Below are 55543 nucleotides of genomic sequence, written 5' to 3' on the forward strand. Positions count from 1 at the left end.
CATGGTGAGCTGCACCAGCTCGCGGTTGGTGTTGTCGGCCGCGTCCAGCGACTGCGCCACGCTCTGCGCCGTGTCGCCCACACTGGACACCACCTGCGCACGGGTGCTGCGCTCGGTCAGCACTGCAATCGCCAGCCCCACCAGCACCAGTACCAGGGCCACCAGCCCAATGGCGGCCAGCGTGACCTGCCGCGCGACGGAACGGTTGTTGGCAAGGGATGCTGCCATGGATGATGTCTCCTGCGAGTGAATGCCAATGCACAAAGCCGGCTGGGCCGGTCTGCTCTGAATCTACGGCCAGAGTCTTGTTACATTTATTCACGCATTCCCTTACGCAATTGCGCGGACTGGAGGCGCGGAGCGATTGCGCTTAGGCGCTCACTGCTGACACCATCAGTGCCCGATCCCGCCAGCCCAGGCCTTCGGACGTGCCGGCCGCCGGGCGGTATTCACACCCCACCCAGCCGCGGTAGCCCAGCGCGTCCAGCGTCTCGAACAGGAACGGGTAGTGCAGCTCGCCCCGGTCGGGTTCGTGGCGGCCGGGCACGCCTGCGATCTGGACATGCGCCACGCGGCCCGTGGGCAGGTAGCGCTGCAGCTTGGTGGCCACGTCGCCCTCCACGATCTGGCAGTGGTACAGGTCCATCAGCACCTGGAGGTTGTCGGCCTGCACGGCGTCGAGCAGTTCGTGCGCGTGGTCCTGGCGGTTCAAGAAATAGCGCGGCACGTCGCGCAGGTTGATGGGTTCGATCAGCACCTTGCGCCCGGCGTGCGCGGCCTCGGCCGCCGCCCAGCGCAGGTTGCCCGTGCACAGGTCCTTGAGGGATTCACGCTCCACCCCCGGCGGCACGATGCCCGAAAGCACATGGATGTGCGGGCAGTCCAGCGCCTCGGCATAGCGCAGCGCCTGGTGCACGCCCGCGCGGAACTCGGCCTCGCGCCCGGGCAGCGCGGCCGTGCCCCGCGCACCTTGCTCCCAGGCCGTGGCCATGGCGGCGCGGTCGGCGCCACCGGCGGGCGCGTTCATCAGCACCAGCTGCAGGCCATGGTCCGCCAGCCGTGCGGCCAGCTCGGTGGGCGCGAACGCGTAGGGGAACTGGCATTCCACCGCTGTGAACCGGTCGCGCGCGGCGGCGGCAAAACGGTCCAAGAAGGGCAGCTCGGGGTACATGAGGCTCAGGTTGGCGGCGAACTGGGGCATGGCAGGCGGGGGCGCAAGACAACAAGGAACGCAAGGAGAACGCGGCAGCTTATCCTGCACGGCACGCACGCCCTCGCACACCACACCCAAGGTGCAAGCAAAAAAGGCCTTCTGCGCGCGATGGATAAGCCTTTGTAGCTACATATTTAATAGCATTACACTCAACCCACAAAACGCCCGCCCACCATGCGCATCGGAGAACTCGCCCGCCGCACCGGCACCACGCCCAAGGCCATCCGCCTGTACGAAGCACGCGGCCTGATGGGCGCTGTGGCGCGTGCGGGCAGCTACCGCCACTATGGCGAGGCCGATGTGGCGCGTGTGCTGCTGATCCGCCAGGCCCAGGCGCTGGGTTTTCGGCTGGCGGAGCTGGACGGCCTGCCCCACATCGACACCACCGCGGGCTGGGAGCGCATGGCCCAGCTGGTAGCCCAGCGCCGCGCCGCCGTGGCCCAGGAGCTGACCCGCCTGGCTGCGCTGGACGCCCAGCTGGCCGTGCTGGAAGCCGAGCTGCATACCTGCGACACGCTGGCCGTACCCGCCACGCCCCAGGCCTGCGTGGCGCCCAGCGCGTTGGTGGAGCAGCCGCCATCTGCACATTCCGCACGTCGTTCGACACCACATCGGCATCTTTTGACCTGACCGCTTGACTCTGCCCCGTGGGGCAAGGTGAGCATGCCTCCATCAACAACTTCTGTGTGATGGAGATTCCGTGGCAAAACAACACATCCTGGTCATCCTGGGCCACCCCGCCGCCGACAGCCTGTGCGCGGGCATGGCACACGCCTATGCCGAGGGCGCGCGCCAGGCGGGCGCCGACGTGCGCTTTCTGGACCTGGGGCAGCTCGCGTTCAACCCGCTGTTCCAGGGCTATGGCGCGGCGCAGCCGCTGGAGCCCGACCTGCTGGCCGCGCAGGCCGACATCAGCTGGGCGGACCACCTGGTGTGGGTCTACCCCATCTGGTGGGGCGCCATGCCCGCGCTGCTCAAGGGTTTCATCGACCGCGTGCTGCTGCCGGGGTACGCGTTCAAGTACCGCCAGGGTTCGTCGCTGTGGGACAAGCTGCTGGCCGGGCGCTCGGCCGAGCTGCTGGTGACCATGGACTCGCCGCCCTGGTACTTCCGCTGGGTCACGCGCATGCCGGGCCACCACCAGATGAAGAAGGCCATCCTGGAGTTCTGCGGCATCCGGCCCGTGCGGGTGCACAGCTTTGGGCCAGTGCGCAGCGCCAGCACCGAGCGGCTGGCGCAGTGGGTGAACGCCGCGCGCCAGCTGGGCAACCGGCAGGCCCGGCGCGGGCCACCGGACCGCAGCGCACGGCCGGTGGTGTCGCCCTCGGCTACGGCTTCGGCAACAACGACACCTTCGACGCCGACGTGAAGGCCGACACCGCCGCGCGGCCCACGGCCGGGTCGTCGGTGAAGAACCCGTCGATGCCTGCACGCAGGTAGGCCGTGATCTCGGCCACGCTGTCGCCGCGCACCGTGCCGTCGGCGGCGGGTGCCTTTTTCAGCCCGGCGGGCAGGAAGGCGTTTTCGGGCCGCAGCGTCCAGATATGCACGCCCAGGCCTTCGGCACGGGCGCGCGCCACCAGCGGGGTGGGTTCGCCCGGCACGCCGTCCTTGACCGGCACCACCAGCGTCTTGAACGGACCAATGGCATTGGCATAGGTGGCCACCTGCTTCAGGCCTTCGGGCGTGACCAGGTCGGCATAGGCGCGCGTGTTGGCCGCGCCCTGGGCCACAAAGTCATAGGGCCGGCCCGAGGGCGCCACCAGCTGCACCAGGCGCACGCTGCTGAGCTTGCGGATCGCCTGCAGGTTGCTGACCTCGAACGACTGCACGAACACAGGCGCGTCCTTGTGGTTCCAGCCGTTCTTCTCCAGCACGGCCAGCAGCGGCGCCTCCAGCGGCAGGCCGATGGACTGGAAGTAGGTGGGGTGTTTGGTCTCGGGGTAGATGCCGATGGTGCGGCCCACCTTCGCGCTCTGGGCCTTGGCCAGGTCGATCACCTCCTGCAGCGTGGGCACCTCGAACTGGCCGTTGTAGGCCACGTTGGCCGGGCGCTGCGCGGGGATGCGCTCGCGGGCGCGCAGGGTCTTGAGTTCGGCCAGCGTGAAGTCTTCGGTGAACCAGCCGGTGATGGCCTGGCCGTCGATGGTCTTGGTGGTCTTGCGGCCCGCGAACTCGGGGCGGTCCACCACGTCGGTGGTGGCTTCTTTCACCGAGCCGTCGGCGTTCAGGATGGCGATCGCGTTCTCGTGCCGGGCCACCAACACGCCGTCCTTGGTGATCACCAGGTCGGGCTCGATGATGTCGGCGCCATCGTCAATGGCCTTCTGGTACGCGGCCAGCGTGTGCTCGGGCCGCAGGGCCGAAGCGCCCCGGTGGGCAATGACGGTGGGGGTGGGCGGCCAGGCCTGGGCCACGGCGCCCAGCGCCCAGGTGGTGAGCAGCGCGGCAGCGGTTACGGCGCGCAGTGCAATGCGTTTCATGCGGATCTCCTCTAAACGGAGCCCGCACCTTAGCCGATGCGGTTGACAGCGGCGTGTCGCGCCGAAGCCTAAGCGTGCTCGAAGTGGAACACCGCCGTGCCCGCGCGCGCGTTGGGCAGCCACCGCACTTCTTCGCCATCCTGCAGCCCGAAGGAGTCCAGGATGCGCAGGCTGTTCTTGGTGGCCAGCACTTCGAAGTCCTTGTAGGTGCCCACGCGGATGTTGGGCGTGTCGTACCACTGGTAGGGCAGGCGCCGCGTCACGGGCATGCGCCCGCGCAGGATGGACAGGCGGTTGGGCCAGTGCGCAAAGTTGGGGAAAGCCACCACGCCGGTGCGGCCCACGCGGGCTGTCTCACGCAGCATGGTTTCGGCATTGCGCAGGTGCTGCAGCGTGTCGATCTGCAGCACCACGTCAAAGCTGTTGTCGCCAAACATGGCGAGGCCTTCGTCGAGGTTGAGCTGGATCACATCGACGCCGCGCTGCACGCAGGCCAGCACGTTGGCATCGTCAATCTCCACGCCGTAGCCGCTGCAGCCTCTGCTGCGCTGCAGGTAGTCGAGCATGGCGCCGTTGCCACAACCCAGGTCGAGCACGCGCGAGCCGGGGGGCACCAGGCGCGCCAGGGCTTGCATCGCCGCTTTGTCCGTCATGCTTGCAACTCCTTGGCAATGCTATCGAAGTAAGAGCGCATTACGCCCATGTAGCGGGCGTCATCGAGCAAAAAGGCATCGTGCCCGTGGGGCGCGTCGATCTCGGCATAGCTCACGCGGCGGCGGTTGTCGAGCAGGGCCTTGACGATCTCGCGGCTGCGCTGGGGCGAGAAGCGCCAGTCGGTGGTGAAGCTCACGAGCAGAAACTTCGCCGTGGCGCGGGCCAGGGCGCGCGTGAGATTGCCACCGTGCTTGCGGGCCGGGTCGAAGTAGTCGAGCGCGCGCGTGATCAATAAATAGGTGTTGGCGTCAAAGTAGTCGCTGAACTTGTCGCCCTGGTAGCGCAGGTAGCTTTCGATCTGGAACTCAATATCTTGGGTGCTGTATTTCAGCTCCAGGCCTTCTCTGAGTTGACGCCCGAACTTCTCGTTCATCACGTCGTCGCTCAGGTACGTGATGTGGCCGATCATGCGCGCGATGCGCAGGCCGCGCTTGGGGATCACGCCGTGGCGGTAAAAGTGGCCGCCGTGGAAGTCCGGGTCGGTCACGATGGCGCGGCGGGCCACTTCGTTGAAGGCGATGTTCTCGGCTGTGAGGTTAGGGGCGCTGGCCACCACTACGGCGTGGCGCATGCGCTCGGGGTATTGCAACGTCCAACTCAATGCCTGCATGCCGCCCAGGCTGCCACCCAGCACGGCGGCCAGTTGCTGGATGCCCAGGCGGTCGAGCAGGCGGGCCTGGGCATTGACCCAGTCCTCCACCGTGACCACGGGGAAGTCCGCACCATAAACCTCGCCCGTATCGGGATGGTTGTGCATGGGGCCGGTGGAGCCAAAACAGGAGCCCAGGTTGTTCACGCCGACCACGAAGAATCGGTCGGTGTCCACAGGCTTGCCCGGGCCGATCATGTTGTCCCACCAGCCCTCGCTCTTCTCCTGCCCGGCATACACGCCCGCCACATGGTGAGAGGCGTTGAGGGCATGGCACACGAGCACGGCGTTGGAGCGGTCGGCATTGAGCGTGCCGTAGGTCTCGTAGGCCAGGTGGTAGTCGCGGATGGACGCTCCGCTTTGCAGCGGGAGCACCTCCGGAAAATGCATGGACTGGGGCGTGGCAAAAAACGACATAAAAAAACCCGGCGTCGCTAAAAACGAGGCCGGGCGGATGTGTCGGACGGGTCTTTAGCAGGATTTATAAAGCGCCCGCAAGCTGTGGCAAATCGGCGCGTCCGGCAAATATACCAAAAGCGCCTACCGCTGTGTCCGTCAGTTGCCCGTGGGCGCGAAGATCGCCAGCAACCCCAGCACCAGGAAGATCACCGCCGACACCACGTGCACCGCACGGATCGGCACGCGGCGCGTGATGCGCTCGCCCAGCCAGACCACGGGCGCGTTGGCGATCATCATGCCGAGCGTGGTGCCCGCCACCACCCACAGGTAGGCGTTGTACTGCGCGGCCAGCATGACGGTGGCGATCTGCGTCTTGTCGCCCATCTCGGCCAGGAAGAAAGCGACCACGGTGGTGCCAAACACGCCCCAGCGCGGCGAGCCATCGGCCTCGCCCTCGTCGAGCTTGTCGGGGATCAGCATCCAGATGGCCATCGCGATGAACGACGCGCCCAGGATCCAGCGCAGCACCTGCGGCCCCACGAAGGTGGTGACCCACGCGCCCACAGCCCCGGCCAGGCCGTGGTTGACCAGCGTGGCGACCAGGATGCCGAGCACGATGGGCCAGGGTTTGCGAAAGCGGGCGGCGAGCACCAGCGCCAGAAGCTGCGTCTTGTCGCCCATTTCGGCGAGCGCGACGATGGCGGTGGAGATAAAAAACGGTTCCATGTGGGGGTCCTATCCGGCCGGATGGGTGGAAAACGCATTGACTGCACCCCGACTCCGGCCATTTGGATCGGCATGCAGTCAATGGTCTCGCCCAGCTCAAAAACCGCATACGCCATAGGCCCACCGGGCCCAAGTTTGTTGACGCATGCCCCCGGCGCATTGCACAGCCGGGCGGGCTACTCCCCAAAGACCCGGCGATTTTACCCTATGGTTTGTCCGGAGATTGGCCTCAAAACCACGCAAATCGCCTGTTTTGAGGCATCCGGCCCAGAAATAAACACCCACACTGCCCATAAAGTGATTGATAATGGGTTCGCTTTTCTGCTTGCAGAGGGGCAGCTAACTTAGCGGTGATTGGTCAGTTTCGCGTCTTTGAAGTCGTCACAGGTTTGTTGATTGCGTCGGGCTCCATCGCGTTTTCATGTTTTTTCAGGAGTCCTTCATGGGCAACAAACTCTACGTGGGCAACCTGCCCTATTCCTTCCGCGACCAAGATCTGGAGCAAACCTTCAGCCAGTTCGGCTCCGTGGGCAGCGCCAAGGTCATGATGGAGCGCGACACCGGCCGTTCTAAGGGTTTCGGCTTTGTCGAAATGGGCAGCGATGCCGAAGCACAAGCCGCCATCCAAGGCGTGCATGGTCAAAATTTTGGCGGCCGTGACCTCGTGGTCAACGAAGCCCGTCCTATGGAGCCCCGCGCTCCCCGTAGCGGTGGCTTCGGTGGCGGCAATGGCGGCGGCGGTTACGGCGGTGGCCGTAGCGGTGGCGGCGGCTATGGTGGCGGCGGTTACGGCGGTGGCCGTGAAGGCGGCGGTGGCGGCTACGGCGGTGGCCGCGGCGGTTACTAAAAAGACCTTTTCTGCTGGCGCTCGCGTCTGCAGATGGCAAAACAAGGAGCCTTCGGGCTCCTTTTTTTATTGTTGAACCGTCCTGCGGAACAGTTCCTCCCCCGGGGTCGCAGGCCTGCGTGGAACTGGCGCCCGGGGGCATTTCCGGCGCCCGCGCAGCATGGGCGCCACAGCGCACATTGCCGCTTGCTTTTTCCACAAAAGTGTGGCGCATAATGGGTTGGCGGGGTGTTCCCGCTTTCCAAGTTTGCGGTGATCCGTCAGTTTCGCGCTGAGAGCGTCATTGAGATTAGCTGGCTGCGTTTTCGGGACTCCATCGCTTTATTCATGTGTTTTTGAGGAGTCCCTCGATGGGCAACAAACTCTACGTCGGCAACCTGCCGTACTCGGTGCGCGACAACGATCTGGAACAGGCTTTTGGCCAATTCGGCGCGGTCACCAGTGCCAAGGTCATGATGGAGCGCGACACAGGCCGTTCCAAGGGCTTTGGCTTTGTGGAAATGGGCAGCGACGCAGAAGCCCAGGCGGCCATCAATGGCATGAACGGCCAGCCTCTGGGCGGCCGCAGCATCGTGGTCAATGAAGCCCGTCCCATGGAGCCCCGCCCGCCCCGCAGCGGCGGTTTTGGCGGCGGTAGTGGTGGCTACGGCGGCGGTGGCCGCAGTGGCGGTGGTTACGGCGGTGGCCGTGAAGGCGGCGGTGGTGGCTACGGTGGCGGTGGCCGCGATGGCGGCGGCGGTTACGGTGGCGGCGGCCGTGGCGAAGGCGGTTTCCGCAGCCCCTACGGCTCCGGCTCGCGCAACGGCGGTGGCGGCGGTCGCAATGGTGGCGGCGGCTACGGCGGTGGCGGCAACGGCGGCTACTGAGTCTTCCACCATCCGGTTCTCTTGCAAAAAGCCCCTTCGGGGGCTTTTTTCATGCCGCGATGTGAAAGGCATTCAGTCCTGCCCAATCTGGGCGAAGCTGAGACGGCCCACCGCCTGCAAAGCTGGCGCTGCACCGGCCAGCGCTCCTGGGCAAGGGCCGCCGAGCAGCGCCTCAGGGTGCTACTCGTCTATCCGGCGTTTGCGCGGGCGCCCAGCCAGCACCTTGTCGAACACGACATTGGGCAGCAGGCGCAGCAGTTTGGCCACCACACCCATCTGCCAGGGGATGACCCGGTAGCTCACGCCCGCCGTGATGGCCCGGTAGGCGCGGTCGGCAAAATCCCCGGGCTGCATCAGGAAAGGCATGCCATAGCGGTTTTTCTGGGTGAGCGGCGTGTCGATGTAGCCCGGCGAAATGGTGACCACCCGCACCCCATGCGGGCGCATTTCGCCACGCAGGCTTTCGCAGTAGCTGATGACGGCCGCCTTGCTGGCGCAATAGGCGCCGTGCCCCGGCAGGCCCCGGATGCCCGCCACGCTCCCGATGCCCACCAGCGTGCCGCTGCCGCGCTGCACCATGCCGTCCACAAAGGGCTGGAAGGTGGCGGCCATGCCGATGTTGTTGGTGGCAAAGGTGCGCGCCATCACATCGATATCGCCGCGCACGGCCGTGTCCATGCCCACGCTGATGCCCGCATTGGCAATCACCACGTCGGGCCCCCCCTGGCGCGCCAGGCAGGCCTGGCCTGCGGCCACGATGCTGTCGGCCACTGCCACGTCAGCACTATAAATTTCATAGCTATCAGCACTTATCCCTTGGGCGGCAGCCCATGTTTTGACCTCTTCTGTGCGGCGCGCAGCCAGGGCCAGCCGGTATCCGGCCTGGTGAAAGCGCAGGGCCAGTGCCTGGCCAATGCCGCTGGACGCGCCGGTAATGAAAACAAGGGGGGTGGCCATCTCAGTTATCCGTTGTGCCGTGAATCACCCGCAGCGCGTGAAACTGGCGCGCACCATGCGCGGGCAGCCGCGCAAGGCGGGCCGCCGTGCTGGCTGCGTTCCCCGTCCCCTGGCGCGAAGCGCGTAGAAAGAAGGGGGAAGGCGCGAAGCGACTCAGGGGGTTGTCTCATTTCTTGCCCGGCAGGATCATGCCGCGCACGCGCCCGCGCAGTTGCAGCACCTGGTCGAGGTTGTCGTAGTCCATGCCATCGGCCGTGAAGCGGTCGTTGCCCCGCGTGAGGGTCACAGGCTGGTCCGACCGCACGCGCTCGGTGTTGGTGAAGGCATGCAGGAATTCGCCCCGGAACTCCATGCGCGGCTGCGCTGGCGCCCCGGGTTTGGCGGGCAGGGGCTCGCGGGTGACGATGGCGTTGCCAAACAGCTGCACCTCCGAGCCATCGGCATTGCTCAGGGCGCGATCGGCCGTGGCCACCGTGAGGCGGCCATCGGGGCCGATCGAGCGCATGCGGACCCGGTCGATCTCCAGCGTGTCCGTGTCGGGGTAGTGCCGCGCTTCAACGCCCTGCACCTCGCTCTGCAGGCGGCCCGTGGCGTCGAAGCTCTTCACCGAAAAATTCTTCATGAAGTAGTCGGGCTGGTGCTTCACGGGGCGGTCGATGGCGGGCAATTGCGGCATGGGCGCATTGCGCACCAGCCACCAGGTGCCCAGGGCCAGCAGGCCCATCAGCAGCACGGGCAGGTAGATCGAGAGCTGGTCCCAGCCCTGGCGGATCACACGGATCATGCGGTGTAGTCCGCCAGCAGCGCGGCATAGCGGCCCGTGGCCACCAGCAGCAGGTCGCACAGCTCGCGCGCCGCGCCGTCGCCGCCGCGCGCCTGGGTGACGAAATGCGCGGCGTGGCGCACCTCGGTCTGGGCATTGGCGGGTGCGCAGGCAAAGGCGCTGCGGCGCATCACGGGCAGATCGGGCCAGTCGTCGCCCATGGCGGCGGCCTGGGCCCAGGTCAGGCCCAGGGCGGCCAGAATCTGCTCGGCGGCGGGGCGTTTGTCTTCGGTGCCGAACACCGCGTGCTCCACGCCCAAAGCCTTCAGGCGCACCCGCAGCGGCGCAGAGTCGCGCCCCGTGATCACGGCAGGCGTGATGCCCGCCTTTTGCAGCAGCTTGAGGCCGTGGCCGTCCAGGGTGTTGAAGCGCTTGATCGTCTCGCCCGCTTCGCTGAAGTACAGCCCGCCGTCGGTGAGCACGCCGTCCACGTCGAAAAAGGCCACGCGCACGCCCTGGGCGCGCAGCAGCAGCTCGGGGTCGATCTGCAGGACAGGGGAGGAAGAGGTCTGCGGGGACAGCGCCATCGTCAGATCACTTTCGCGCGCATCAAGTCGCCGATGTGCACCACGCCCACCAGGGCGCCCGCTGCGTCCACCACCAGCACGCTGGTGATGGCGTGGGCTTCCATCATTTCGGCAGCGTCCACAGCCAGGGCGTCGGGGGCAATCCGGCGCGGGTTGGCATGCATGACCTGGGCGGCGGTGGTGGACCGCAGGTCGGCCCCGGCCTCGATGCGGCGGCGCAGGTCGCCGTCGGTGAAGATGCCCAGCACCTGCCCGGCGGCATCGACGATGGCCGAGGCGCCCAGGCCCTTGGCGCTCATTTCGCGCATGAGGTCGCTGAACGAGGCATCGGGCGCCACACGCGGCACTTCGCTGCCCGAGCGCATCACGTCGCTCACATGGGTAAGCAGCTTGCGGCCCAGCGCACCGCCGGGGTGCGAGCGGGCAAAGTCTTCGGGGCGAAAGCCTCGGGCGTCCAGCAGGGCCACGGCCAGCGCGTCGCCCATGGCCAGCTGGGCTGTGGTGCTGGCGGTGGGGGCCAGGTTCAGGGGGCAGGCTTCGCGCTCCACGCTGCAGTCGAGCACCAGGTCGGCATAACGGGCCAACGTGGATTGCAGGCCGCCGGTCATGGCGATCAGCGGGGCACCCAGGCGCCGCAGCACGGGCAGGATGGCCGTGAGTTCGCCGCTTTCGCCGCTGTTGGAGATGGCCAGCACCAGGTCGTCGCCCGTGACCATGCCCAGGTCGCCATGGCTGGCTTCGGCAGGATGCACAAAAAAGGCGGGGGTGCCGGTGGATGCGAGCGTGGCAGCAATCTTGCGGCCCACATGGCCACTTTTGCCCATGCCCATCACCACCACGCGGCCCCGGGCCTGCAGCACCATGTGTACGGCCTGGGCAAACACGCTGTCGACGCGGGCTGCCAGTCCAGTCAGGGCCGCAGCCTCGATATCAAAGGTTTCGCGGGCCAGGCGCAGGGCCTGGTCGGCATCAAAAGGGGGCAGCGCGGCGGGGACGGGAGTCATCCGGGGATTCTATCGACCGGGCATGCCCGGCGGGCCCTGCCAACGGATGCCCTCTGGCACGGACCGTGCATCGCCTGCAGAAAACATCCTTGCTGGCACACAAGCCTCGGATAGCATCGAACCCATGTCTTCTCTTGCCCTCACCCTGCTTTACCTGCTGGCCGCGGTGCTGGGCGTGGTGACCTGCCGCAGCCTCAAGCTGCCGCCCATGCTGGGCTACCTGGCGGCCGGGGTGCTGATCGGGCCCCACGCGCTGGCGCTGGCGCAGAACTCCGAGGGCGTGCGCCACCTGGGCGAGTTTGGCGTGGTGTTCCTGATGTTCGCCATCGGGCTTGAATTCAGCCTGCCCAAGCTGCGCGCCATGCGCAAACAGGTATTTGGCCTGGGGCTGATGCAGGTGGTGCTGACCATGGTGGTGCTGACGGTGCTGGCCCTGGTGCTGTCGCGCTGGGCGGGCGGGGTGTGGGACATGGGCTGGCAGACGGCGCTGGCGCTGTCGGGTGTGATGGCCATGAGCAGCACGGCGATTGTGGTCAAGCTCATGGCCGAACGGGCCGAGCTGGAGAGCGAACATGGCCGCCGCGTGATGGGCATCCTGCTGTTCCAGGACCTGGCCGTGGTGCCGCTGCTGGTGCTGATTCCGGCCCTCGGATCTTCGCCAGATCAACTGCTGACCTCCCTGGGCTGGGCACTGATCAAGGCCACGGTGCTGGTGGGCCTGCTGCTCACGGGCGGGCAGCGGCTGATGCGCTGGTGGCTCACGCTGGTGGCGCGGCGCAAGAGCGACGAGCTGTTCATGCTCAACCTGCTGCTGATCACGCTGGGGCTGGCCTGGCTGACCGAGGTGGCGGGCCTGAGCCTCGCGCTGGGCGCCTTCATCGCCGGGGTGCTGGTGTCCGAGACGGAGTACAAGCACCAGGTGGGCACGGACATCCGGCCCTTCCACGACGTGCTGCTGGGCCTGTTTTTCATCACCATCGGCATGATGCTGGACTGGCACATCCTGGTGGACCGGTGGGCGCTGGTGCTGGCGCTGCTGGTGGTGCCGCTGCTGCTCAAGCTGGGGATCATCCTGGTGCTCGCGCGCGGCATGGGCGCCACCACGGGCGTGGCGCTGCGCACGGGGCTGTACCTGGCGCAGGCGGGCGAGTTCGGCTTTGTGCTGCTGTCGCTCACGCAGGGCAACGGGCTGGTGCAACCCGCACTGATGAACCCCATCCTCGCGGCCATGGTGCTGTCGATGCTGGCCACGCCCTTCCTCATCATGTACAGCAACCGCATCGTGATGAAGCTGGTGGCCAGCGACTGGCTGCAGCAGTCGCTGCAGATGACGTCGATTGCGCGCAAGTCCATCAACACCAGCAAACACGTGATCATCTGCGGCTACGGCCGCTGCGGCCAGAACCTGGCGCGCATGCTGGAGCATGAGGGCATCCCCTATATGGCGCTGGACCTGGACCCGGACCGTGTGCGCCAGGCCGCCGCCGCCGGGGATTCGGTGGTCTACGGCGATGCGACCCGCCTGCAGGCGCTGATGGCCGCCGGCCTGGTGCGCGCCAGCGCCGTGGCCGTGACCTACATCGACGTGCCCGCCGCGCTGAAGGTGCTGGCCAATGCGCGCTCGCACGCGCCGCAGGTGCCGGTGGTGGTGCGCACGCAGGACGACGCCCACCTCGACAAACTGCAGGAAGCCGGTGCGACCGAGGTGGTGCCCGAGGCGATTGAAGGATCGCTGATGCTGGCCAGCCATGCCCTGGCCCTGGTGGGCGTGCCCATGCGCCGCGTGCTGCGGCTGGTGCAGGACCAGCGCGATGCGCGCTACAACCTGCTGCGCGGCTACTTCCACGGCGCGGACGATGACACGGTGAACGAGCGCGACCAGGAGCGCCTGTCCACCCTGAACCTGCCCCCCGGCGCCACCGCCCTGGGCCACAGCCTGGGCCAGCTGGCCCTGCCCGCGATGGGCGTGCGCGTGGTCAACCTGCGGCGCGGCAACGGCCACATGAGTGCCGCCGTGGACGAGGCCCTGCTGGCCGAGGGCGACACGCTGGTGCTGTCGGGGCACCCGGCGGCGCTGGCGCTGGCAGAAGACAAACTGCTCCGAGGGTGACCCCCTAGGCGGCTGCGCAACAGCGAGGGCTGCGCCAGTGGCAGAAAAGGTGCCGAACTTTGATTAAAAATCGGCCTTACCGCGTGTCTATCCTGCCTTTATAGCTATATATTTAATAGCAATCAAAGCAGAACAACAGGCCCGGGCCGCCCGAACAGGTAGCCCTGGAAGCGCTGGCAGCCGTTGCGCAGCAAGAACGCGCGCTGGCCTTCGGTTTCCACGCCCTCGGCCACCACGTCCAGGGCCAGACTGTGGGCCAGGGTGATGATGGTGCAGGCGATGGCGGCGTCGTTGGGGTCGGTGAGCACGTCGCGCACAAAGCTCTGGTCGATCTTGAGCTGATCCAGCGGCAGGCGCTTGAGGTAGCTCAGCGACGAGTAGCCCGTGCCAAAGTCATCCAGCGCAAACCCCACGCCCAGCGTGCGCAGGGCCTGCATCTTGAGGATGCTGTCCTCCACGTCGTGCAGCAGCAGGCTTTCGGTGAGTTCCAGCTTGAGCCGCCGCGCATCCGCGCCCGAATCGCGCAGCACGGCCAGCACGTCCTGCACAAACTCGCTCTGGCGGAACTCCTGCGCGCTCACGTTCACGGACAGGGTCCAGCTGGCCCTCGCGGGGTCGGCCGCCCACAGCGCAAGCTGGTGGCAGGCCATGGCCAGCACCTGCCGACCCAGGGGCAGGATGAGGCCGGTCTGCTCGGCCAGCGGGATGAACTCGGCGGGCGGCACCATGCCGCGCTGCGGGTGGTTCCAGCGCACCAGGGCCTCGGCGCCCAACAGCTGGCCGGTGGCGTCCACCACCGGCTGATAATGCAGGAGGAACTCGGCGCGCGCAAGCCCCAGGCGGATGTCGCCCTCCAGCGCCGAACGCGCGGACGCTGCTGCCTGCATGGCGGGATCGAAGAAACACAGCATGTTGCGCCCCTGGGCCTTGGCCTGGTACATGGCCAGGTCAGCGCGCTTGAGCAGCTCCTGCACCGGCTGCTGCGCGTCCCGAAACAGCGCGATGCCGATGCTGGGCGTGCTGTGCATCTCGCAGCCCTCGATCTGGTAGGGCTGGTTGAGCGCGGCCAGCACCTTCTGCGCCACGGCTTCGGCCTCGGCGGCGGCCTCGGCCTCTTCGGCATGCAGGCCCTCGATCACCACCACAAACTCGTCGCCCCCCAGGCGTGCCACGGTGTCGGTGGCGCGCACGCAGGCGCTCACGCGGGCGCCCACCTGCACCAGCAGCCGGTCGCCCCATTCGTGGCCCAGGGTGTCGTTGATGCCCTTGAAGTTGTCCAGGTCGAGGAACAGCAGGGCGCCGTGGCAGCCCTCGCGGGTGCTGGCGGCCACGGCGCGCTCCAGCCGGTCCATCAGCAGGCGCCGGTTGGGCAGGCCAGTGAGTTCGTCATAAAACGCCAGGCGCTGGATCTGCGCCTCGGCCAGCTTGCGTTCGGTGATGTCGCGCGCCACGCCCCGGTAGCCGGTGAAGCGGCCTTCGGCATCGAAGATGGGCTCGCCGCTGATCGACACCCAGATGGGCTGGCCGTCGTGGGTCACCCGCTGCATTTCGAAATCGTGGAACACCTGGTGCGCCTCCAGCACTGCGCGGTGGTCACGCCACTGGCCTTCGTCCACAAAGGTGTCGGGCAGCTCCCAGCGCGTGAGGCCGTAGTGCACCTCGTCGGGCACACCGGTTTTCTGCTGGGCATTGCCGTCCAGCCGCACAAAGCGGTACTGCGCGTCCTGCTCCCAATACCAGTCTGACGAGAGCTGCGTGAGGCTGCGCCAGCGCGCCTCGCTCAGGCGCAGGGCCTCCAGGGTGCTGAGGTAGTCGGTGACGTCGGTGAAAGTGCGCACCCGCCCGCCGGGCTCCAGCGCGCGGGTGCGCACCTCGATGTAGCGACCGCTGTGCGTGCGCCGCACGTACGAGTCGGGCATGGTGAGCTGCCCGCCATGCGCTGCATATTCCGAGGCCACGTAGTTGCGCGCCATGGGCTCGATGAGCTGGAACTGCGGGCCGAAGTCGCCCCGCTCGGTCTGGAAGCGCACCACATCCTCCACCTTGGGCTGGCTGGCCAGCAGGTCCTCGGGCAGGTCGAGCAGCTCCAGGTAGCGCCGGTTGTAGACGCGGATGCGCCCTTCGGCATCCACGTTGGTGATGCCCTGGGAGATGTTGGCGAGCGTGGCTTCCAGGGCCTGGGTTTTCTCGCCCAGCAGGTCGCTGGTGCGCAGCAGTTCGGCCTCGACCATGCTGCGGGCCAGCTCGGCGCGGCGTGCGGTCTCCAGCTGGCCCACGGTATTGAGCAGGGGCTGCAGAAACTGCACATCCGCCTGCGAGTAGCCCTCGGCGCGGTTGGCCAGGCCGACCATGGCCACCAGTTCGCCCGCCGCGTGGATGGGCAGGCCCAGGTAGGTGTGCAGCGTGGGGTGGCCCGGCGGGGTGCCTGCGGCGCGTGGGTCGTGGCAGGCGTCGTTGCTGATCACGGGCTCGCCGGACACCAGGGCCGCGCCCACCAGCGAGTGCAGGCTGTCAAACACCATGCCCTCCTCGGCGTGCTGCGCGTACAGCGCGCGGGAGGCGGCGTCCCAGCTGATGTCGGTCATGGCGTGCACCCGCAAGAAGGGGTGCCCGTCGGCCGCGCGCTGCACCTGGCCCACCAGGCCAAACGCGCTCTGGCTGAGCGACATCAGTTCTTCGAGCAAGGCCTCGAACGCCGCCCGGGGTCCGGAGCTGGCGATGAACATGGCCTGGGCGCGCGAGATGGCCTGCAGCAGCCGGTGCTGGCGCGCCAGCATGGCCTCGGCCGCCAGCCGCGCACGGTCGCTGGAGCTGCGTTCAAGCACCGCATCGATCTGCGCGGGCAATGTGAGCAGGTAGTCCAGGGCCGGGTCCTGCACGGCAAAGTCGTCAAAACCATGCCGCATGGCCTGCGCCGCATGGGTTTCGGCCCCCATGCGCACGATGATGATGGCGGGCACACCGGCCAGCAGCTGCAGCAAATCGAAGGCCGTGCCCCCCAGGGTGTTTTGGGCAGCCAACACGATGTCGGGCCGCCGATGCGGTTGCTGCAGGTGTTCACGCGCATGTGCCAGCGACGCACAGACCTCCACCTGCCAGCCGGACCAGGGGTCTGCCAAAGCGCCCGCCACCGCCTGGGCATGGGTGTGGTCGCTTTCAATCAGCAGGATGGAGATGGGCATGGGCCAATCTTCTGTGGGGGGCGCCGCCTGCAATGCAGCCGTGCCGTAGGGTGTAACAGCAGTGAAACATTATGGGGGCTGGCGGTGGCCCCGGGAGCGCATAAAAGCGCACGCAGGCGGCTGATTACACTTCAGCCCTTCGCGCGGAAAAGCCGTTGTTCGGCCCCCACACCTGCGCCCCTTGATCCCCTTCTCTTTTCCCATGCAGCCACTCAGCGTCAACGACTACCTCCGCCAGCACATCCGCACCGTGCCCGACTGGCCCGCAGCGGGCGTGCAGTTCCGCGACATTACGCCGCTGCTGCAGGACCCCAAGGTGTTCCGCGTGCTCATCGACGCCTTTGTGCACCGTTACATGGACAAGGCCCTGCGCCCCGATGTGGTGGCCGGGCTGGATGCGCGCGGCTTCATCCTGGGTGCGGTGGTGGCCTATGAACTCAACGTGGGCTTCGTGCCCATCCGCAAGAAGGGCAAGCTGCCCTTCACCACGGTCGAGGAGACCTACGAGCTGGAGTACGGCAGCGCCACCGTGGAGCTGCACACCGACGCCGTGAAGGCAGGCGACCGTGTGCTGCTGATCGACGACCTCATCGCCACCGGCGGCACCATGATGGCCGGTCGGCGCCTGCTGGAGAAGCTGGGCGCCACGGTGACCGAAGGCGCGGCCATCGTGGATCTGCCCGAGCTGGGCGGCTCGGAGCGCCTGCGCGCATCGGGCCTGCCGCTGTACACGCTGGTGGATTTTGCGGGGCACTGAATCACTTCCTGGCTGACGCACCAGGCGGGACCGCGCCGCAATCCCGGCCTGCAGCACCCGCCACAAGCAAAGAAGCCCTCCGCATGGAGGGCTTCTTTTGTTGGGAGGCCGCGCCTGGCGCTCAGCGCAGCTCGCCGTACTGGGTGCTGCTCAGGTCGGGCGATGGGCTGTCTGCCCCAGGCATTTCGGTGTCTTCAAACCCGGTGGGCTGCGCCGGAGGCAGCAGCGGGCCGGAGCGCACAGGCACGCCCGGCTTGGCAGCCGCTGCCGGGGCAGCCGTGGCGCCTGCGGCATTGGCCAGGGCGCGCTTGAAGGCAGCCACTTCGTCGGCCTCGATGGGTTCGAACCGGGGGGCTGGGCGCGGCTCGCCCACCGGCGCCGCCACAGGGGGCCTGGACGGCGCAGCGGCGACCAGGGGAGGGGCCGGGCGCTGGGGAGCTGCGGCGGCGGGTGCGGCCGTGGGTGCAGGCGCTGACGCTATGGGGAAGATGGGGTTGGCAGGTGCCACCACCGGGGCGGGCGCCGCCACGGGCGGCTTGCGCAGCGGTGCTGCGGCCACCGGCGCCGGTGGCACAGGCAGCGCCGCCCCCTGGGGCGCCACGCCTTTTTGGGGAATGCCCACGGCCACATGGTCGTTGATGCGCCAGTACACGGCCGTCACCAGGATGTCGTAGCGGGTCTTGGCGGTCTGGGCAATCAGCGCCTCGATCTCGGACAGGCGCACCGTCTCGCCGCCATATTCGCGCGCCAGGTCCATCATCACCAGGAACTGCCGGCCACGCTGGTCCAGCGACAGCACCTTGAACTTGTAGCTGGCCGACAGCACCCCGGCGCGCACCATGGCATCGCGCACCACGGTGTAGAGCAGCTCGCGGCGCTCCATGCGCTCGTTCTTGCGATTGGCCGCGTGTTCGGGGGGTAGGGGCTCGACCAGGGGTTTGCCCGAGCGGCCAGGGTGCAGCGGCACGGTGGCGTCGGCATTCAACAGACCCGACGGTTCTGCGGCTGGCCGGGGCTTGGGGGGGGCGGGTTTGCGGCTGAACCAGCTGAACAGGGACATGGCTTGCTTTCTTCGGATGGTGCCTGGACAAAATCCAAATCGAGTGTAACTTGCTGTACCCCTCGCACAGCCCCGAACAAGCCCGCAAATCCCGCGTCTGCGGGGCGCCTGTCAGGTCGCCGCAACGCGGCGGCGGCGGTTGCCCAGGCGCTTGGCCAGCACCGCCCCGGCAGCCATCGCCAGGCCCAGGGCTATGGCGGGCTGGCGGTTGGTGAGTTCGGTGAAGCGGATGGCCGTGAGGCTCCAGAGCTTGCAGGGCGCGCTGGCCTGCACGGTGGCGCTGCGCGCGCGGTGCGAGAAGAACGCTCCTTCGCCCACCACGGAGCCCGCGCCCACGATGGCCAGGCGCAGGCGTTCTTTTTCGTCCTGGTAGTGCACGCTCAGGCTGCCGCTCTCCACCAGGTACAGGGTGCGGTCGGTGGCCCCCTGGCTGAAAAGCACCTGCCCGGCGGGCAGCACCACGGGCAGCAAGTAGGACGAGAGCACCTCCCACTGCGCGGGGGAGAGGGGGTTGGTCATGCTGTCGTCAGCGGTGGTTTGCGCAATGGCGTCCAGCAAACCTTTGAGGTCAACCTTGATGGCAGCGGGGGTGGGGGCATTCATGATGCGTCGAAAGTACCGTTGTTACAGATCAGACACAAGCGCTGTTTACGTCCGTTTACAACATAAGCGACAGGCGGCGGCGCGGGCACCCTGGCCGGGCGCCAGAACTACTTGCCGATGCAGAAGCTGGAGAAGATCACGCCCAGCAGGTCGTCGGAGCTGAACTCGCCGGTGATGGCGCTCAGGGCGTTCTGGGCCAGGCGCAGCTCCTCGGCCAGCAGATCGAGGGCCGGGCCCTGGGCCTGCAGCTGGTCGGCGGCCTCCTGCAGGTGGACCGACACGGCGCGCAGCGCCTCGATGTGGCGCGCGCGCGCGATGTAGAGGCCTTCGGGCGCAGACTGCCAGCCCGCCACCTCCAGCAGGATGCGCCGCAGCCCGTCCAACCCCTCGCCCGTGCGCGCAGACAGCCACACGCCCCGCCGGGTTTCGGCGTGCCCGGCCACGCCTGCGGCGGCAGCCGCCGCCGGGGCGCGGTCCAGCTTGTTCCAGACATCGATCACCGGGATGGTTTGGGGCAGCTTTTGGGCCAGTGCGCGCGCTATTTCTGCCTCAGCAGCTATATATTCCATAGCATCCTGGCGCGACAGGTCGTGCAGGAACAACACCGCATCGGCACCCGCAATCTCGTCCCAGGCGCGGGCGATGCCGATGCGCTCCACCTCGTCCTCGCTGTCGCGCAGGCCCGCAGTGTCGATGATGTGCAGGGGCACACCCTCGATCTGGATGGTCTGCTGCACCTTGTCGCGCGTAGTGCCGGCAATGGGGGTGACGATGGCCAGCTCGGCCCCGGCCAGGGCATTGAGCAGCGAGCTTTTGCCCGCATTGGGCTGCCCGGCAATCACCACCTTGATGCCTTCGCGCAGCAACGCGCCCTGGCGCGCCCGCTGCAAGACCGAGGCCAGTGTTTGCTGCAAGTTCGATAGCTGCCCGTGCGCATCCGCCTTGCGCAGGAAGTCAATTTCTTCTTCAGGAAAGTCCAGCGTGGCCTCCACCAGCATGCGCAGGTGGATGAGCGCGTCGCGCAGTGTATGGATCTCGGCCGAGAACGCGCCCGTGAGCGAGCGGCTGGCGCTGCGGGCTGCGGCCTCGGTGCTCGCGTCGATCAGGTCGGCAATCGCCTCGGCCTGGGCCAGGTCGATCTTGTCGTTCAGGAAAGCCCGTTCGGTGAACTCGCCCGGCTGGGCCACGCGCAGGCCCGGCAGGCAGGGCTGGCCCGTGGCCTGGTCGGTGGCGGCACCTGCCTCCAGGCAGCGCGCCAGCAGCAGCTGCAGCACCACGGGGCCGCCGTGGGCCTGCAGCTCCAGCACGTCCTCGCCGGTGTAGCTGTGCGGGCCGGGGAAATACAGCGCCAGCCCCTGGTCGATGGCCTGGCCCTGCGCATCCCGAAACGGCAGGTAGGTCGCCTCGCGGGGCTTGAGGGTGCGGCCGCACAGCGCCTGCACCAGCGCTGCCAGCCCTTTGCCCGACACCCGCACGATACCGACGGCCCCGCGCCCGGGGGCAGTGGCGATGGCAACGATGGGGTCGTGGTGGCGGGCAAGCATGGGGCGACTGTACAGGGTGGGTGGGCAAGAAAAAGGCCGCTTGCGCGGCCTTTTTGGGTCAGTTCGGTGGTGTCAGCGTTGCCGCAGCACCATCACTTGAAACTGGGCAGATTGAACTGCGGTGGCACGCCCATGCGGGTGTTGATGATCCACTGCTGTGCAATCGACAGGATGTTGTTCGTCAGCCAGTACAGCACCAGACCGGCCGGGAAGAAGAAGAACATCACGCTGAAGATCAGCGGCATGAACCACATCATCTTGGCCTGCATCGGGTCGGGCGGTGCGGGGTTCAGGGCCGTCTGCAGCAGCGAGCTGAGCGTCATCAGCAGGGGCAGGATGAAGAACGGGTCGGGCGTGGACAGGTCATGGATCCAGCCGATCCAGGGCGCATTGCGCATCTCGACGCTGGACAGCAGCACCCAGTACAGCGCAATGAACACGGGGATCTGGATCATGATGGGGAAGCAGCCACCCATGGGGTTGACCTTTTCCTCGCGGTAGATGCGCATCATCTCCTGCTGCATCTGCTGCGGCTTGTCCTTGAGGCGCTCGCGCATCTCCATGATCTTGGGGTTGATGGCCTTCATCTTGGCCATGCTCGCGTAGGCCTTGGCGTTGAGCCAGTAGAACGCGATCTTGAGCAGCAGCACCAGGCCCACAATCGCCCAGCCCCAGTTGCCCAGCAGCTTGTGCAGCTGGTCCAGCAACCAGTACAGCGGCTTGGACAGGATGGTGAGCCAGCCGTAGTCCTTGACCAGTTCCAGGCCGGGGTAGAGCTTCTCCATCATGGTCTCGACCTGTGGGCCCGCAAACAGGCGCGCGTCCACGGTCTTGCTCGTGCCGGGCTCGATGGCGCCCAGGGAAGTCAGCATGCCCACCGAGTACAGGTTGGTGTCCACCTTGCGGGTGAACAGCTCGCGCTGGGTGCCGTCGGCCAGCAGCCAGGCGGCGGCAAAGTAATGCTGCACCATGGCCACATAACCATTGGGCGAATCGCGGGGGATATCGACCTTGCCGTTCTCGATGTCCTTGAACTCGATCTTCTGGTACTTCTTGGCGTCGGTGTACACGGCCGGGCCGGTGAAGGTGGAGTAGAACGACGACTCGCCCGGAGGCTTGTTGCCATCACGCACCAGCTGCAGGTACAGCTGGGGCGACACGGCAGCGCTGCCGGTGTTGACGATGTCGTGCTTGACGGCGATGTCATAGGCGCCGCGCTTGATGGTCCAGGTCTTGACCAGCTTCACGCCACCCTGGTCGGGCGATTCGAAGCGGATGCTCAGCTCGTCCTGCCCATCCTTGAGTTCGCGCGGGCCGGGCACGGCGGTCATCACGGTCTTGTGCGTGGGGAAATTGCCACCGATCAGGCCGGTCTGCGCCACGTAGACACGCTGGGCGCTTTCGTCCAGCAGCAGGAAGTTGCGGTTCTTGTCGGTCAGGTCGGCGTGCTTGAGCAGTTCGGCATGGGTGAGCGAGCCGCCTTCGCTGTCGAAGGTGAGGCGGTACAGGTCGGTCTTGACCTCGATGCGCTCACGCGCGGCTGCGGGTGCAGTGGCCGCTGCGGGCTGGCCCGGGACGGCCGCAGCGCCCTGGACAGCAGCCGCTGCCACGGGCGCAGAGGACACAGGGACGCTGGCCGCGCCCGTGGCACCGGACGCTGCACCTGCAGCGGCAGGCGCGGTCACGGCCGGGGTGGTAGGGAAAAACGTGGCCTTGTTGCCGTTGTGCAGTTGCCACTTGTCCCACAGCAGAACCATGGAAAAGCCAAAAATCACCCACAGGATGGTGCGGCGAATGTCGTTCATGAAGACTTCTTTGGTGAGGGTGGTTGGGTGGTGGTGGAGGATTGTTGCAGCCGCGAAAAAAGCCTCATGCCGCGCGGCAGTTCTCGGGGGACCGGATCGTGGCCCCCATCACACCAGGGGTGGCAGCGTACCAGCCTGCGCACCGTGAGATAGCTGCCTGCCGCCGCGCCATGCCATTCCAGCGCTTGCAGTGAATAGGCCGAACAGGTGGGCTCGAACCGGCAGGCCGACCCCAGCCAGGGGCTGAGGAAAAACCGGTAGCCCTTGACCAAGCCCATCAGCAGGCGCTGCATGATCATGGCGCCACCTCGTGGGCAGGCCGGACCTGCGGGACAGGCGCCTGAGCGGGCACTGCAGCCCCGCCACCCGCACGCCGGGCGGCATGGCCAAACAGCTGCAGCAGCTCTGCACGCACGGCCTGCTTGAGCTGGTCGGACGTGGCGCTCACAAACTGTTTGCGGTCAAACGCCGTGCGCAGCCGCACCACATGGGCTGCCTGGGGCAGGCGCGCTTCAAACGCCGCGCCCACGGTGTAGATCTGCCGCTTGATGGTGTTGCGTGTCACGGCACGGCGCGCCCAGCGCTTGGGCACCATGGCACCCAGCCAGACATCCGGCACGGCAAACAGGGCCTGCGGCCCTTGCGTTGATGGCAAGGAACCGGGCCCTGTGGGTGCAGCACTGGCGGGGGGGTTGGCAGCAGCGCTGCCAGCCGCATCCAGCACCAGACGGTGCAGCGCAAAATGCGCTGTGCGGGAGACTGTGCCCCCAGCCATGGCGGCCTGGAACTGCGGACGGGTTTTTAGCCGTTGCATGCAGGCACCCCGTTTGGAACCTGACGGTACAAACCGGGGGCAGGCGGGGAGCAGACCGTAGACCGGGACGGCCTTAGACGGCCAGGCGCTTGCGGCCCTTGGCGCGGCGTGCGTTGATAACGGCACGGCCGCCGCGGGTCTTCATGCGGACGAGGAAACCGTGGGTGCGCGCGCGGCGCGTCTTGGAGGGCTGGTAAGTACGTTTCATGGTGCTATTCCTTGAGGTTCAGTTCCGGACTGCTGCTCTTGAACCCCTGCCTTGCCCAGCTGAAAACCAGCCAAACAGAAGCAGAAATAACGGCGCGCCGGGTCAAATCACCCTGAACACATTCAGGGAAACCCAAAATTATCGCAGGCTTGTGGCCCTCTGGCAATGCCTTTCGGCTGGCAGGCCTATCCGCAAGCCGCCCGGCGGAGCCAACACAGCTCCTTTCGCCCCGCGCCAAGCGGGCCTTCGACGATCACCAGGTGCCCGTTTTGACACCCCAAGGATGCCAGTCCATCAACCCCGGAATCCCCCGATGACAGCAGCCACCAAAATGTGGATAACTCCTTGACAAGCTACAATCCGCCGCCCAGCACCGTTCCTCCTATCCACAACAAGAATTCCCGATAAATGACCGAGGAACCCACCCGCAGCGCCCAGCCATCCCCCGGAGCCGATGCCGGCCAAGGCCTGTGGCAAGCCTGCGTAGAACAACTGGCGCAAGACCTGCCGGAACAACAATTCAACACCTGGATCAAGCCCCTGGTCGCCCAGGTGGCCGAGGATTTCTCCAAGGTCACCCTGCTGGTGGCCAACCGCTTCAAGCTGGACTGGATCCGTGCCCAGTACGCAGGCCGCATCGCCTCCCTGCTGGAGGGCCTGTACGGCCAGCCGGTCTCGCTGGAGTTAGCGCTCGCTCAGCGGGAATCCGTTACCCGTACTTATGTGCGCCCCGCGTCGCCCGAACCCTCCAGCGCCCCGGCACCGGCAGAATCCCCGGCCGCCAGCATCGACGAGGCCCCGGCCGGCGCCTTCCGTAACCGGCTGAATGCCGCGCTCACGTTCGAGACCCTGGTGGAGGGCACGGCCAACCGCATGGCCCGCTCGGCCGCCATGCACGTGGCGGGCATGCCCGGGCACCTGTACAACCCGTTGTTCATCTACGGCGGGGTGGGTCTGGGCAAGACCCACCTGATGCACGCTGTGGGTAACCGCCTGCTGCAGGACAAGCCCGACGCCAAAGTTCTCTACATCCATGCGGAGCAGTTCGTGTCGGATGTGGTTAAGGCCTACCAGCGCCGCACCTTCGACGAGTTCAAGGAACGCTACCACTCGCTGGACCTGCTGCTCATCGACGATGTGCAGTTCTTTGCCAACAAGGACCGCACGCAGGAAGAATTCTTCAATGCGTTCGAGGCCTTGCTGACCAAGAAGAGCCACATCGTGATGACGTCGGACACCTACCCCAAGGGCCTGACCAACATCCACGACCGCCTGGTGTCGCGCTTCGATTCGGGCCTGACGGTGGCGCTGGAACCGCCCGAGCTGGAAATGCGCGTGGCGATTCTGATCAACAAGGCCCGCGCCGAAGGCACCGAGATGCCCGAAGAGGTCGCCTTCTTCGTCGCCAAGAACGTGCGCTCCAACGTGCGCGAGTTGGAAGGCGCACTGCGCAAGATCCTGGCGTATTCGCGCTTCAACCAGAAGGAAATCTCGATCCAGCTCGCCCGCGAGGCGCTGCGTGATCTGCTGTCCATCCAGAACCGGCAGATTTCTGTGGAAAACATCCAGAAGACGGTGGCCGACTATTACAAGATCAAGGTCGCCGACATGTACAGCAAGAAGCGCCCGGCCAGCATTGCCCGCCCGCGACAGATTGCGATGTACCTGGCCAAGGAGCTGACGCAAAAGAGCCTTCCGGAGATCGGAGAATTGTTCGGCGGGCGCGACCACACCACGGTTTTGCACGCGGTGCGCAAGATTTCGGGCGAACGCCAGCAGCTGACCGAGCTGAACCAGCAGTTGCATGTGCTGGAGCAAACGCTCAAGGGCTGAACCTGCGTGATCGAGGTGCCCCAGAGAAAAGGCCCCTTTAAGGGGCAAAATGATGGGTTGTGCAGCAGGGGGAGGCACAACCCGTGCCGCTGTCCAAGCTCCGTTCCAAAAACCACAAGAGGTTGAAGACATGATCGTCCTGAAGGCAACACAAGACAAGGTTCTCGCGGTACTGCAGTCCGTGGCTGGCATCGTCGAGCGCCGGCACACGCTGCCCATCCTGGCCAATGTGCTGATCCGCAAGACGGGCAATGCCCTGCAGCTGACGACCAGCGACCTCGAAATCCAGATCCGCACCACCGCCGAGCTGGGCGGCGACACCGGCGACTTCACCACCACCGTGGGTGCGCGCAAGCTCATCGACATCCTGCGCACCATGCCCGGCGACCAGACCGTGAGCCTGGAGTCGCAGCAGTCCAAGCTGGTGCTCAAGGGTGGCAAGAGCCGCTTCACGCTGCAAAGCCTGCCCGCCGAAGACTTCCCGCTGGTACAGGAATCCGCCGCCTTCGGCCCCGTGTTTGCCGTGCCCCAAAAGACGCTGAAGGACCTGCTGGGCCAGGTGTCGTTTGCGATGGCCGTGCAGGACATCCGCTATTACTTGAACGGCATCCTCTTCGTGGCCGAAGGCAAGCAGCTCAGCCTGGTCGCCACCGACGGCCACCGCCTGGCGTTTGCCAGCGCCACGCTGGATGTGGAAGTGCCCAAGCAGGAAGTCATCCTGCCGCGCAAGACTGTGATTGAGCTGCAGCGCCTGCTGAGTGACGCGGGCGGCGAAAACCAGCCCCACATCGAGATGCAGTTTGCCAACAACCAGGCGAAGTTCACCTTTGGCGGCATGGAGTTCGTCACCAAGCTGGTCGAGGGCAAGTTCCCCGACTACAACCGCGTGATCCCCAAGAACCACAAGAACAGCATCACGCTCGGCCGCGCGCCGCTGCTGGCCAGCCTGCAGCGCACCGCCATCATGACCAGCGACAAGTTCAAGGGCGTGCGCCTGAACCTGGAGCCCGGCACCCTGCGCGTGGCGTCCAACAACGCCGAGCAGGAGGAGGCCGTGGACGAGCTCGACATCGACTACGGTGGCGACACCATCGAAATCGGCTTCAACGTGACCTACCTCATCGACGCCCTGGCCAACATGGGCCAGGACATGGTGAAGGTGGAGCTGTCGGACGGCAACAGCTCTGCGCTGATGACCATCCCCGACAACGACAGCTTCAAGTATGTGGTGATGCCCATGCGCATCTGAGGCGACCCCTCCCACCTGCCGCACAGCCACGCAGCCGAACCCTGTTTACTATCGTATTGATAGCTACTAGCGCTTACTGGATAGGCGGTAGAGCCCAATTTGACCATTGAAACTATTGGAAACCCACCGGTTTCCACGGACCCCAAGGCCCACCATGACCGCTGACAACAACCTGCCCGAGCAAGAACCTACCGGCACGGGTGAGCCTGTTCCCAACAAGATCGACACCAACCAGGCCGGTGCGAGCGAAAGCTATGGCGAAGGCGCCATCACCATCCTTGAAGGGCTGGAGGCCGTGCGCAAGCGCCCCGGCATGTACATCGGCGACACGAGTGACGGCACCGGCCTGCACCATCTGGTGTTCGAGGTGGTCGACAACTCCATCGACGAAGCCCTGGCCGGCCACTGCGACGACATCGTCGTCACCATCCACACCGACAACTCCATCAGCGTCACCGACAACGGCCGGGGCATCCCCACCGGCGTGAAGATGGACGACAAGCACGAGCCCAAGCGCAGTGCCGCCGAAATTGCCCTGACCGAGCTGCACGCGGGCGGCAAGTTCAACCAGAACAGCTACAAGGTGTCCGGCGGCCTGCACGGCGTGGGCGTGAGCTGCGTGAACGCGCTCAGCAAATGGCTGCGCCTGACCGTGCGCCGCGAAGGCAAGGTGCACCAGATCGAATTTGCACGCGGCTTTGTGCAAGACCGCCTGCTGTCCACCGTGGACGGCTTTGAAGTCAGCCCCATGAAGGTGACCGGCGAGACCGAAAAGCGCGGCACCGAGGTGCACTTCCTGCCCGATACGGAAATCTTCAAAGAGAACAACGACTTCCACTACGAGATCCTGGCCAAGCGCCTGCGCGAACTCTCCTTTTTGAACAACGGCGTGCGCATTCGCCTGAAAGACGAGCGCAGCGGCAAGGAAGACGACTTCTCCGGTGCGGGTGGCGTGCGCGGCTTTGTCGAGTTCATCAACAAAGGCAAGACGGTGTTGCACCCCACCTCGTTCTACGCAGCCGGTGAACGCCCGGCCGAAACGTATGGCGGCATCCCCGGCACGCACATCGGCGTCGAAGTCGCCATGCAGTGGAACAGCGCGTACACCGAGCAAGTGCTGTGCTTCACCAACAACATTCCCCAGCGTGACGGCGGCACCCACCTGACCGGCCTGCGCGCCGCGATGACCCGCGTCATCAACAAGTACATCGAAGAAAACGAGCTGGCCAAGAAGGCCAAGGTCGAAGTCACCGGCGACGACATGCGCGAAGGCCTGTGCTGCGTGCTGAGCGTGAAGGTGCCCGAGCCCAAGTTCAGCAGCCAGACCAAGGACAAGCTGGTGTCGAGCGAAGTGCGCGCGCCGGTGGAAGACATCGTGGGCAAGCTGCTCACCGACTACCTGCAGGAAAAGCCCAACGACGCCAAGATCATCTGCGGCAAGATCGTGGAAGCCGCCCGCGCCCGCGAGGCCGCGCGCAAGGCCCGCGAAATGACGCGCCGCAAGGGCGTGCTCGACGGCATGGGCCTGCCCGGCAAGCTGGCCGACTGCCAGGAAAAAGACCCCGCGATGTGCGAGATCTATATCGTCGAGGGTGACTCCGCTGGAGGCTCTGCCAAGCAGGGCCGCGACCGCAAATTCCAGGCCATCCTGCCCCTGCGCGGCAAGATCCTGAACGTGGAAAAGGCCCGCTACGAAAAGCTGCTGACCAGCAACGAAATCCTTACGCTGATCACGGCCCTGGGCACCGGCATCGGCAAAGCCGGTGGCACCACCGGGGGTGATGACTTCGACGTGGCCAAGCTGCGCTACCACCGCATCATCATCATGACCGACGCCGACGTGGACGGCGCCCACATCCGCACCCTGCTGCTGACCTTCTTCTACCGCCAGATGCCCGAGCTGGTCGAGCGCGGCCACATCTACATCGCCCAGCCGCCGCTGTACAAGGTGAAGGCGGGCAAGGAAGAGCTGTACCTCAAAGACGGCCCCGCGCTCGACGGCTTCTTGCTGCGCATTGCGCTGAACCACGCGAGCGTGAGTACCGGCGGCGCCAACCCGCAAGTGCTGGCGGGCGACACCCTGGCCGAACTGGCGCGCAAGCACCAGGTGGCCGAGAGCGTGATCCACCGCCTGTCCAACTTCATGGACCAGGAAGCCCTGCGCGCCGTGGCCGACGGCGTGAGCCTGAAGCTCGACACCGTGGCCGAGGCCGAAGCCAGCGCCGTGGCCCTGCAGATCAAGCTGCGCGAGCTGAACACCACCGGCACCCCCGCCGAAGTGGCGGGTGAGTTCGACGCCCGCACCGACAAACCCATCCTGCGCATCAGCCGCCGCCACCACGGCAACGTCAAGAGCAGCGTCATCACGCAAGACTTTGTGCACGGCGCCGACTACGCCGCTCTGGCCGAAGCCGCCGACACCTTCCGTGGCCTGCTGGGCGAGGGCGCCAAGGCCCTGCGCGGCGAAGGCGACAAGCAGAAGGAAGAAAAGGTCAGCGACTTCCGCCAGGCCATGAAGTGGCTCATCAGCGAAGCCGAACGCACCACCAGCCGCCAGCGCTACAAGGGCCTGGGCGAAATGAACCCCGAGCAGCTCTGGGAAACAACGATGGACCCCAATGTGCGCCGCCTGCTGCGCGTGCAGATTGACGATGCGATCGAGGCGGATCGGGTGTTCACGATGCTGATGGGGGATGAGGTGGAGCCGCGCCGGGATTTCATTGAGACGAATGCGCTGCGGGCGGGAAATATTGACGTTTGATGTAGCTAGCCAACTTGGTTAAACCAGCCATGGACTGGTCTCGGGCCGAGGTTGAGGTGGTTGTTGCCGACTACCTCAAGATGCTCAGTCTTGAACTGGCTGGTCAGACCTACAGCAAGGCTGCGCACCGTCGCGTCTTGCTTGAAAAGCTCAATGGCCGCTCCGAAGGTTCTGTTGAATTCAAGCACTGCAATATCAGCGCAGTGCTGATCCATCTGGGTTGCCCGTATCTGCGCGGATATCAACCACGAGCCAACTACCAACGTCTGCTGCGTGAAGTAGTGGAGCTACAAGTTGACCAGTCCACTGCCCTGGATTCACTGGCGCTTGCGGCTGCGCACCTGCCAGCAGTACCCCCGGAAATTATCGATTTCTCCAGAGTTGAAACCAAAGCGCCGCTAAAGCAACATCGTGTCGGCGAGACAAGTCCACACTACGGCAACCCACCCGTCAAACGGGACTACCTTGCGATCGAGTCCCGCAATCGCTCGTTAGGTCAAGCTGGCGAAGAGTTCGTTTTTCGGTACGAGCAATGGAGACTGGCGCATATCGGCAAGCGCGATTTGGCTGAACGGGTGGAGCATGTCTCGCAAACAAAGGGGGATGGCCTTGGCTACGACATCCTGTCTTTCGATGCGAATGGTCGCGAGCGATTCATTGAAGTGAAAACCACTGCGTTTGGCAAGGACACACCGTTTTTCATATCCAAGAATGAATTGCATTTCTCCCGAAACGCGGGTACTGACTTCACCCTATGCCGCCTGTTTGAATTTCGGCAGACTCCAAAGTTGTTCTCTTTGAAGGGCGCACTGGATCAGCACTGTGACCTGGACCCTGTCACATATCGCGCTAGCTTTTCTTAGTCCTACCGCACGCCGCACGCCATTTGCCTCACCCCCATGCGCTCCCCCATCTCCATCGTTGACGTAGACCGCCTGGACACCTGGACCCGCTACCGCCCAGGCCTGTGCGACACCTGCGCGGCCAACTGCTGCACCATGCCGCTGGAGGTCCAGCTGTCGGACCTGGTGCGGCTGGAACTGGTGGACCCGTTCGAGGCCGAGCATGAGGAAATCCGCCACATTGCCAAGCGGCTGCAAAAGGCGCGGCTGATCGACCACTTCAACCACAAGAACGCGATCTTCACGATGGCGCGGCGGGCGAGTGGGGACTGCAACTTTCTCGACTCCACAACGCGGCTGTGCACGGTGTATGACAAGCGGCCCGAGACCTGCCGCCTGCACCCGCAGAAGAAGAGCCCCAAGCCGGGTTACTGCGCCTATGGGGCGCGGGATTTGCAGCGGCGGGGCTGATAACCCACACGCGCTGAGGTGGCTCGCACCTCTCATCTGCGCAAGCCCGCCGCCTCAGAAACCGCCGCTCCCTGCGCTCATGCCATGTCGCGCAGCTCGCGGCGCAAGATCTTGCCAACGCTGGACTTGGGCAGGGCCTCCACAAACACGATCTGCCGGGGCACCTTGTAGGCGGTGAGCGCGGCGCGGCAGTGGGCTGCGATGTGGTCTGCACCCACCGGTGGCGCAGTGCCCGCCGCGCGCACCACATACAGCCTCAGTGTCTCGCCCGTTTTCTCGTCCGGCACGCCGATGCAGGCGCATTCCAGCACGCCGGGGCACGCGGTGGCCACGGCTTCAACTTCGTTGGGAAAGACGTTGAAGCCTGAGACGATGACCATGTCCTTCTTGCGGTCCACGATCTTGAGGAAGCCGCGCTCGTCCAGCTGGCCGATGTCGCCGGTGCGGAAGTAGCCATCGGGCGTGAAGGCGGCTGCGTTGGCCTCGGGCTGCTGCCAGTAGCCGCCCATGACCTGGGGGCCTTTCACGCAGACCTCGCCGGGCTGGCCCAGGGGCACGGGGTGGCCCTGGTCGTCCAGCAGCCGCACGTCGGTGGAGGGCAGGGGCAGGCCGGTGCTGCCGCTGAACGCAGTGACCGATGCGGGGTTGAAGGCCACCACAGGGCTGGTCTCGCTCAGGCCGTAGCCTTCGCGGATGAACTGGCCGGTGATGGCCTGCCAGCGGGCGGATACCGAGGGCAGGATGGCTGCGCCACCGCCGCCCGCCAGCCGCAGGTTGGAGAAATCCACGCCCTGCGTGCCGGGGTGCCCCGCCAGCCCGGCATACAGCGTGTTGACGCCCATGAACACGCTGGGGCGCGCAGCCTTCAGCACATCGATCAGCGCGTCCAGGTCGCGCGGGTTGGGCACCAGCCAGTTGCGTGCACCCACCGCAAAGTAGCTGACCAGGTTCACCATGAGCGCGAAGATGTGATACAGCGGAATGGCTGTAACGACTACCTCCTGCGCGGGGCGCAGGGCATCGGGTACGAAGGCCTTGAACTGCTCCACATTGGCCACCAGGTTGCGGTGCGTGAGCATGGCGCCCTTGGACAGGCCTGTGGTGCCCCCGGTGTACTGCAGGAACAGCAGGTCGCTTCCCTCCAGTACGGGCGGCGCAAAAGGCAAGGTGGCGCCTTCGGCCAGGGCGCGCGCAAACGAGGTGGTGGTGTGCAGGTGCGCATCCACCGGCGGCCCGGGCAGGTCGGCTGCGGTGCCGTCGCCGGGCGCCACGGTGATGATGCTGTGCAGCTCTACCCGGTCCTGGATGGCGGCCAGGGTCGCAGTAGACCCTACATAGATCACCATCACCCTCGCTCCTGCGTCCTGGAGCTGGTACTCCAGCTCGCGCGGGGTGTACAGGGGGTTCACATTGACCTGCACACAGCCCGCGCGCGCAATGCCGAGCATGGCGATGGGAAACGCCATCAGGTTCGGGCACATCACGGCAATGCGGTCGCCCTTGCGCACGCTCAGCACGTTCTGCAGGTAGGCCGCAAACGCGCGGGATTGCTGGTCTACATGCGCATAGGTCAGCGTCTGGCCCAGGCAGGTGAATGCTGGCCGGTGCGCGTAGCGCTGCATGGCGGCACACAGCAGGTGCACGATGCTGGGATGGCTGTCGGGATCGATGTGGGCAGGGATGGCGCCGTAGCTGGCCAGCCAGGGTTGGGGGGACATGGTGAAACGGTCCTCGATGAGGGTGGAGCAACTACGTGCGGGCAGGCTCAGCGCACGGCCTTGGCCAGTGCGGCAAAGGCTTGCCGGTCCAGCGCGTGGGTGAAGGCGGTGTTGGGCACGGGGTGGGTGGAGAGCTTCACCACCACCAGCTCGGCCGCCGGGTTGATGTGGATGTGCTGGCCCATCAGGCCCTTGGCTTCGAAGCTGCCATCGGCATCGTGGGGAATCCACCACTGGTTGTGGTACGAGTAGCCCGCGCGCATGGCGGTGCCGGGGGCCTTGCTGAACTTGGCGGGGTCGGCGCCCTTGCGCAGCTCGGCAATGGTGGCGGGCGAGACGATCTGCTGCCCGTTGAAGCGGCCGTTGGAGCGCAGCATCTCGCCCAGGCGGCCCAGGTCGCGCAGGGTGGCGTTCACGCCCACGCTGGTGGACTGGCCGCCGTTGGCGTCGGCAAACACATACGCGTCCTCCTGCGCGCCCAGCTTGGACCAGATGCGCTCGGACAACAGCGTGGCGTAGCTCTTGCCGGTGACGCGCTGCAGCAGCCAGCCCAGAACTTCCGTGTCCACCGATTTGTAGGCAAACGCGGTGCCGTGCTCGCCTTCCTTCTGCACGGTGGGCAGGTGCTCGGCCATGCTCTTGGCCACGGTGATGCCGGGGGGCGCGGGCTGCAGGCCGGCAGCGGCCAGGTACTGGAACACGCCCGAGGTGGGGTCGGCAAAGTTCTCGGCGTATTTCACGCCGGTGGTCATGTCCAGCGCCTGCTGCACGGTGGCATCGGCCCAGGCGCTGGTGGCCAGCTCGGGCAGGTAGCGCGGGATGAGTGCGTTAGCGTCGATGGCGCCTTCCTGGATGAGTTCGGTCACCAGCAGACCCACCAGCGACTTGCTCATGGACCACAGCACATGCGGCTGCTGGGGCTGCATGCCAATGTGATAACGCTCGTACACCACGCGGCCCCGGTGCAGCACCAGCAGGGCGTCGGTGTAGGTGGCTTTCTGCCAGTCGGCCAGCGTGGTGGGCGCGCCCTTGTCGTCGGCAAACGCCAGGGTGTCGGGCAGGGCACGCGGCGCTGCGGGCAGTGCGCTGGGCGCTGCAGCACCGCGCCAGATGGTGGCCGTGGGCCCCAGTTCGCGCAGGTGTTGCGCGGCCCAGCGCACGTTGGGGTACTTGAGGATGTTGGCCAGCCGCACGATCTTGTCGGGCGCCGGGGGGAAGCCCTGCATCAGCTGCAGGGTCACGGGGTGGGTGGCATCCGGCTGCGGTAGCTGCGGGGCCTGGGCCTGGCTGGCCGGGGCCGCGCCCAGCAGGGTGCAGGCCAGGGCGACGGCAGAAAACGAGTGGGTCAGGTGGCGAGGAAAGGGGCGCATGGTGAAAAGACCTCTGTCAAAAAGTTGTAGGAAAGGGAAGAACAAACAAGGAGGCGGAAGCCATCGGGCGGCTCAGCCCCTGGCCGCCAGCAGCGTGCGGATCACGCTCTCGGTGCGCTCGTATTCGCCTTCGCCAAAGTGCTTGTAGCGAATGCGACCCTGCGCATCGATGAGGTAGGTGGCAGGCCAGTACTGGTTGCTGTAGGCCTTCCAGGTGCCGTAGCGGTTGTCCTGGGCCACGGGGTGCTTCACGCCGTAGCGGCGCATGGCCGCTTCGACGTTGCTGGCCGAGCGCTCGAACGGAAACTCGGGCGTATGCACGCCCACCACCGTGAGGCCCTGGGGCGTGTACCGCTCGGCCCAGCGGTTCACATGGGGCAGGGTGCGGATGCAGTTGATGCAGGCGTACGTCCAGAAGTCCACCAGCACCACGCGGCCGCGCAGCTGGGCCAGGCTCAGCGGTTCGGAGTTGAGCCAGCGCTCAATGCCGGTGAACTCGGGCGCAGCGCCCAGGTCGGGCAACGCTGCGGCGGGGCTGGCGGGGCCCGCTGCATACGCCAAGCCAGGGGCGGCCAGCGCAGCGGCCATTGACGCCAGGAAAGTGCGGCGCTCGGAAAAGCGCGATGAAGAGGGGTGCAATGTCATGGTGAAAGCTCCTTGCAATCGAGTGGGGTGTCGCCCCTTACAGGCCGCCCCAGCCCGAGGGATAAAACTGCGTGAGCCAGGCGGTGATCTGCCCATCCACCTCCCACAGCATGGCCAGCGCGACGGCAATAACCACCACGCCAAACACCTGCTGCACGCGGTGCGCGTGGCGCGCAATGCGGCGCACGTGGGTGGCAGCAGCCTGGCCGCCGTAGGCAATGGCCAGCATGGGCAGTGCTGCGCCGGTGGAATACGCCAGCAGCAGTACGGCGGTGCCCACCCCCGGTGGCTCGGTGGCGATGAGGGTGAGGATGGAGGCGAGCACAGGCCCGGCGCAGGGTGTCCAGACCGCGCCCAGGCTCAGGCCCAGCAGCAGTCCGCCCCAGTTGCCGCCCCCGCTGCCCATGCCCAGGCTGGCCAGGCGGCTGAGCACGCCGCCCGCATATTGGCTGAGCCACTGGAACGGCCGGGGCCACACGGTGAGCAGCCCAAACACCAGCAGCATCAGAGCGGCCAACCGGCGCAGGCCTTCTTGCGACACACCGAGCACCTGCGTGAAGCTGCTGAACAGCAGCGCCACCGCAGCGAACGACAGCGCAAAACCCAGCGCGATGAACAGCGGGCGTGTGCGCTGCGCAGCACCACCGCCGCCCACCGACGCACCCAGCACCACCGGCAACATGGGCAGCACGCAGGGCGCGCCCACGGTGAGCATGCCGGCGGCCACGGCCAGCCAGGGTGAGGTGGTGGAGATGGCCATCGTCATTGCGCGCCCCCGTGCTCGGCGGCCGGGCGGCGCCACACCTGTGTCTTGCCAAACAGCGGGATGCCCACGTAGGCGCGCACCAGCAACTGGTCGGGCTCGGCCGGGGTGAGGTGGGCGCGGTAGGTCTTGGCGTTCTCGCGGTTGTAGATCTCGCCCTGGTATTCGCTGTTGCCGCCTTCGGCTGCGCGCAGGCCCGACAGCAGAATCATGCCCAGTGCAGGCCGCGCGTCGGCTGCCGCCATGTCGGTGCCCGGCGCGCTCATGGAGCGGTTGACCAGCACACGCACCACCTTGCCACACAGGGTGTTGCCCCCGCCAGCGTTGCACGGGGCGATGTTCACCTCCAGGTTGCCGCTTTCGGTGATCCAGCGGCCCAGAGGGGCCTTGGGCTGGGATACAGGCTCAGAGGTGGGTTGGGATGTGGGTTGTGCGGCAGCGGTGGGCCGCGCCTTGGTGGCCTCTTGCGCGCTGGCGGCGTGCGCCAGGCCCAGGGCCAGCAAGGCGGCCACGGCGATGGATGGTTTCATGGCAAGGTCCTCGTGATGTTCAGGAAGACCACATTGAAGCCAGCGCAGGTATCGGCGATTTGTCTGACCAGGGGCTTTTGGTATGCGCGCTTGTCGATGCACCGGGCAGACAAGTTGAGATACATATCTGCCCACCCAGCCCATACCGCTGCACCACCAAAGCCCGGACAATGGCCGCCATGACGACGCCCGCTCCCGACCACATCCTGATCGTCGATGACGACGCCGGCATCCGCGAGCTGGCTGCCGAGTACCTGCAGCGCCAGGGCCTGCAGGTGAGTGTGGCCGCCGACGGGCGGCAAATGCGCGAGGTGCTGGCCACGCAGCGCATCGACCTGCTGATGCTGGACCTGATGCTGCCAGGCACCGACGGCATCGCGCTGTGCCGCGAGCTGCGCAGCCCTGGCGCGCCGCCGCTGCCCATCATCATGCTTACCGCACGCAGCGACGAAGCGGACCGCATCCTGGGCCTGGAGCTGGGTGCGGACGACTACCTGACCAAACCCTTCGCCGCACGCGAGCTGCTGGCGCGCATCCACGCCGTGCTGCGGCGCACGCGCATGCTGCCGCCCAACCTGGCCGTAGCCGAGCCCGCGCGCCAGCTGGCGTTTGGCGACTGGCGGCTGGACACCACGGCGCGCCACTTGCTCGATGCCACGGGCGCGGTGGTGGCGCTGTCGGGCGCTGAGTACCGCCTGCTGCGCGTGCTGCTGGACCACCCGCAGCGCATCCTCACACGCGACCAGCTGCTGCAGCTCACGCAGGGGCGCGATGCCGATGTGTTCGACCGCTCCATCGACCTGCTGGTGAGCCGCGTGCGCCAGCGGCTGGGCGATGGTGCGCGCGGCTCGCGCTACATCAAGACCGTGCGCAACGAGGGCTATGTGTTCTGCGCCGATGTGCAAGCTGCACCAGCGCCCCAGGAGACTGCGCCATGACGCTGCGCGGGTGGCCGCGCTCGCTGTTCGGGCGCATCCTGCTGGTGCTGGCGCTGGGCCTGGCGCTGGCGCATGCGCTGACCTTTGTGCTGGCGTTTACGGAGCGCAGCATGACCATGCGACGGGCCATGGTGTCGTATTTCGCGAGCGACGTGGCCAGCTCGGTCGCCATGCTGGAACGGCTGCCTGCCACCGAGCGCGCACAGTGGGTGGACCGGTTGGCGCGCCGCAACTACCGTTTTGCGCTGGCCGAACCGCTGGACGCACCTGCCGACCCGTCCCAGCTGGCCCGCCTCGTTGCCAGCGCTGTGGCGGCCACACTGCCCACTGACCGCCCGGTGCAGGTGATCGACCCCCATGTGCCGGGCATCGAGCTGCGGCTGCAACTGCGCCTAGCCGACGGTACGCCCCTGGCCGTGGACATGGACGAGCCCCGGCTGCAGATATCGCCCTGGGTGCTGGGCGCGCTGGCGCTGCAGCTGGCGCTGCTGGTGGGCCTGTGCGCCTGGGCCGTGCGTGCAGCCACGCGGCCCCTGAACACGCTGGCCGATGCGGCCGATGCGCTCGGCGCCGACCGCCCCACCGTGCCGCTGGTTGAAGACGGCCCGCGCGAAGTGGTGCGCGCCGCCGTTGCCTTCAACCATATGCAGCAGCGCATTCAGGCGCACCTGCAAGAGCGCATGCAGATCCTGGCCGCCGTCTCGCACGACCTGCAGACCCCCATCACCCGGCTGCGCCTGCGCGCCGACCTGCTGGACGACCCCGTGCTGCAGGGCAAGCTGCACGCCGACCTGGCCGAGATGCAGTCGCTGGTGGAGGAGGGCATTGCCTACGCACGCTCATCCCAGGCCGTGCGCGAGCCCCCGCAGCGTGTGGATCTGCGCGCGCTGGTGGAGAGCATTGCGTGCGACTACGCCGATGCGGGCCTGCCGGTGCAGCTGCTGCACGCCGTGGACGTGACCTGCGACACCCGCCCGCAGGCGCTGCGCCGCCTGCTGTGCAACCTGGTGGACAACGCGCTCAAGTTTGCAGGCGCCGCCGAGCTGACGCTGGAGGTGGAGAGGCCAGGCCAGTGCCTGGTGCGCGTCATCGATCATGGGCCTGGCATCCCCCCGGCGGACCTCGCCGCCGTGCTGCAGCCCTATGTGCGGCTGGAGGATTCGCGCAACCGGGGCACGGGCGGCACCGGCCTGGGCCTGGCGATTGCGAACGAGCTGGCCCAGGCCCTGGGCGGCCGCCTGGTGCTGGGGCCGCGCGCGGACGGCGCGCAGGGACTGGAGGCGCGGGTGGAGCTGCCAGGCACGCCGCTGCTACAGTGACCGGTCCGTGGACTCCTGAAGGACAGCACCGTGGACACCTCTGCCAGCAACCGCGAGCCCAGCGACAGCACCCCACGCATCTGCGTTGGCATTGGCGGCTGGACCTTCGAGCCCTGGCGCGGCAGCTTCTACCCCGCAGGGCTGGCGCACAGCAAGGAGCTGCAATACGCCAGCCGACAACTCACGGCGATCGAGGTCAACGGCACCTACTACAGCACCTTCAAACCACCCACCTTTACCAAGTGGCGCGATGAAACGCCCGAAGGCTTTGTGTTCTCACTCAAGGCCAACCGCTTTGCCACGCACCGGCGCGTGCTGGCCGAGGCGGGCGATTCGATCGCACGGTTTGTCGACAGTGGCATCTCGGAACTGAAGGACAAGCTCGGGCCCATCGTGTGGCAATTCATGCCGACCAAGGTGTTTGAGCCGGGCGACTTTGAGGCCTTTCTGGCCCTGCTGCCGCAGCAGGTGGATGGCCTGAGGCTGCGCCACGCGCTGGATGTGCGCCACCCGAGTTTTGCGACGCCAGCATTTGTGGCGCTGGCGCGCCGCTATGGCTGCGTGCCTGTGTACACCGACTCCGACCAGTTTCCCGCCATCGCGGATGCTGAGGCCGACTTTGCCTACCTGCGGCTGATGCGCAGCCAGGCCGATGTGCCCACGGGCTACACGCCCGATGCGATTGCGCAATGGGCGCAGGGCGTGCGCACTTGGACCAGCGGCGAGTGGTCACGCGATGTGTTTGTGTACTTCATCAACGGCGCCAAGGAACGGGCACCGGCAGGGGCGATGGAGTTGCTGCGGCAGCTGGGCGCTACACCGTCTCGCGCTGAGTGAAGCCCTGCGGGGCCTCGCCCCCATCGGGCACATTGCCCACCACCACGCGGTCCACACGCGCATGTTCCGGCCCCTGGTGCGCCCAGTCGATGAGGGCCCGCACGGCAGGCTCCGGACCCCAGGCGCACGCTTCCACGCGGCCATCCTGGCGGTTGCGCACCCATCCCGTCACGCCCAGGCGTGATGCGGCCTGCACCATGGACCAGCGGTAGCCCACGCCCTGCACATGGCCGGTGATCAACAGATGGCGGGTGATGATGGAATTGGGTTCTGCGTTCATGGCGGCACTGTAGCGTGTGCCTTGTGCCTTGTGGAGTGCAGGTTCCGGCGGCACACTGCCCACTACACGGCACCCCATGACCACTACCGCACCCAAGGCCCTGCCCACCATCAACCCCCAGCGCTGCACCGGCTGCGGCTGGTGTGTGGCGGTGTGCCCGCCGCATGTGCTGTCGCTGCAAGTGTTGGGCACGGGGCCCTGGGGCCCCAAGTGCTCCACCCTGCACGACGCGCCGGGCTGCACCGGGTGTGCGCTGTGCGCGGTGCGCTGCCCGTTCGATGCGATCCGCATGGTGCGGGTGGCGGCCACCCAAGCCCGGTGAGGCCGTTACGCCACGGGTCAACAAAGGCGCGTAAAGGCGGGTTGACAGGCCCCGGCCTGCATCCGGTACACTGCGCCCTTCATGTCGTTCACCTCCCTCCCTATCACCACCGCACGCGCCGCTGCCTTCCAAGGCATGGGCATGATGCCGCCCGCACTCACGCGGGCCAATGGTGAACAGCGGGCACTGGGTGCACGAATGATTACCACCATTACCACCGCGGCCACCTGAGCACGCGCAGGTGGCCGTTTCGGCAGCCACCTGGTGATCGCTCTCTTCTCCCCCAAGACGAATGCACGAAACCCAGCTCTGGCAGCTGGGTTTTTTTGTTTGTTCGTTAGCCGGAGAAGTCCATGTACCGCGATCCCGTCCAGTCCCTCGAAGCCCCATCGTTGCCGTCGTCCGCCACGGCCATGCGCCCTCTGCGCGTGGGCATGATTGGCATTGGCACCGTGGGCGCAGGCACCTTCCGCGTGCTGGCGCGCAACCAGGCGCTGATTGCAGGCCGCGCAGGGCGGGGCATCAAGATGGTGGTGGTCTGCGCCCGCAGCCTGGCACGTGCGATGAGCGTGGTGGGCAAGGATGTGGCCCTGACCAACGACCCGATGCAGGTCGCCACGCACCCCGACGTGGATGTGCTGGTGGAGGCCGCAGGCGGCACCGGCCCCGCACGCGACTGGGTGCTGGCCGCCATCCGTGCGGGCAAGCATGTGGTCACCGCCAACAAGGCGCTGCTGGCCGAGCACGGCAATGAGATCTTTGCCGCCGCGCGCCAGCACGGCGTGGCCGTGGCGTACGAAGGCGCGGTGGCGGTGAGCATCCCCATCGTGAAGGCGCTGCGCGAGGGCCTCACGGCCAACCGCATCGAGTGGGTGGCAGGCATCATCAACGGCACCACCAACTTCATCCTGAGCAAGATGCGCGAAGAAGGCGTGGGCTTTGCCGAAGCATTGGCCCAGGCCCAGGCGCTGGGCTATGCCGAGGCCGACCCGACGTTTGACATCGAGGGCATGGACGCGGCGCACAAGATCTCGCTGCTAGCGGCCAATGCGTTTGGCATGCCGGTGCGTTTTGCCGATGCGCAGGTGGAGGGCATCACCGCGCTGCAGGGCCTGGACGTGGCCTGCGCCGAGCAGCTGGGCTATCGCATCAAGCTGCTGGGCGTGGCGAAGCGGCGCAAGGAAGGTGACACCGAAGGGGTGGAGCTGCGCGTGCAGCCCGCGCTGGTGCCCGCCACGCATTTGCTGGCGCATGTGAACGGGTCCATGAACGCGGTGATGGTCAAGGGCGATGCCTCGGGCGTGACGATGTACTACGGCGCGGGGGCGGGGTCGGAGCAGACCGCGTCGGCCGTGATTGCCGACCTGGTGGATGTGGCACGACTGCAGGGCACAGAGGCCGCGCAGCGGGTGCCGCACCTGGGGTTTCACGCCGACGCGGTCAACGACAACCTGGCCGTGTTGCCGCGCGCCGCCGTGCACACGCGCCACTACCTGCGTGTGCCCGTGCACCAGGCCCAGCAGATCGAGGCCGTGGGCGCCTGGCTGGCGGCGCAGCAGGTGCCGGTGGCGCGTGTGGAGCTGGCCTGCGAAAAAACCGCGCCCAACGGCATGGGCCCGCAGGTGCTGGTGCTGACGGACGCGGTGGCGCAAAGCACCGTGGACCTGGCCGTGCATGCGCTGGCCGCACACCCCGCCGTGGCCGGGCCCGTGGCGGCGCTGCGGGTGGAGATGCTGGAGGGATGAGTGACTGTGGCAGGGAAAGTATGAACAAAAATGGCCGTTTCCGCTCGTCCATCAAGCGCAGACAGCTATCAATTCAATAGCAATCTCTGCCCGCTACGCCATCGGCCGCCCGAGCACCAGCGCCGCCATGTCCTCCGCCGCAGGCGTGCCTTCGGCCATCAGGCCCTGCACCACGCCTGCGCGGTCGGTGTCGGTGCGGTTCTGGCTCACCTTCCAGATGCCCTCCCAGCGCTCCACCGCCAGCTCGATGCCCACGATGGCGCGCAACAGCTTGTCGATGTAGTCGGGCGGCGCGTCGTCGATGCGCCAGGGGTCGGGGCGGTGGGCTTCGTGCCGCCCGCTCAGGGTGTGCAGGATGGCGCGCAGGCGCACCGGGTCGTCCACCGCGCTCAAGGTGCCGTGGGCGTGCACGGCGGCGTAGTTCCAGGTAGGCACCTGCTTGCCGTCGATGGCCTTGGACGGATACCAGCTGGGCGACACATAGGCCTGCGGGCCGTGGAACACCGCCACCGCCGTTTGCGGCAGCAGCGGCCACACACCGTTGGCACGGGCCACATGGCCAACCAGGGTGCCGTGGGGGCCGCGCGTGGGGTCCAGGTACAGCGGGATGTGGTTGACGTGTTGCGCACCTGCGTGCGCGATCACCAGCGTGGCCAGGGGCTGCGCCTGCACCAGCGCGTGCAGGGTGGCCGGTTCGGTGACTTGGAATTGCCGGTTGGGGTTGGCCATGGTCAGGCGCCTTCCACTTCGAGCACGGGCGCACAGTCGATCTGCGTCTTGACCGAGTTGGCCAGAAAACACGACGCGTGCGCGCGGTGGTGCAGGTCGTCCAGCTGGGCAGCGCTGGGCGCGTGGGCCGCGTCAAAGCATGTGACGGGGCGCAACTGCACGTGGGTGACGACCAGCTGGCCCTCTGCGTTCCTGGCCATGGTGCCCACGGCCGCGTCGGTGTAGCGGTTGAGCCGGTAGCCCGCGCGGCTGGCGAAGTCCATGAACCACAGCATGTGGCAGCTCGACAGCGCGGCGACATAGGCTTCTTCGGGGTCCACCGCCGCCGCATCGGAATACGGCAGCGGCACCACATGGGGCGACGACGACGCGGCCACGGTGGCCCCGCCATCGAACTGCCAGCGGTGGGCGCGGTGGTAGCGCTTGTCCAGGAAATCGTCGGTGCCACGGGTCCAGATGATGGTGGCGAGGTGCTCGGCCATGGTGGGAGGTCTTTCTACAATGGTTCTTCAGTTTATGGCGATGCAGCCCCATCAAAGGAACCAATTCATGCCCGTTGCCAGAGCCAATGCCCCCGGCGGCCCCACCGGTCTGCTGCGCCAGCAGGTGTACGAGCAGCTGCGCAGCGCCATCGAGCAGGGCCGCCTGCCTGCGGGCACGCGCCTGCCACCTTCGCGCGAGCAGGCGGCCAGCCGGGGCGTGGCGCGCAACACGGTGCTGTGGGCTGTACAGCGCCTGCAGGCCGAGGGCTATGTGGAGGCGCGTGTGGGCGACGGCACCTATGTCTCGCAGGCCGCAGGGACACCGCCCCCGCAAGGGCTGGTCGCACCGCCGCGCGGGCTGTCGCGGCGCGGGCAGCTCATTGCCGAGACGGCCGCGCGCTGGCGCCCGCCGCATGTGGCGGCGCGCGCGTTCCGCATCGGCGCGCCCGAGGTGGACAGCTTTCCGTTTGCGCTGTGGGACCGCCTGGCGCGCCAGGCCAGCCCCGCCCAGCGCAGCGCGCGCGCGCAGTACCTCGACCCGGCGGGCGACCCCGACCTGCGCCAGGCCATTGCGCTGTGGTTGTGGGCCTCGCGCGGCATCCGCTGCGACGTGGCGCAGGTGGTGGTGTGCTCGGGTTCGCAGCAGGGCATCGACCTGATCGCGCGGCTGCTGCTGGACGCGGGCGACGAGGTGCTGGTGGAAGACCCCGGTTACCCCGGCATCCGCGCCAGCCTGCTGGCCCATGGTGCCCAGGCGCGGCCCGTGGCGCTGGATGCGCAGGGTCTGTGCATCGGCGAAGGTGCCACGTTGTGGCCCGGCGCGCGCATGGCCGTGGTCACGCCCACGCACCAGTTCCCCACGGGCGTGGGCATGGGCCTCGCGCGGCGGCAGGCTTTGCTGCAATGGGCGCGCGCCCACGATGCCTGGGTGGTGGAGGACGACTACGACGGCGAATTCCAGTACGGCAACGCAGCCCAGCGGGTGCCCGCCTTGTGCAGCCTGCCGGGCTCGGAACGGGTGCTGTATGTGGGCACCTTCAGCAAGACCTTGCACCCCGGCCTGCGCCTGGGCTTCGTGGTGGTGCCGCCCGCGCTGGTGGAGGCCTTTGCCATGGCCCGCGCGATCACCGACCGGCATGCACCGGGCGATGCGCAGGCCGTGCTCGCGCGCTTCATTGCTGACGGCCACCTGCTGCGCCACCTGCGGCAGATGCGCGAGCTGTACCAGGTGCGTCAGCAGGTGCTGATCCATGCCCTGGCTGGCGCGAGCGATGGCGCCCTGCAGCTCACCCCCAGCGACCGGGGCATGCACCTGCTGCTGGAAAGTGCGACGGGCAGCGACGACGAGACCCTGAGCCGCAAAGCCCTCACGGCCGGGGTGATGCTGGCGCCGCTGTCGCGTTACGCCATGCAGTCACAGCGGCGCGGGTGGCTGTTTGGCTACGCGGGTTACAGCGAGGCCGAGATCGTGGGCGCCGCGCGTGTAGTGGCGCGGCTGGCGCAACTTTGAAACAAGGCCTTTGAAGCAAAGGCCCTGGTGCCTCAGGACCGCGCAGGCACGCGGGCGGCAACGCCGTTGCCCTCGGTCATCACCGCGGGGCGCGCCTGCGGCTGCGGGCCCTTCCACCACTGCATTGACAGTGCAGGCTGGCGGATGTCCAGGCGCTCGCCCATCACCGGCGCGACCAGGGGCACATGGGCTTTTTCGGCCAGGGCCGTGATGCGGTCGAACGGGTCCGTCCAGGCGTGCAGCGCCAGATCGAAAGTGCCGTTGTGGATGGGCATGAGGTGGCGGCCCTTCACGTCCAGGTGCGCCTGCAGGCTCTCCTCGGGCTGCATGTGCACGTCGGGCCACTGGGCGTCGTAGGCGCCGGTTTCGATCAGGGTCAGGTCGAACGGGCCAAAACGCTCGCCAATGGCCTTGAATCCGTCGAAATAGCCCGTGTCGCCGCTGAAGAAGATGCGCGTGTCATCGGTCTGGATCACCCACGAGGCCCACAGCGTGCGGTTGCCGTCCGACAGGCTGCGGCCCGAGAAATGCTGTGCGGGTGTTGCCACCAGCTTCACCCCGGCGATGGTGGTGCCCTGCCACCAGTCGAACTGCTGCACCTTGGCGGCGGGCACGCCCCAGCCAATCAGGCGGTCGCCCACGCCCAGCGGCGTCACAAAGTGCGCCACCTTGGGGGCGAGCTTCTGGATGGCGTCGTAGTCCAGGTGGTCGTAGTGGTCGTGCGACAGCACCACGCCGGTGATGGGCGGCAGCTCGTCGATGGCGATGGGCGGCGCGTGGAAGCGCTTGGGGCCCATGAAGGTAAACGGCGAGGCGCGCTCGGAGAACACCGGGTCGGTCAGCCAGAACTGGCCCTGCAGCTTGAGCAGCATGGTGGAGTGGCCCAGGCGCCACAGGCTCAGGTCGGGGGCCTTGAGCAGGTCTGCCTGCGTGAGCGGCAGCACCTGGGGCGGCTCTGCAGGCACGGCGTCGGCGGGCTTCTCGGTCATGAAGCGCCACATGATGGCCAGGGTCTTGGCAAAACCTGGCGCCTGGCGCGGCGCGGCGTTGCGGAACTTGCCTTCGGTGTACTGGGGCGACTGCTCGTACGAGCTTGCGGGCAGGGTGGTGCACGAAAGAATGCTGTAGGCCATGGCGATCAGGACAGTGAGGAGGACGAAGGTTCGGAGCATGGAGATGCCCTTGGAAAATTACACTGCACAGTGTAGTTCACTTTTCAAAAAAGTAAACTACTCGGTGTAAAATTTTGTCTATGACCGAGGCCCCCACCGCTCCCCCCACCCGCCTGACCGACCGCAAGCGCGACGCCATCGTGCAGGCCGCCATTGCCGAGTTCCGCGAGCATGGCTTCAGCGGCACCAGCATGGACCGCGTGGCCGCCGCGGCAGATGTGTCCAAGCGCACGGTGTACAACCACTTCCCCAGCAAGGACGAGCTGTTCGAGGCCATCCTGGACCACCTGTGGGACCGCAGCCATTCGCTGGCCGATGTGGCCTACGATGCCGCCCGCCCGCTGCGCGCGCAGCTGCTGGCGGTGCTGGAGCAGAAGATGGAGCTGCTGAACGACGCGAGCTTCATCGACCTCTCGCGCGTGGCCATCGCCGAGATGATGCACACGCCCGAGCGCGCCCAGGCCATGGTGGCGCGCCTGTCCGAAAAGGAAGAGGGCCTGCCGCGCTGGATCCGCGCCGCCCAGCAGGACGGCGCCCTGCGCGCAGGCGTGGACCCGCAGTACGCCGCACACCAGCTGCACGGCATGGTCAAGTCGTTCGCCTTCTGGCCTCAGCTGGCCATGGGGCAAGCCCCCCTTACCACCGCCGAGCAGCAGCAGGTGCTGGGCGATGCAGTGGACATGTTTCTGGGGTTCTACGCCGTGCGGCCCGCCATGGATGCCACCGGCACCACAGCCGCCCCCGCCAAGCGCGCAACCCGACGGCGCTGACTGCACCGCCCGCGCCCCGGGCAGCAGCACGGCACTCGCCGAACCCTCTCGTTTTCTCTTCCAGGGCCCCGAGCCCCACACCCCATGCCCATCGCTCCCTACCTCGATACCCAACCCACGCTGGACACCGGCGTTTTTATCCACGACTCTGCCCAGGTCATCGGCGACGTCACCCTGGGCCGCGACAGCTCGGTCTGGTGCAACGCCGTGCTGCGCGGCGATGTGAACCGCATCACCGTCGGGGTGTGCAGCAACGTGCAGGACCTCACCATGGGCCATGTCTCGCACCGCAACGCCAGCAAGCCCGAGGGCTCGCCGCTGGTCATCGGCGACTACGTCACCATCGGCCATTCGGTGATCCTGCACGGCTGCCGCATCGGCAACGAATGCCTCATCGGCATGGGCTCCATCGTGATGGACGACGCGGTGATCGAAGACCGCGTGATGCTGGGAGCGGGCAGCCTGGTGTCGCCGGGCAAGGTGCTGGAAAGCGGCTACCTCTACATCGGCCGCCCTGCGGTGCGCCAGCGCGCGCTCACCGAGGCCGAGATCGCCTACCTGAAGTATTCGGCCGAACACTATGTGCGCGTCAAGAACAACTACCTGGCCCCACCCGCACCCGGTCTTTGAACCCGGCCCTGCGGCGCGCACCATGGCCCCGGCCATAATTTCCGGCGTATGAGCGAAATTCTTGAGCAACTCTCCGAATCCGTCTCTGTGGCCCGCTCCGTCGAGGAGCTGACGCGGCCGCTGCTGGAAATGCTGGAGGCGGTGACGGGGCTGGAGTCCACCTACCTCACCTCCATCGACGAGGCCCAGGGGGTGCAGCATGTGCTGTACGCCCGCAACACCAGCGCCATGCAGATCCCCGAGGGACTCGTGGTGCCGTGGAACGACACGCTGTGCAAGCGCGCGCTGGAAGAGGGGCGCACCTTCACCGACGATGTGCCCGCCTGCTGGGGCGATTCGGGAGCCGCGCGCGACCTGGGCATCCGCACCTATGTGAGCAAGCCTGTGCGCATGGGCGACGGCGCGCTGTACGGCACGCTGTGCGCGGCCAGCACCCATGCACGCCCGCGCACGCCCGAGGCCGAACGCATCCTCACCCTGTTCGCCTACCTCATCGGCCAGCAGGTGGAGCGCGAACGGCTGATCCAGAAGCTGCTGTCTGCCAACGAGCAGCTGGCCACAGCCGCCGCCACCGACCCGCTCACCGGGCTACCCAACCGCCGCGCACTCATGGAGGCGCTGGAGCGCATGCTGGCGCAGGGGCTGCGGCGCAAGATGGGCGTGCAGATCGCGTTCATCGACCTGGATGGATTCAAGGCGATCAACGACACCCACGGCCACGCGGTGGGCGATCAGTTCCTGGTGGCCATTGCGCAGCGCCTGCGGGGCGTGCTGCGCGCCGAGGACCTGGCCGCACGCCTGGGCGGCGACGAGTTTGTAGTGATCAGCCTGAGCGCCCATGCGGGCGACGCCGCGCAGTCTGCGCAGGATATGCTCAGCCAGCGCATCACCCAGGCCACCCAGGGCCACTTTGTGCTGCAAGGCGTGGCCCTGGACTACGCTGGCGCCAGCGTGGGCGTGACCACCATCGCGCCCGGCCAGTACCACCGGGCAGAGGATGCCCTGCGCACAGCCGACCAGACCATGTACCAGGTCAAACACGCACGCCGCCAGGCCCTGGACGCATTGGCCCAGGCGCGCAGCGGAACCGCCCCCCACGGCTGACCCCGGCAACCGCCGCGCACAAGCGACAGTAGCCGCACCCCCCGCACAGAACCGGGGGCCCGGGATAATCGGGGCATACCACCCCCGAGATTCCATGGCCTCTTCCCCGTGCCGCGTGCTCTCCGTCATCCCGCCGATGACGCAGCTGAACACGCCTTACCCCTCCACCGCCTACCTCACGGGCTTTCTGCGCTCGCGGGGGATCACGGCGTTCCAGGAAGACCTGGCGCTGGCGCTGGTGCTGCGGCTGCTGTCCCCCGAGGGCCTGCAGGATGTGGCGGCGCGCGTACAAGCCTTGCCCGCCAAGCAGCGCAGCCCTGCCGTGCAGTCCTTTGCCGCACAGCAGGACCGCTACCTTGCCACCATCGGCCCGGCCATTGCCTTCCTGCAAGGGCGCGACAGCACCCTGGCCCACCGCATCGCGGGCCGCCACTACCTGCCCGAGGGGCCGCGCTTCGCGTCACTGGACGTGTATGTGGACGACGAGGGCGGCGACCCGCTGGGCTGGGCCTTTGGCGCCCTGGGCCTGCACGACAAGGCCAAGCACCTGGCCACGCTGTACCTGAACGACCTGGCCGACGTGCTGCGCGACGCGGTGGACGAGCGTTTCGAGTTTGTGCGCTATGCCGAATCGCTGGCAGGCAGCCAGCCCACGTTCGACCCGCTGGCGAATGCCTTGGCCGCACCGCCCACGCTGGTGGACGCGCTGCTGGAGCAGCTCACGCACGAGGCCGTCGCGCGCCACCAGCCCACCGTGGTGCTGCTGTCGGTGCCCTTCCCCGGCTCGGTGTACGCCGCGTTCCGCATCGCGCAGGCCATCAAGGCGCGCCACCCGCACATCGCCACCGTGCTGGGCGGCGGCTTTGTGAACACCGAACTGCGCGAGCTGGCCGACCCGCGCGTGTTTGACCACTTCGACTACGTGACGCTGGACGCGGGCGAGCGCCCATTGCTGGCGCTGCTGGAACACCTGCGCGGCGAGCGCGGCCGCCAGCGCTTGGTGCGTACCTTCTTGCGCGGTGACGATGGCGCGGTCCAGTACATCAACATGATGGAGGCCGATGTGGCCTTTGCCGAGGTGGGCACCCCCACCTGGGACGGCCTGCCGCTGGACCGCTACCTGTCGCTGCTGGACATGCTCAACCCCATGCACCGCCTGTGGAGCGATGGGCGCTGGAACAAGCTCACCGTGGCGCACGGCTGCTACTGGAAGAAGTGCAGCTTCTGCGACGTGAGCCTGGACTACATCAGCCGCTACGAGGGCGCGAGTGCCGCTGTGCTGGCAGACCGCATTGAGGAGATCGTGCGCGAGACAGGGCAGACGGGCTTTCACTTTGTGGACGAGGCTGCACCGCCCAAGGCGCTGAAGGCGCTGGCCACCGAGCTGATTGCGCGCAACGCGGGCATCAGCTGGTGGGGCAATGTGCGGTTTGAAAAAACCTTCACGCCCGAACTGGCCGATCTGCTGGCCGACAGCGGCTGCATTGCCATCTCCGGCGGGCTGGAGGTCGCGTCCGACCGGCTGCTCAACCTCATGAAAAAAGGCGTGTCGGTGGATCAGGTGGCGCGCGTGACCCGGGCCTTCACCGACGCGGGCATACTGGTGCATGCGTACCTGATGTACGGCTTTCCCACGCAGACCGTGCAGGACACCGTGGACGCGCTCGAATACGTGCGCCAGCTGTTTGCCAACGGCTGCATCCAGAGCGGCTTCTTTCACCGCTTTGCCTGCACCGTGCATTCACCCGTGGGCAAGAACCCCGAGGAGTACGGCGTGACGCTGGCGCCACTGCCGCCGGGCGACTTTGCCAAGAACGACGTGGCCTTCATCGACCCCACGGGCGTGGACCACGACGCGCTGGGCGGCGCGCTCAAGAAGGCCATCTACAACTACATGCACGGCATCGGCCTGGAGGAAGACGTGCGCAGCTGGTTCCCGTTCAAGGTGCCCAAGACGACGGTACGGCGCGACCGGATTGAGCGGGCGCTGCGCGAACGGGGATAAGCACGGACTCGCATCCCGCTGGCGGTTCCGCCAGCAGATTTCATGCCAAAAATGGCCTCTGCGCCTGATGGACAAGCGCTAGTAGCTATTATTTCAGGAGCATATAGCGCCCGATCTGCCCGGCGCTTTCAGGACGTCTTGGGCGCTTTTTTCTGCTTTTGAGCCACCGCAGAGTCCCTCCACTCCGCGCCACCGGCAGCCCCGCGTTGCAGGCCCCAGGCCCTGCACGGCTGCGGGCGTGCGGAGCCTGCTGTCACCAGAACAACCACCGCTCCAGCGCATGGACCACGATGACCACGATCACGCCGAGCAGGAAGAGGATCGCCTTGCGGCGCGCCCGCTCGCTCACCACCAGCTTGTAGACCGTGTACGCGGCGAGCGTGCCCACAAAAGGCGCTGCGATGGCGGCCCCGGACAGGACGATGGCCACAAGCTTGCCCCAGCCGTCGGTCCCGCCCATGGTCCAGATCGAGTGCAGGAGGATCGCGCTCGGAATCGCCAGGCCCCACCACAGCACCCCGGACGCCACCGCCACGCTGAAGTGGTGCGCGAGCAGGCCATACAGCACCATTGCGCCCACCACCCCGCCCAGGAACATCAGCCGCTTGAGCCAGAGCGGCAGCGACTCGCCAGAGCGGCGCGCTGGCGTGGCTTCACGGGCCTTCTTGGCCGCTGCGGCCGCCTGGGCCTGTTCTTTGTGTAGTTGTTGCTGCTTCTCGGTGGATTCACGGGCACCACGCAGAAAGTTGTCCACCGCCGGGTTGTCCACCTGCACAAGGATGCGGGCGGTGCGCGACAAGGCCTGGTCTTGCTGGGGAATGACGGTCTGCAGCGCCGCCCCCTGGCTGAACCAGTGCCCCATCTGCGCCAGCCAGCTGACGCCGGCAGGTGGCAGTCCGAAACCGCCCTCGACCGCACTGCACAGGTAGTGCTGGGTGCTTTGCGGCGGCACCCACTGGCGCGTGCTGTAGCGGGGCAGCGCGCATTGCATCAGCGGCGCCGCCGGTTGCAGGCCGGGGCGGCCCAGCTGCAGCGCGAATTCCGGCAGGGGCAGGGGTTCGGCCAGCATGTTGCGCACGCCCAGCCACAGGTACAGCCCCCGAAGCCGCCCGTCCTGCGCCCGCCGCACCCACAAGCCCGGCCCTTCCTGCACCAGCTCAGCCCCCAGCGCATCCAGCTCGGGCGGGCGGGGCACCTCGGGGCCATCGCGGTCCCATGCGGCCCGCAGCTGCTGCGCCTGCAGGATGGCGGGCCACACGGCCCGGGCGCGGCGCTCCAGAAACGATGGGTCCACCGCCCGGCCATGGGCGATGGCGGCTTCGATGCTGCTCCCCGCTGGCGCTGGGCCGCCTTCCAGCGCCCGCAGCCAGTCGTCCACCAAGGCCAGCAGCAGATGAATCGCATCCGCCCCCTGGCCCACGGCCTCGGCCGCGCGCACCCAGGCAAACCGTGCCGGGTCGGTAGGGACCAGCTGCTGCGGGAGCAGGCGCTGGCGCTCCTGGGTTTTATCTGCCTGCGCCACCGCTGGCGACGTTTTGGTTTGCGCCCCGGCCCCCGCGCTGGCCGCCAGGCACATCGCCAGCACCGCCCAGCCCAGCCATTGCGCCAAGACTTGCTGCCATGCCATGGTCCCGTGCAGGCCAAGGCCTGCAGCCCGCGCCGTTCTCCCTCGCATCGCATCCCCTTTTTTTGGTGTCGTCGTGCGCGGATTGTGCGACCAAGGGGTTGCTGCGGGGCCAGAATTCGACCGCACCGCACGGTCGGCCGCCACGCCGTCTGGAGCATGCGACACTACTGTATGTCTCAACAGGTGTGGGCCGCGCAGGCCCTTGAATCTTTCGATGCGGTGGTGCAGGCCACCGAGGGGTTTCGCAGCCGCGCAGGCCAGCGGCTGATGGCCGAGCAGGTGGCGCGCACCTTCAGCAGCGCCACGCTGGGCAAGGTGGATGAAGAAGGCGGCGAGGCCGCACCCACGCGGTCCATCGCCGTCATCCAGGCGGGCACAGGCGTGGGCAAGTCGCTGGCGTATTGCGCACCCGCCATTGCGCTGGCGCTGTCGCGCGGCACGCGGGTGTTGATCTCCACCGCCACGGTGGCGCTGCAGGAGCAGCTGGTCAACAAAGACCTGCCCGCACTGGCCGCGCTGATGCCGCAGCCCTTCAAATTTGCGTTGGCCAAGGGGCGCGGGCGCTATGTGTGCAAGCTCAAGCTCGACCGCTTGGCGGGCACGGGCGAGGCCGAGGAAGAGGCCGACGACGACCTGTTTGCCGAGGAAGAAGCCGCCGCCCGCGCCAAACGCCCCCGGCACGAGACCGAGGCGCGCATCCAGTTCTATTCCACGATGGCGCAGACGCTGTCGAAGGGCGCCTGGGATGGCGACCGCGACAGCCTGGACACGCCGCCCGAGCCCGAGGTGTGGAGCCCCGTGGCGGCCGAGGGCGCATCGTGCACCGGCAAACACTGCCCCGCCTTCAGCCAGTGCACTTATTACGACAAACGCAAGGAGCTGGTGGGCGCGCAGGTGATCGTGGCCAACCACGATCTGCTGCTGTCGTCGCTGGGCGCGCGCGTGCTGCCTGAGCTGGACAACTGCCTGCTGGTGCTGGACGAAGCCCACCACCTGCCATCGACCGCTCTGGATCAATTCGCGTGCAGCATGGACCTGTCGCGCATCACCTGGATCGAGCGGCTGGCCAGCCGGGGCCTGCGCATTGGTGCGCTGCTGGAGGTCGAGGAGATTGCCGACATCCCCAAGCACTCGGCCCAGTTGCGGCAGACGCTGCAGGACCTGGCGCGCATCGTGATGGATGTGTATGGCGCCCAGCTCAAGAGCCAGCCCAGCGCCTGGGGCCCGGCGCGCGTGCGCGTGCCACGCGGCGAATTGCCCGAACAGCTCATTGCGCCGCTGGGCCTGCTGGCCGCCAGTGCCGAGGGCTTTCTCGACGCGCTGCGCGCCATCAGCAAAGCCCTGCGCGCCGAGATGCGCGACAAGCCCGACGAGGCCAAGCGCCTGTCTACGCTGTACGCGCAGATCGGCATGCTGGCCCCGCGCCTGGAAGAGCTGCACGCCACCGCGCAGTTGCTGCTGCAGGACGCGCCCGAGGGCGCCGTACCCGCCGCCAAGTGGTTCACGCTGGAAGTGGATGGCGACTTCATCGTGGTCAAGGCGCACGCCAGCCCCATCCTGCCTGGCACCACGCTGCGCAACCACCTGTGGAGCGCGGTGCGCGGCGCGGTGCTGACCTCGGCCACGCTCACCAGCTGCGGGCACTTTGATTTCTTCCTGCGCGAGGCGGGCCTGCATGGCGATGAAGCCACCACCACGCTCGAAGTGCCCAGCCCCTTCAACTACGCCGCGCAGGGCACGCTAATTGCGGCCGAGACCCGCGCCGACCCCAAGAACGCCGCACAGTTCACCACCGAGATGGTTGATGCGCTGCTGCACGACATTGCCCGCGTGGAATACGGGGCGCTGGTGCTGTTCACCTCACGCGAGCAGATGCGACAGGCAGTGGACGCATTGCCCACCGCCATGCGCAGCGTGGTGCTGGTGCAGAACGCACTGCCGCGCACGCAGCTGCTGCGCCGCCACCGCGAGCGGGTGGAAAACGGCGAGCCCTCGGTCATCTTCGGCATGCAGTCGTTTGGCGAGGGGCTGGATCTGCCGGGACGCCTGTGCGAGTCGGTGTTCATCACCAAGCTGCCCTTCGCCCCGCCCGACGACCCCGTGGGCGAGGCCCGTGCCGAATGGCTGCGCGCCGTGGGCCGCGACCCCTTCAGCGAACTGGTGGTGCCCGCCACCGCCATTCGCCTGGCGCAATGGGTGGGCCGCGCCATCCGCACCGAGGAAGACCAGGCCCATGTGTACTGCTACGACAAACGCCTGGTGCGCACCAGCTACGGGCAGCGCCTGCTCAAGGGCTTGCCACCGTTTGCGCTGGAGCAACGCGCGCCGCTGTGAAGCGGTGATACTTTGCCCCCTTCGATTTCATAACCACTACAACAACCCCAGAGAGGACCCCCATGCCCCACACCGTACCTGCCTGCCCCCAATGTGGCCTGGAGAACACCTACCCCGACGGCAGCAACTACGTGTGCCCCGACTGCGCGTTTGAATGGCCGCAAATGGCCGATACTGCGGACACCGACGCCGATGCAGGTGACGGCATCGTCCGGGATGCGAATGGCAACCCTCTGGCCGATGGCGACGCGGTGATCCTGGTGAAAGACCTCAAGGTCAAGGGTTCTTCGTCCACGCTCAAGAAGGGCACCAAGATCAAAGGCATCCGCCTGGTCGATGGCGCCGATGGCCACAACGTGGACTGCAAGACCGACCTGGGCAGCATGCTGCTCAAGTCGGAGTTCTTGAAGAAGGCCTGACCGAGCGACGGAGCCCGCTCAGCGGGGCGACTGCGCGAGATCGCGCACCACCCCCTCCAGGCCCTGCACCACGCGGGCCAGGCGGTCGTAGTCCACCTTGTCGGGCGTGTCCTCGCGCGTGTGGTAGTGCGGGTAGCGGTAGGGGGCGGTGTCGGTCACCATCAGCGCGGGGTAGCCCGCGTCGATGTAGGCCGCATGGTCCGAATAGTCCACGCCGGGGATGAAACGCGGCGCCGCGATCCCCTCGGACGGGAACGCCGCATGCGAGCGGAACGACCGGACCACCCGGCGCGCCAGCCCCAGGTCGGGCGTGGTTGCGACGAAGGCGATGAAATCACCCTGCGTGGGGTAGAACTGGTTCAGCGGCCAGGGGTACTTCTGCGACCCTTCGGCGTTCGAGAAATACCCCATGGTCTCCAGCGACAGCATCGCCACCACCGGCGCACCACGGGCCCGCAAGGCCTGGGCGTGCACCTGGCTGCCCATCTGCGGGGTCTTGAAAAAAGGCGGCTCTTCGTTGGTATAGAGCACAAACATCACATCCGCCTGCGCGGTGGCGCCCAGGTGCTTGAGGCTTTTGGCCAGGGCCAGCACGGCGGCGGTGCCCGTGGCGTTGTCGTTGGCGCCGGGTGTTTCGTGCGCCGAGTCGTAGTGGGCGCCAACCACCACCAGGCGCTGCCCCGGTGCGCTCTGGCTGGGCACCGTGACCTCCAGGTTGCGCACCGCCACGCCCCGCGCCTTGAACTCGTCGCGCCGCACCTGGTAACCATACGAGACCAGCTCTGACTCCAAGTAGGTCGCCACGGCCTCCAGAGCCGCAGGATGCTGGGCGTTGTGCTCCTGCGCTGCAATCACCGTCACATGCTGGCGCAACTGCTGTGCTAGCGCCTGCTGCTCGGAGGTGGCGGGCGGGAGCGCGCCGCGGTGCGAGCTGCCGGGCATGGTGGTGACTGCCAGGATGGCCACCAGCAGCAGGCCCAACACGGTGGCGAGGGCGCCGGTGATGCGCAGCAGGCTTCGCCCCCAGGCGCAGGGCGATCTGTGAAATTCTCATGGCGTTGGTTTCATCGGCGCTGCATGCGCATTACCAATGCATATGCCCCGAGCGCATCCGTCACTTTGATAGAGCACTGCGACGCGGGCGCGCCTTGCGATAGCGCTGGGTGGCCTCGGCCAGTATGGCGTCCTTGGGCACCAGCTGGGCGCCGCCCACCCACAGCTCGGCCGGTGTGCCGCTGGCATCACGCACGCGGCGCACCGTCTGGCCCGGGCTGGCGTAGGCAGAGGCTTTCTGGACCGCACCGGTGTCGCGCCCGGTGATGACCAGCTCGGTGGTGGCAGCGTTGAAGGGCACAAACATGGCGGGCGCCACCTGGCACACCACCTTGCCCATGGGCACCAGGTCGCTCGCGCCCCACAGGCTCCACCAGCGCCCCGCCCAGGCGGCTTCCTTTTTACCCGGCGCACCATGCTGCTGGAACGCAAACAAGATGCTGGCAATGCCTTCCCCCCACTCGGTGGACAGCCCATCCTGCGCGTTGGTGAGCACGGTCACCGTCAGGTCCAGCGCGGGGTAGCGCGCGGTGCGCGACAGAAACCCCTGCAGGCCGCCGGTGTGGCCCATCCATTCGCGCGGGCCTGGCGCGCTGAGCATGGTGCCCAGACCGTAGTGGGACTCGAACAGGTTGCAGGGGTCGCGCCAGCGGCGCTGCGCCATCTCGCGGCGGCTGGCGGGCGAAAGGATGCTGTGCGGGCTGTCCGGCGCCAGCTGCGAAAAGAAGCGGGCCACATCCGACGCGGTGGACACAAACCCGGCAGCGGGGGCCATCGCACCACACACGTTATCG

54 protein-coding genes and 1 riboswitch (2 of these 55 cut by a window edge) are annotated in these 55543 nt (G+C 67.1%); of the genes, 24 read left to right on the top strand and 30 right to left on the bottom strand.

Annotated elements, in window-relative coordinates; translation table 11 throughout:
* Together AC07Z7_RS00235 and otnI are read right to left on the bottom strand one after the other, a co-directional pair.
* Positions 1-228, bottom strand: the start of a protein-coding gene (locus AC07Z7_RS00235) for a methyl-accepting chemotaxis protein (RefSeq protein WP_494764913.1). The gene continues 1836 nt to the left of window position 1, outside the view; 228 of the gene's 2064 nt are visible here — the first part of the coding sequence; the start codon lies at positions 226-228; its stop codon lies off the left edge, out of view.
* A gap of 142 nt (positions 229-370) precedes the next feature.
* On the bottom strand, positions 371-1201 hold the full coding sequence (gene otnI, locus AC07Z7_RS00240) for a 2-oxo-tetronate isomerase (protein ID WP_494764914.1): 831 nt from the start codon (positions 1199-1201) through the stop codon (positions 371-373).
* Between the two features lie 186 nt (positions 1202-1387).
* Here otnI and AC07Z7_RS00245 point away from each other — a divergent pair, with 186 nt between their 5' ends.
* A complete protein-coding gene (locus AC07Z7_RS00245; RefSeq protein ID WP_494764915.1) occupies positions 1388-1843 on the top strand; it encodes a MerR family transcriptional regulator in 456 nt (151 codons plus the stop codon).
* A 70-nt stretch (positions 1844-1913) separates the two neighbouring features.
* Positions 1914-2582, top strand: coding sequence for an NAD(P)H-dependent oxidoreductase (locus tag AC07Z7_RS00250; RefSeq protein WP_494764916.1), 669 nt, complete (start codon positions 1914-1916; stop codon positions 2580-2582).
* Here the strand turns inward: AC07Z7_RS00250 and AC07Z7_RS00255 are convergent.
* From AC07Z7_RS00255 to AC07Z7_RS00270, 4 genes are all read right to left on the bottom strand, one after another.
* Complete coding sequence (locus AC07Z7_RS00255; RefSeq protein ID WP_494764917.1) at positions 2542-3696, bottom strand: glycerophosphodiester phosphodiesterase; 1155 nt, start codon at positions 3694-3696, stop codon at positions 2542-2544. The genes AC07Z7_RS00250 and AC07Z7_RS00255 overlap by 41 nt on opposite strands.
* Positions 3697-3764: 68 nt before the next feature.
* Complete coding sequence (gene metW, locus AC07Z7_RS00260) at positions 3765-4349, bottom strand: methionine biosynthesis protein MetW (protein ID WP_094289849.1); 585 nt, start codon at positions 4347-4349, stop codon at positions 3765-3767.
* Positions 4346-5476 (bottom strand): homoserine O-succinyltransferase MetX, encoded by a 1131-nt coding sequence (gene metX / locus AC07Z7_RS00265; RefSeq protein WP_494764918.1) that lies wholly within the window; start codon positions 5474-5476, stop codon positions 4346-4348. The genes metW and metX overlap by 4 nt, the downstream gene beginning before the upstream one ends.
* A 138-nt stretch (positions 5477-5614) precedes the next feature.
* Positions 5615-6184, bottom strand: a complete 570-nt coding sequence (locus AC07Z7_RS00270; RefSeq protein WP_094289853.1) for a TMEM165/GDT1 family protein — start codon at positions 6182-6184, stop codon at positions 5615-5617.
* A 4-nt stretch (positions 6185-6188) separates the two neighbouring features.
* Positions 6189-6381, bottom strand: a riboswitch (yybP-ykoY riboswitch).
* A 245-nt stretch (positions 6382-6626) separates the two neighbouring features.
* On the opposite strand from AC07Z7_RS00270, the gene rbp (AC07Z7_RS00275) reads away from it, so the two are divergent.
* Entirely contained in the window at positions 6627-7031 is a 405-nt protein-coding gene (gene rbp / locus AC07Z7_RS00275) for an RNA-binding regulator (protein WP_252657930.1), read from the top strand.
* A 350-nt stretch (positions 7032-7381) separates the two neighbouring features.
* Positions 7382-7897 (top strand): RNA-binding regulator, encoded by a 516-nt coding sequence (gene rbp, locus AC07Z7_RS00280; protein WP_494764919.1) that lies wholly within the window; start codon positions 7382-7384, stop codon positions 7895-7897.
* Positions 7898-8077: 180 nt separating this feature from the next.
* On the opposite strand, the gene AC07Z7_RS00285 is transcribed toward rbp (AC07Z7_RS00280), so the two are convergent.
* The 4 genes from AC07Z7_RS00285 to AC07Z7_RS00300 all read right to left on the bottom strand — a co-directional run bounded on the left by AC07Z7_RS00285 (position 8078) and on the right by AC07Z7_RS00300 (position 11208).
* Complete coding sequence (locus AC07Z7_RS00285) at positions 8078-8854, bottom strand: SDR family oxidoreductase (RefSeq protein WP_494764920.1); 777 nt, start codon at positions 8852-8854, stop codon at positions 8078-8080.
* A 166-nt stretch (positions 8855-9020) separates the two neighbouring features.
* Complete coding sequence (gene lptC, locus AC07Z7_RS00290; protein WP_094289859.1) at positions 9021-9638, bottom strand: LPS export ABC transporter periplasmic protein LptC; 618 nt, start codon at positions 9636-9638, stop codon at positions 9021-9023.
* Positions 9635-10204 carry a KdsC family phosphatase gene (locus AC07Z7_RS00295; RefSeq protein WP_205734132.1) on the bottom strand — a complete coding sequence of 190 codons (570 nt, stop codon included), beginning with the start codon at positions 10202-10204 and terminating at the stop codon, positions 9635-9637. The genes lptC and AC07Z7_RS00295 overlap by 4 nt, the downstream gene beginning before the upstream one ends.
* 2 nt (positions 10205-10206) lie before the next feature.
* Positions 10207-11208, bottom strand: a complete 1002-nt coding sequence (locus AC07Z7_RS00300) for a KpsF/GutQ family sugar-phosphate isomerase (RefSeq protein ID WP_494764921.1) — start codon at positions 11206-11208, stop codon at positions 10207-10209.
* Between the two features lie 124 nt (positions 11209-11332).
* Between AC07Z7_RS00300 and AC07Z7_RS00305 the strand changes: the two genes are divergently transcribed.
* On the top strand, positions 11333-13318 hold the full coding sequence (locus AC07Z7_RS00305) for a monovalent cation:proton antiporter-2 (CPA2) family protein (RefSeq protein ID WP_094290198.1): 1986 nt from the start codon (positions 11333-11335) through the stop codon (positions 13316-13318).
* A gap of 122 nt (positions 13319-13440) precedes the next feature.
* Here the strand turns inward: AC07Z7_RS00305 and AC07Z7_RS00310 are convergent, their stop codons facing one another.
* On the bottom strand, positions 13441-16500 hold the full coding sequence (locus AC07Z7_RS00310; RefSeq protein WP_494764922.1) for an EAL domain-containing protein: 3060 nt from the start codon (positions 16498-16500) through the stop codon (positions 13441-13443).
* 202 nt (positions 16501-16702) lie between these two features.
* On the opposite strand from AC07Z7_RS00310, the gene AC07Z7_RS00315 reads away from it, so the two are divergent.
* Entirely contained in the window at positions 16703-17257 is a 555-nt protein-coding gene (locus AC07Z7_RS00315; protein ID WP_094289865.1) for an adenine phosphoribosyltransferase, read from the top strand.
* A gap of 121 nt (positions 17258-17378) precedes the next feature.
* Here the strand turns inward: AC07Z7_RS00315 and AC07Z7_RS00320 are convergent, their stop codons facing one another.
* From AC07Z7_RS00320 to rpmH, 7 genes are all read right to left on the bottom strand, one after another.
* On the bottom strand, positions 17379-18317 hold the full coding sequence (locus AC07Z7_RS00320; protein ID WP_494764923.1) for a hypothetical protein: 939 nt from the start codon (positions 18315-18317) through the stop codon (positions 17379-17381).
* A 111-nt stretch (positions 18318-18428) separates the two neighbouring features.
* The gene (locus tag AC07Z7_RS00325) at positions 18429-18920 is read right to left on the bottom strand and encodes a Crp/Fnr family transcriptional regulator (RefSeq protein ID WP_063461441.1); all 492 of its coding nucleotides are present in this window, start codon (positions 18918-18920) and stop codon (positions 18429-18431) included.
* Positions 18921-19027: 107 nt separating this feature from the next.
* A complete protein-coding gene (gene mnmE, locus AC07Z7_RS00330; RefSeq protein ID WP_494764924.1) occupies positions 19028-20464 on the bottom strand; it encodes a tRNA uridine-5-carboxymethylaminomethyl(34) synthesis GTPase MnmE in 1437 nt (478 codons plus the stop codon).
* A 92-nt stretch (positions 20465-20556) separates the two neighbouring features.
* Positions 20557-22269, bottom strand: coding sequence for a membrane protein insertase YidC (gene yidC / locus AC07Z7_RS00335; protein ID WP_094289871.1), 1713 nt, complete (start codon positions 22267-22269; stop codon positions 20557-20559).
* Positions 22266-22565 (bottom strand): membrane protein insertion efficiency factor YidD, encoded by a 300-nt coding sequence (yidD, locus tag AC07Z7_RS00340; protein ID WP_094290199.1) that lies wholly within the window; start codon positions 22563-22565, stop codon positions 22266-22268. The genes yidC and yidD overlap by 4 nt, the downstream gene beginning before the upstream one ends.
* Positions 22565-23083: a ribonuclease P protein component gene (locus AC07Z7_RS00345; RefSeq protein WP_252659956.1), complete on the bottom strand. Its 519-nt coding sequence runs from the start codon at positions 23081-23083 to the stop codon at positions 22565-22567. Before AC07Z7_RS00345 ends, yidD begins: the two co-directional genes overlap by 1 nt.
* Before the next feature lie 73 nt (positions 23084-23156).
* Positions 23157-23291, bottom strand: a complete 135-nt coding sequence (gene rpmH / locus AC07Z7_RS00350) for a 50S ribosomal protein L34 (RefSeq protein WP_005798102.1) — start codon at positions 23289-23291, stop codon at positions 23157-23159.
* 408 nt (positions 23292-23699) lie between these two features.
* On the opposite strand from rpmH, the gene dnaA reads away from it, so the two are divergent.
* The 5 genes from dnaA to AC07Z7_RS00375 all read left to right on the top strand — a co-directional run bounded on the left by dnaA (position 23700) and on the right by AC07Z7_RS00375 (position 30447).
* Complete coding sequence (dnaA, locus tag AC07Z7_RS00355) at positions 23700-25124, top strand: chromosomal replication initiator protein DnaA (RefSeq protein WP_252659957.1); 1425 nt, start codon at positions 23700-23702, stop codon at positions 25122-25124.
* A gap of 130 nt (positions 25125-25254) precedes the next feature.
* Entirely contained in the window at positions 25255-26373 is a 1119-nt protein-coding gene (dnaN, locus tag AC07Z7_RS00360) for a DNA polymerase III subunit beta (protein WP_063461436.1), read from the top strand.
* Positions 26374-26527: 154 nt separating this feature from the next.
* On the top strand, positions 26528-29134 hold the full coding sequence (gene gyrB / locus AC07Z7_RS00365) for a DNA topoisomerase (ATP-hydrolyzing) subunit B (RefSeq protein WP_494764925.1): 2607 nt from the start codon (positions 26528-26530) through the stop codon (positions 29132-29134).
* A gap of 29 nt (positions 29135-29163) precedes the next feature.
* Positions 29164-29997, top strand: a complete 834-nt coding sequence (locus AC07Z7_RS00370; RefSeq protein ID WP_494764926.1) for a protein NO VEIN domain-containing protein — start codon at positions 29164-29166, stop codon at positions 29995-29997.
* 36 nt (positions 29998-30033) lie between these two features.
* A complete protein-coding gene (locus AC07Z7_RS00375) occupies positions 30034-30447 on the top strand; it encodes a YkgJ family cysteine cluster protein (RefSeq protein WP_494764927.1) in 414 nt (137 codons plus the stop codon).
* Positions 30448-30524: 77 nt separating this feature from the next.
* On the opposite strand, the gene AC07Z7_RS00380 is transcribed toward AC07Z7_RS00375, so the two are convergent.
* The 5 genes from AC07Z7_RS00380 to AC07Z7_RS00400 all read right to left on the bottom strand — a co-directional run bounded on the left by AC07Z7_RS00380 (position 30525) and on the right by AC07Z7_RS00400 (position 35473).
* Positions 30525-32165: an AMP-binding protein gene (locus AC07Z7_RS00380; protein WP_494764928.1), complete on the bottom strand. Its 1641-nt coding sequence runs from the start codon at positions 32163-32165 to the stop codon at positions 30525-30527.
* A gap of 47 nt (positions 32166-32212) precedes the next feature.
* Positions 32213-33535 (bottom strand): serine hydrolase domain-containing protein, encoded by a 1323-nt coding sequence (locus AC07Z7_RS00385; RefSeq protein WP_494764929.1) that lies wholly within the window; start codon positions 33533-33535, stop codon positions 32213-32215.
* A gap of 72 nt (positions 33536-33607) precedes the next feature.
* Entirely contained in the window at positions 33608-34180 is a 573-nt protein-coding gene (locus AC07Z7_RS00390; RefSeq protein WP_494764930.1) for a thioredoxin family protein, read from the bottom strand.
* Between the two features lie 37 nt (positions 34181-34217).
* Positions 34218-34946, bottom strand: coding sequence for a cytochrome c biogenesis CcdA family protein (locus AC07Z7_RS00395; protein WP_494764931.1), 729 nt, complete (start codon positions 34944-34946; stop codon positions 34218-34220).
* Complete coding sequence (locus AC07Z7_RS00400) at positions 34943-35473, bottom strand: DUF2147 domain-containing protein (RefSeq protein ID WP_494764932.1); 531 nt, start codon at positions 35471-35473, stop codon at positions 34943-34945. Before AC07Z7_RS00400 ends, AC07Z7_RS00395 begins: the two co-directional genes overlap by 4 nt.
* Positions 35474-35652: 179 nt before the next feature.
* On the opposite strand from AC07Z7_RS00400, the gene AC07Z7_RS00405 reads away from it, so the two are divergent.
* Genes AC07Z7_RS00405 through AC07Z7_RS00415 form a run of 3 tightly spaced genes read left to right on the top strand, consistent with a single transcriptional unit; the run spans position 35653 to position 38567 of the window.
* Positions 35653-36411, top strand: coding sequence for a response regulator (locus AC07Z7_RS00405; RefSeq protein ID WP_494764933.1), 759 nt, complete (start codon positions 35653-35655; stop codon positions 36409-36411).
* The gene (locus AC07Z7_RS00410) at positions 36408-37730 is read left to right on the top strand and encodes an ATP-binding protein (protein WP_494764934.1); all 1323 of its coding nucleotides are present in this window, start codon (positions 36408-36410) and stop codon (positions 37728-37730) included. The genes AC07Z7_RS00405 and AC07Z7_RS00410 overlap by 4 nt, the downstream gene beginning before the upstream one ends.
* 30 nt (positions 37731-37760) lie before the next feature.
* Complete coding sequence (locus tag AC07Z7_RS00415) at positions 37761-38567, top strand: DUF72 domain-containing protein (protein ID WP_494764935.1); 807 nt, start codon at positions 37761-37763, stop codon at positions 38565-38567.
* Here AC07Z7_RS00415 and AC07Z7_RS00420 read toward each other — a convergent pair.
* The gene (locus AC07Z7_RS00420; protein ID WP_494764936.1) at positions 38545-38847 is read right to left on the bottom strand and encodes an acylphosphatase; all 303 of its coding nucleotides are present in this window, start codon (positions 38845-38847) and stop codon (positions 38545-38547) included. The genes AC07Z7_RS00415 and AC07Z7_RS00420 overlap by 23 nt on opposite strands.
* A gap of 76 nt (positions 38848-38923) precedes the next feature.
* On the opposite strand from AC07Z7_RS00420, the gene AC07Z7_RS00425 reads away from it, so the two are divergent.
* From AC07Z7_RS00425 to AC07Z7_RS00435, 3 genes are all read left to right on the top strand, one after another.
* On the top strand, positions 38924-39169 hold the full coding sequence (locus AC07Z7_RS00425) for an ATP-binding protein (protein WP_252659982.1): 246 nt from the start codon (positions 38924-38926) through the stop codon (positions 39167-39169).
* Between the two features lie 81 nt (positions 39170-39250).
* The gene (locus AC07Z7_RS00430; protein WP_156358827.1) at positions 39251-39400 is read left to right on the top strand and encodes a hypothetical protein; all 150 of its coding nucleotides are present in this window, start codon (positions 39251-39253) and stop codon (positions 39398-39400) included.
* A gap of 122 nt (positions 39401-39522) precedes the next feature.
* Positions 39523-40914: a homoserine dehydrogenase gene (locus AC07Z7_RS00435; RefSeq protein WP_494764937.1), complete on the top strand. Its 1392-nt coding sequence runs from the start codon at positions 39523-39525 to the stop codon at positions 40912-40914.
* A gap of 93 nt (positions 40915-41007) precedes the next feature.
* On the opposite strand, the gene AC07Z7_RS00440 is transcribed toward AC07Z7_RS00435, so the two are convergent.
* Both AC07Z7_RS00440 and AC07Z7_RS00445 read right to left on the bottom strand, forming a co-directional pair.
* Positions 41008-41643: an FMN-binding negative transcriptional regulator gene (locus AC07Z7_RS00440; protein ID WP_494764938.1), complete on the bottom strand. Its 636-nt coding sequence runs from the start codon at positions 41641-41643 to the stop codon at positions 41008-41010.
* A 2-nt stretch (positions 41644-41645) separates the two neighbouring features.
* Positions 41646-42125 carry an OsmC family protein gene (locus AC07Z7_RS00445; RefSeq protein WP_494764939.1) on the bottom strand — a complete coding sequence of 160 codons (480 nt, stop codon included), beginning with the start codon at positions 42123-42125 and terminating at the stop codon, positions 41646-41648.
* Between the two features lie 67 nt (positions 42126-42192).
* Between AC07Z7_RS00445 and pdxR the strand changes: the two genes are divergently transcribed.
* Positions 42193-43635, top strand: a complete 1443-nt coding sequence (pdxR, locus tag AC07Z7_RS00450; RefSeq protein ID WP_494764940.1) for a MocR-like pyridoxine biosynthesis transcription factor PdxR — start codon at positions 42193-42195, stop codon at positions 43633-43635.
* Positions 43636-43667: 32 nt separating this feature from the next.
* Here the strand turns inward: pdxR and AC07Z7_RS00455 are convergent, their stop codons facing one another.
* Positions 43668-44768, bottom strand: coding sequence for an MBL fold metallo-hydrolase (locus AC07Z7_RS00455; RefSeq protein ID WP_494765066.1), 1101 nt, complete (start codon positions 44766-44768; stop codon positions 43668-43670).
* A 119-nt stretch (positions 44769-44887) separates the two neighbouring features.
* Here AC07Z7_RS00455 and AC07Z7_RS00460 point away from each other — a divergent pair, with 119 nt between their 5' ends.
* From AC07Z7_RS00460 to AC07Z7_RS00475, 4 genes are all read left to right on the top strand, one after another.
* A complete protein-coding gene (locus AC07Z7_RS00460; RefSeq protein WP_494764941.1) occupies positions 44888-45577 on the top strand; it encodes a TetR/AcrR family transcriptional regulator in 690 nt (229 codons plus the stop codon).
* An 84-nt stretch (positions 45578-45661) separates the two neighbouring features.
* Entirely contained in the window at positions 45662-46207 is a 546-nt protein-coding gene (locus AC07Z7_RS00465) for a gamma carbonic anhydrase family protein (RefSeq protein ID WP_252659993.1), read from the top strand.
* Positions 46208-46255: 48 nt separating this feature from the next.
* The gene (locus tag AC07Z7_RS00470) at positions 46256-47311 is read left to right on the top strand and encodes a sensor domain-containing diguanylate cyclase (protein WP_494764942.1); all 1056 of its coding nucleotides are present in this window, start codon (positions 46256-46258) and stop codon (positions 47309-47311) included.
* Positions 47312-47405: 94 nt separating this feature from the next.
* The gene (locus AC07Z7_RS00475) at positions 47406-49316 is read left to right on the top strand and encodes a B12-binding domain-containing radical SAM protein (RefSeq protein ID WP_494764943.1); all 1911 of its coding nucleotides are present in this window, start codon (positions 47406-47408) and stop codon (positions 49314-49316) included.
* 253 nt (positions 49317-49569) lie between these two features.
* Here the strand turns inward: AC07Z7_RS00475 and AC07Z7_RS00480 are convergent, their stop codons facing one another.
* Complete coding sequence (locus AC07Z7_RS00480; RefSeq protein WP_494764944.1) at positions 49570-50943, bottom strand: hypothetical protein; 1374 nt, start codon at positions 50941-50943, stop codon at positions 49570-49572.
* 171 nt (positions 50944-51114) lie between these two features.
* On the opposite strand from AC07Z7_RS00480, the gene dinG reads away from it, so the two are divergent.
* A complete protein-coding gene (gene dinG, locus AC07Z7_RS00485; protein WP_494764945.1) occupies positions 51115-53277 on the top strand; it encodes an ATP-dependent DNA helicase DinG in 2163 nt (720 codons plus the stop codon).
* 62 nt (positions 53278-53339) lie between these two features.
* On the top strand, positions 53340-53696 hold the full coding sequence (locus AC07Z7_RS00490) for a zinc ribbon domain-containing protein YjdM (protein ID WP_494764946.1): 357 nt from the start codon (positions 53340-53342) through the stop codon (positions 53694-53696).
* Positions 53697-53714: 18 nt separating this feature from the next.
* Here the strand turns inward: AC07Z7_RS00490 and AC07Z7_RS00495 are convergent, their stop codons facing one another.
* Together AC07Z7_RS00495 and AC07Z7_RS00500 are read right to left on the bottom strand one after the other, a co-directional pair.
* Positions 53715-54680 (bottom strand): M28 family peptidase, encoded by a 966-nt coding sequence (locus AC07Z7_RS00495; RefSeq protein ID WP_494764947.1) that lies wholly within the window; start codon positions 54678-54680, stop codon positions 53715-53717.
* A 130-nt stretch (positions 54681-54810) separates the two neighbouring features.
* A protein-coding gene (locus tag AC07Z7_RS00500) for a serine hydrolase domain-containing protein (RefSeq protein ID WP_494764948.1) crosses the window boundary here: on the bottom strand, positions 54811-55543 show its 3' portion. The gene runs 689 nt beyond the window's last position; only the last 733 of its 1422 coding nucleotides appear in the window; its start codon lies off the right edge, out of view; its stop codon occupies positions 54811-54813.

The sequence above is a fragment of the Acidovorax sp. GW101-11A03 genome (genome assembly GCF_059424825.1).

Excerpts from the sequence above, each read along its gene's own strand:
- otnI (WP_494764914.1), bottom strand. The coding sequence starts at position 1,201 with ATGCCCCAGTTCGCCGCCAACCTGAGCCTCATGTACCCCGAGCTGCCC.
- AC07Z7_RS00245 (WP_494764915.1), top strand. The coding sequence starts at position 1,388 with ATGCGCATCGGAGAACTCGCCCGCCGCACCGGCACCACGCCCAAGGCC.
- AC07Z7_RS00255 (WP_494764917.1), bottom strand. The coding sequence starts at position 3,696 with ATGAAACGCATTGCACTGCGCGCCGTAACCGCTGCCGCGCTGCTCACC.
- metW (WP_094289849.1), bottom strand. The coding sequence starts at position 4,349 with ATGACGGACAAAGCGGCGATGCAAGCCCTGGCGCGCCTGGTGCCCCCC.
- metX (WP_494764918.1), bottom strand. The coding sequence starts at position 5,476 with ATGTCGTTTTTTGCCACGCCCCAGTCCATGCATTTTCCGGAGGTGCTC.
- AC07Z7_RS00270 (WP_094289853.1), bottom strand. The coding sequence starts at position 6,184 with ATGGAACCGTTTTTTATCTCCACCGCCATCGTCGCGCTCGCCGAAATG.
- rbp (WP_252657930.1), top strand. The coding sequence starts at position 6,627 with ATGGGCAACAAACTCTACGTGGGCAACCTGCCCTATTCCTTCCGCGAC.
- rbp (WP_494764919.1), top strand. The coding sequence starts at position 7,382 with ATGGGCAACAAACTCTACGTCGGCAACCTGCCGTACTCGGTGCGCGAC.
- AC07Z7_RS00285 (WP_494764920.1), bottom strand. The coding sequence starts at position 8,854 with ATGGCCACCCCCCTTGTTTTCATTACCGGCGCGTCCAGCGGCATTGGC.
- lptC (WP_094289859.1), bottom strand. The coding sequence starts at position 9,638 with ATGATCCGTGTGATCCGCCAGGGCTGGGACCAGCTCTCGATCTACCTG.
- AC07Z7_RS00295 (WP_205734132.1), bottom strand. The coding sequence starts at position 10,204 with ATGGCGCTGTCCCCGCAGACCTCTTCCTCCCCTGTCCTGCAGATCGAC.
- AC07Z7_RS00300 (WP_494764921.1), bottom strand. The coding sequence starts at position 11,208 with ATGACTCCCGTCCCCGCCGCGCTGCCCCCTTTTGATGCCGACCAGGCC.
- AC07Z7_RS00305 (WP_094290198.1), top strand. The coding sequence starts at position 11,333 with ATGTCTTCTCTTGCCCTCACCCTGCTTTACCTGCTGGCCGCGGTGCTG.
- AC07Z7_RS00310 (WP_494764922.1), bottom strand. The coding sequence starts at position 16,500 with ATGCCCATCTCCATCCTGCTGATTGAAAGCGACCACACCCATGCCCAG.
- AC07Z7_RS00315 (WP_094289865.1), top strand. The coding sequence starts at position 16,703 with ATGCAGCCACTCAGCGTCAACGACTACCTCCGCCAGCACATCCGCACC.
- AC07Z7_RS00320 (WP_494764923.1), bottom strand. The coding sequence starts at position 18,317 with ATGTCCCTGTTCAGCTGGTTCAGCCGCAAACCCGCCCCCCCCAAGCCC.
- AC07Z7_RS00325 (WP_063461441.1), bottom strand. The coding sequence starts at position 18,920 with ATGAATGCCCCCACCCCCGCTGCCATCAAGGTTGACCTCAAAGGTTTG.
- mnmE (WP_494764924.1), bottom strand. The coding sequence starts at position 20,464 with ATGCTTGCCCGCCACCACGACCCCATCGTTGCCATCGCCACTGCCCCC.
- yidC (WP_094289871.1), bottom strand. The coding sequence starts at position 22,269 with ATGAACGACATTCGCCGCACCATCCTGTGGGTGATTTTTGGCTTTTCC.
- AC07Z7_RS00345 (WP_252659956.1), bottom strand. The coding sequence starts at position 23,083 with ATGCAACGGCTAAAAACCCGTCCGCAGTTCCAGGCCGCCATGGCTGGG.
- rpmH (WP_005798102.1), bottom strand. The coding sequence starts at position 23,291 with ATGAAACGTACTTACCAGCCCTCCAAGACGCGCCGCGCGCGCACCCAC.
- dnaA (WP_252659957.1), top strand. The coding sequence starts at position 23,700 with ATGACCGAGGAACCCACCCGCAGCGCCCAGCCATCCCCCGGAGCCGAT.
- dnaN (WP_063461436.1), top strand. The coding sequence starts at position 25,255 with ATGATCGTCCTGAAGGCAACACAAGACAAGGTTCTCGCGGTACTGCAG.
- gyrB (WP_494764925.1), top strand. The coding sequence starts at position 26,528 with ATGACCGCTGACAACAACCTGCCCGAGCAAGAACCTACCGGCACGGGT.
- AC07Z7_RS00370 (WP_494764926.1), top strand. The coding sequence starts at position 29,164 with ATGGACTGGTCTCGGGCCGAGGTTGAGGTGGTTGTTGCCGACTACCTC.
- AC07Z7_RS00375 (WP_494764927.1), top strand. The coding sequence starts at position 30,034 with ATGCGCTCCCCCATCTCCATCGTTGACGTAGACCGCCTGGACACCTGG.
- AC07Z7_RS00380 (WP_494764928.1), bottom strand. The coding sequence starts at position 32,165 with ATGTCCCCCCAACCCTGGCTGGCCAGCTACGGCGCCATCCCTGCCCAC.
- AC07Z7_RS00385 (WP_494764929.1), bottom strand. The coding sequence starts at position 33,535 with ATGCGCCCCTTTCCTCGCCACCTGACCCACTCGTTTTCTGCCGTCGCC.
- AC07Z7_RS00390 (WP_494764930.1), bottom strand. The coding sequence starts at position 34,180 with ATGACATTGCACCCCTCTTCATCGCGCTTTTCCGAGCGCCGCACTTTC.
- AC07Z7_RS00395 (WP_494764931.1), bottom strand. The coding sequence starts at position 34,946 with ATGACGATGGCCATCTCCACCACCTCACCCTGGCTGGCCGTGGCCGCC.
- AC07Z7_RS00400 (WP_494764932.1), bottom strand. The coding sequence starts at position 35,473 with ATGAAACCATCCATCGCCGTGGCCGCCTTGCTGGCCCTGGGCCTGGCG.
- AC07Z7_RS00405 (WP_494764933.1), top strand. The coding sequence starts at position 35,653 with ATGACGACGCCCGCTCCCGACCACATCCTGATCGTCGATGACGACGCC.
- AC07Z7_RS00410 (WP_494764934.1), top strand. The coding sequence starts at position 36,408 with ATGACGCTGCGCGGGTGGCCGCGCTCGCTGTTCGGGCGCATCCTGCTG.
- AC07Z7_RS00420 (WP_494764936.1), bottom strand. The coding sequence starts at position 38,847 with ATGAACGCAGAACCCAATTCCATCATCACCCGCCATCTGTTGATCACC.
- AC07Z7_RS00425 (WP_252659982.1), top strand. The coding sequence starts at position 38,924 with ATGACCACTACCGCACCCAAGGCCCTGCCCACCATCAACCCCCAGCGC.
- AC07Z7_RS00430 (WP_156358827.1), top strand. The coding sequence starts at position 39,251 with ATGTCGTTCACCTCCCTCCCTATCACCACCGCACGCGCCGCTGCCTTC.
- AC07Z7_RS00435 (WP_494764937.1), top strand. The coding sequence starts at position 39,523 with ATGTACCGCGATCCCGTCCAGTCCCTCGAAGCCCCATCGTTGCCGTCG.
- AC07Z7_RS00440 (WP_494764938.1), bottom strand. The coding sequence starts at position 41,643 with ATGGCCAACCCCAACCGGCAATTCCAAGTCACCGAACCGGCCACCCTG.
- AC07Z7_RS00445 (WP_494764939.1), bottom strand. The coding sequence starts at position 42,125 with ATGGCCGAGCACCTCGCCACCATCATCTGGACCCGTGGCACCGACGAT.
- pdxR (WP_494764940.1), top strand. The coding sequence starts at position 42,193 with ATGCCCGTTGCCAGAGCCAATGCCCCCGGCGGCCCCACCGGTCTGCTG.
- AC07Z7_RS00455 (WP_494765066.1), bottom strand. The coding sequence starts at position 44,768 with ATGGCCTACAGCATTCTTTCGTGCACCACCCTGCCCGCAAGCTCGTAC.
- AC07Z7_RS00460 (WP_494764941.1), top strand. The coding sequence starts at position 44,888 with ATGACCGAGGCCCCCACCGCTCCCCCCACCCGCCTGACCGACCGCAAG.
- AC07Z7_RS00465 (WP_252659993.1), top strand. The coding sequence starts at position 45,662 with ATGCCCATCGCTCCCTACCTCGATACCCAACCCACGCTGGACACCGGC.
- AC07Z7_RS00470 (WP_494764942.1), top strand. The coding sequence starts at position 46,256 with ATGAGCGAAATTCTTGAGCAACTCTCCGAATCCGTCTCTGTGGCCCGC.
- AC07Z7_RS00475 (WP_494764943.1), top strand. The coding sequence starts at position 47,406 with ATGGCCTCTTCCCCGTGCCGCGTGCTCTCCGTCATCCCGCCGATGACG.
- AC07Z7_RS00480 (WP_494764944.1), bottom strand. The coding sequence starts at position 50,943 with ATGGCATGGCAGCAAGTCTTGGCGCAATGGCTGGGCTGGGCGGTGCTG.
- dinG (WP_494764945.1), top strand. The coding sequence starts at position 51,115 with ATGTCTCAACAGGTGTGGGCCGCGCAGGCCCTTGAATCTTTCGATGCG.
- AC07Z7_RS00490 (WP_494764946.1), top strand. The coding sequence starts at position 53,340 with ATGCCCCACACCGTACCTGCCTGCCCCCAATGTGGCCTGGAGAACACC.